At 35.6% G+C, this 57,671-nt stretch carries 59 protein-coding genes (2 of these 59 running past the window's edge); 23 read left to right on the top strand and 36 right to left on the bottom strand.

The genetic code is table 11. The features are described 5' to 3' along the window. A protein-coding gene (locus tag ACJJVN_RS13405; RefSeq protein ID WP_104514357.1) for a NifU family protein crosses the window boundary here: on the top strand, nucleotides 1–905 show its 3' portion. 7 nt of this gene lie to the left of the window's left edge; the window shows 905 of its 912 coding nt (coding positions 8–912); the start codon falls outside the window, past its left edge; the stop codon is at nucleotides 903–905. A 44-nt stretch (nucleotides 906–949) separates the two neighbouring features. Beyond that, entirely contained in the window at nucleotides 950–1,150 is a 201-nt protein-coding gene (locus ACJJVN_RS13400; RefSeq protein ID WP_104514356.1) for a dodecin family protein, read from the top strand. 2 nt (nucleotides 1,151–1,152) lie between these two features. Here the strand turns inward: ACJJVN_RS13400 and tsaB are convergent, their stop codons facing one another. The 19 genes from tsaB to leuS form a co-directional block, all read right to left on the bottom strand. Further along, on the bottom strand, nucleotides 1,153–1,833 hold the full coding sequence (tsaB, locus tag ACJJVN_RS13395) for a tRNA (adenosine(37)-N6)-threonylcarbamoyltransferase complex dimerization subunit type 1 TsaB (protein WP_104514355.1): 681 nt from the start codon (nucleotides 1,831–1,833) through the stop codon (nucleotides 1,153–1,155). A 22-nt stretch (nucleotides 1,834–1,855) separates the two neighbouring features. Then, nucleotides 1,856–3,133, bottom strand: a complete 1,278-nt coding sequence (locus ACJJVN_RS13390) for an efflux RND transporter periplasmic adaptor subunit (RefSeq protein WP_405378676.1) — start codon at nucleotides 3,131–3,133, stop codon at nucleotides 1,856–1,858. Nucleotides 3,134–3,142: 9 nt separating this feature from the next. Beyond that, nucleotides 3,143–4,579 (bottom strand): TolC family protein, encoded by a 1,437-nt coding sequence (locus ACJJVN_RS13385; RefSeq protein ID WP_405378675.1) that lies wholly within the window; start codon nucleotides 4,577–4,579, stop codon nucleotides 3,143–3,145. Nucleotides 4,580–4,647: 68 nt separating this feature from the next. Next, nucleotides 4,648–5,805, bottom strand: coding sequence for an efflux RND transporter periplasmic adaptor subunit (locus ACJJVN_RS13380; RefSeq protein ID WP_405378673.1), 1,158 nt, complete (start codon nucleotides 5,803–5,805; stop codon nucleotides 4,648–4,650). Between the two features lie 28 nt (nucleotides 5,806–5,833). Beyond that, entirely contained in the window at nucleotides 5,834–7,093 is a 1,260-nt protein-coding gene (locus ACJJVN_RS13375; protein ID WP_405378671.1) for an ABC transporter permease, read from the bottom strand. Between the two features lies 1 nt (nucleotide 7,094). After that, nucleotides 7,095–8,342, bottom strand: coding sequence for an ABC transporter permease (locus ACJJVN_RS13370; protein ID WP_405378669.1), 1,248 nt, complete (start codon nucleotides 8,340–8,342; stop codon nucleotides 7,095–7,097). Then, the gene (locus ACJJVN_RS13365; protein ID WP_104514349.1) at nucleotides 8,335–9,036 is read right to left on the bottom strand and encodes an ABC transporter ATP-binding protein; all 702 of its coding nucleotides are present in this window, start codon (nucleotides 9,034–9,036) and stop codon (nucleotides 8,335–8,337) included. Before ACJJVN_RS13365 ends, ACJJVN_RS13370 begins: the two co-directional genes overlap by 8 nt. A gap of 147 nt (nucleotides 9,037–9,183) precedes the next feature. Further along, complete coding sequence (locus ACJJVN_RS13360; RefSeq protein WP_104514348.1) at nucleotides 9,184–9,411, bottom strand: hypothetical protein; 228 nt, start codon at nucleotides 9,409–9,411, stop codon at nucleotides 9,184–9,186. A gap of 9 nt (nucleotides 9,412–9,420) precedes the next feature. Beyond that, a complete protein-coding gene (locus ACJJVN_RS13355; RefSeq protein ID WP_104514347.1) occupies nucleotides 9,421–9,942 on the bottom strand; it encodes a DUF420 domain-containing protein in 522 nt (173 codons plus the stop codon). Between the two features lie 3 nt (nucleotides 9,943–9,945). Continuing rightward, nucleotides 9,946–10,659, bottom strand: coding sequence for an SCO family protein (locus tag ACJJVN_RS13350; protein WP_104514346.1), 714 nt, complete (start codon nucleotides 10,657–10,659; stop codon nucleotides 9,946–9,948). After that, nucleotides 10,649–11,350, bottom strand: coding sequence for a membrane or secreted protein (locus tag ACJJVN_RS13345; protein ID WP_405378666.1), 702 nt, complete (start codon nucleotides 11,348–11,350; stop codon nucleotides 10,649–10,651). Before ACJJVN_RS13345 ends, ACJJVN_RS13350 begins: the two co-directional genes overlap by 11 nt. A 73-nt stretch (nucleotides 11,351–11,423) precedes the next feature. Further along, complete coding sequence (locus tag ACJJVN_RS13340) at nucleotides 11,424–11,819, bottom strand: cytochrome C oxidase subunit IV family protein (RefSeq protein WP_104514344.1); 396 nt, start codon at nucleotides 11,817–11,819, stop codon at nucleotides 11,424–11,426. Nucleotides 11,820–11,836: 17 nt separating this feature from the next. Next, on the bottom strand, nucleotides 11,837–12,838 hold the full coding sequence (locus ACJJVN_RS13335) for a cytochrome c oxidase subunit 3 (RefSeq protein ID WP_104514343.1): 1,002 nt from the start codon (nucleotides 12,836–12,838) through the stop codon (nucleotides 11,837–11,839). Between the two features lie 36 nt (nucleotides 12,839–12,874). Continuing rightward, entirely contained in the window at nucleotides 12,875–13,465 is a 591-nt protein-coding gene (locus ACJJVN_RS13330) for a cytochrome c oxidase subunit 3 (RefSeq protein ID WP_245890616.1), read from the bottom strand. A 2-nt stretch (nucleotides 13,466–13,467) separates the two neighbouring features. Beyond that, nucleotides 13,468–14,361, bottom strand: a complete 894-nt coding sequence (gene cyoE / locus ACJJVN_RS13325; RefSeq protein WP_104514342.1) for a heme o synthase — start codon at nucleotides 14,359–14,361, stop codon at nucleotides 13,468–13,470. A 229-nt stretch (nucleotides 14,362–14,590) separates the two neighbouring features. After that, the gene (locus ACJJVN_RS13320; protein WP_405378664.1) at nucleotides 14,591–17,293 is read right to left on the bottom strand and encodes a T9SS type A sorting domain-containing protein; all 2,703 of its coding nucleotides are present in this window, start codon (nucleotides 17,291–17,293) and stop codon (nucleotides 14,591–14,593) included. 285 nt (nucleotides 17,294–17,578) lie between these two features. Further along, a complete protein-coding gene (locus ACJJVN_RS13315; RefSeq protein WP_405378662.1) occupies nucleotides 17,579–17,701 on the bottom strand; it encodes a hypothetical protein in 123 nt (40 codons plus the stop codon). A gap of 83 nt (nucleotides 17,702–17,784) precedes the next feature. Beyond that, nucleotides 17,785–20,577 carry a T9SS type A sorting domain-containing protein gene (locus ACJJVN_RS13310; protein ID WP_405378660.1) on the bottom strand — a complete coding sequence of 931 codons (2,793 nt, stop codon included), beginning with the start codon at nucleotides 20,575–20,577 and terminating at the stop codon, nucleotides 17,785–17,787. Nucleotides 20,578–20,839: 262 nt separating this feature from the next. Next, nucleotides 20,840–23,734, bottom strand: coding sequence for a leucine--tRNA ligase (gene leuS / locus ACJJVN_RS13305; protein WP_405378658.1), 2,895 nt, complete (start codon nucleotides 23,732–23,734; stop codon nucleotides 20,840–20,842). Between the two features lie 228 nt (nucleotides 23,735–23,962). On the opposite strand from leuS, the gene ACJJVN_RS13300 reads away from it, so the two are divergent. The 4 genes from ACJJVN_RS13300 (at nucleotide 23,963) to ACJJVN_RS13285 (ending at nucleotide 26,681) form a co-directional block, all read left to right on the top strand. Continuing rightward, the gene (locus tag ACJJVN_RS13300) at nucleotides 23,963–24,841 is read left to right on the top strand and encodes an ABC transporter permease (RefSeq protein ID WP_104514339.1); all 879 of its coding nucleotides are present in this window, start codon (nucleotides 23,963–23,965) and stop codon (nucleotides 24,839–24,841) included. 146 nt (nucleotides 24,842–24,987) lie between these two features. Continuing rightward, nucleotides 24,988–25,305, top strand: coding sequence for a DUF3098 domain-containing protein (locus tag ACJJVN_RS13295; RefSeq protein ID WP_405378656.1), 318 nt, complete (start codon nucleotides 24,988–24,990; stop codon nucleotides 25,303–25,305). Then, nucleotides 25,306–26,115: an undecaprenyl-diphosphate phosphatase gene (locus ACJJVN_RS13290; protein WP_405378654.1), complete on the top strand. Its 810-nt coding sequence runs from the start codon at nucleotides 25,306–25,308 to the stop codon at nucleotides 26,113–26,115. 50 nt (nucleotides 26,116–26,165) lie between these two features. Then, on the top strand, nucleotides 26,166–26,681 hold the full coding sequence (locus ACJJVN_RS13285; protein ID WP_405378652.1) for a DinB family protein: 516 nt from the start codon (nucleotides 26,166–26,168) through the stop codon (nucleotides 26,679–26,681). Nucleotides 26,682–26,830: 149 nt separating this feature from the next. Here the strand turns inward: ACJJVN_RS13285 and ACJJVN_RS13280 are convergent, their stop codons facing one another. Together ACJJVN_RS13280 and ACJJVN_RS13275 are read right to left on the bottom strand one after the other, a co-directional pair. Further along, nucleotides 26,831–28,897, bottom strand: a complete 2,067-nt coding sequence (locus ACJJVN_RS13280) for a M16 family metallopeptidase (protein WP_405370017.1) — start codon at nucleotides 28,895–28,897, stop codon at nucleotides 26,831–26,833. 8 nt (nucleotides 28,898–28,905) lie between these two features. Continuing rightward, the gene (locus tag ACJJVN_RS13275; protein ID WP_104514334.1) at nucleotides 28,906–30,627 is read right to left on the bottom strand and encodes an insulinase family protein; all 1,722 of its coding nucleotides are present in this window, start codon (nucleotides 30,625–30,627) and stop codon (nucleotides 28,906–28,908) included. A gap of 173 nt (nucleotides 30,628–30,800) precedes the next feature. On the opposite strand from ACJJVN_RS13275, the gene ACJJVN_RS13270 reads away from it, so the two are divergent. From ACJJVN_RS13270 to rpmA, 3 genes are all read left to right on the top strand, one after another. Then, nucleotides 30,801–31,271 (top strand): hypothetical protein, encoded by a 471-nt coding sequence (locus ACJJVN_RS13270; protein WP_405370018.1) that lies wholly within the window; start codon nucleotides 30,801–30,803, stop codon nucleotides 31,269–31,271. Nucleotides 31,272–31,366: 95 nt separating this feature from the next. After that, nucleotides 31,367–32,005 (top strand): 50S ribosomal protein L21, encoded by a 639-nt coding sequence (rplU, locus tag ACJJVN_RS13265; protein ID WP_405378650.1) that lies wholly within the window; start codon nucleotides 31,367–31,369, stop codon nucleotides 32,003–32,005. A 45-nt stretch (nucleotides 32,006–32,050) separates the two neighbouring features. After that, nucleotides 32,051–32,314: a 50S ribosomal protein L27 gene (gene rpmA, locus ACJJVN_RS13260; protein WP_104514332.1), complete on the top strand. Its 264-nt coding sequence runs from the start codon at nucleotides 32,051–32,053 to the stop codon at nucleotides 32,312–32,314. Nucleotides 32,315–32,609: 295 nt separating this feature from the next. Here the strand turns inward: rpmA and ACJJVN_RS13255 are convergent, their stop codons facing one another. From ACJJVN_RS13255 to ahcY, 3 genes are all read right to left on the bottom strand, one after another. Beyond that, a complete protein-coding gene (locus ACJJVN_RS13255) occupies nucleotides 32,610–32,966 on the bottom strand; it encodes a hypothetical protein (RefSeq protein WP_405378648.1) in 357 nt (118 codons plus the stop codon). Between the two features lie 141 nt (nucleotides 32,967–33,107). Beyond that, nucleotides 33,108–33,326 carry a hypothetical protein gene (locus tag ACJJVN_RS13250; RefSeq protein ID WP_104514330.1) on the bottom strand — a complete coding sequence of 73 codons (219 nt, stop codon included), beginning with the start codon at nucleotides 33,324–33,326 and terminating at the stop codon, nucleotides 33,108–33,110. A 119-nt stretch (nucleotides 33,327–33,445) separates the two neighbouring features. Further along, entirely contained in the window at nucleotides 33,446–34,762 is a 1,317-nt protein-coding gene (ahcY, locus tag ACJJVN_RS13245; protein WP_104514329.1) for an adenosylhomocysteinase, read from the bottom strand. A gap of 112 nt (nucleotides 34,763–34,874) precedes the next feature. Here ahcY and ACJJVN_RS13240 point away from each other — a divergent pair, with 112 nt between their 5' ends. From ACJJVN_RS13240 to ACJJVN_RS13195, 10 genes are all read left to right on the top strand, one after another. After that, the gene (locus ACJJVN_RS13240) at nucleotides 34,875–35,510 is read left to right on the top strand and encodes a 4'-phosphopantetheinyl transferase family protein (RefSeq protein ID WP_405378646.1); all 636 of its coding nucleotides are present in this window, start codon (nucleotides 34,875–34,877) and stop codon (nucleotides 35,508–35,510) included. Then, on the top strand, nucleotides 35,503–36,234 hold the full coding sequence (locus ACJJVN_RS13235; protein WP_405378644.1) for a geranylgeranylglyceryl/heptaprenylglyceryl phosphate synthase: 732 nt from the start codon (nucleotides 35,503–35,505) through the stop codon (nucleotides 36,232–36,234). Before ACJJVN_RS13240 ends, ACJJVN_RS13235 begins: the two co-directional genes overlap by 8 nt. Before the next feature lie 26 nt (nucleotides 36,235–36,260). Then, nucleotides 36,261–36,521, top strand: coding sequence for a hypothetical protein (locus tag ACJJVN_RS13230; RefSeq protein WP_405378642.1), 261 nt, complete (start codon nucleotides 36,261–36,263; stop codon nucleotides 36,519–36,521). Continuing rightward, nucleotides 36,521–37,150, top strand: coding sequence for a nicotinamide riboside transporter PnuC (gene pnuC / locus ACJJVN_RS13225; protein WP_405370022.1), 630 nt, complete (start codon nucleotides 36,521–36,523; stop codon nucleotides 37,148–37,150). The genes ACJJVN_RS13230 and pnuC overlap by 1 nt, the downstream gene beginning before the upstream one ends. Beyond that, nucleotides 37,111–37,668, top strand: a complete 558-nt coding sequence (locus tag ACJJVN_RS13220; RefSeq protein ID WP_405378640.1) for an AAA family ATPase — start codon at nucleotides 37,111–37,113, stop codon at nucleotides 37,666–37,668. Before pnuC ends, ACJJVN_RS13220 begins: the two co-directional genes overlap by 40 nt. Continuing rightward, complete coding sequence (locus ACJJVN_RS13215; RefSeq protein ID WP_405378638.1) at nucleotides 37,668–39,221, top strand: DUF4301 family protein; 1,554 nt, start codon at nucleotides 37,668–37,670, stop codon at nucleotides 39,219–39,221. The genes ACJJVN_RS13220 and ACJJVN_RS13215 overlap by 1 nt, the downstream gene beginning before the upstream one ends. Further along, nucleotides 39,221–39,619 (top strand): alternative ribosome rescue aminoacyl-tRNA hydrolase ArfB, encoded by a 399-nt coding sequence (gene arfB, locus ACJJVN_RS13210; RefSeq protein WP_104514322.1) that lies wholly within the window; start codon nucleotides 39,221–39,223, stop codon nucleotides 39,617–39,619. Before ACJJVN_RS13215 ends, arfB begins: the two co-directional genes overlap by 1 nt. Nucleotides 39,620–39,630: 11 nt before the next feature. Beyond that, nucleotides 39,631–40,713, top strand: a complete 1,083-nt coding sequence (locus tag ACJJVN_RS13205) for an isoaspartyl peptidase/L-asparaginase family protein (RefSeq protein WP_405378636.1) — start codon at nucleotides 39,631–39,633, stop codon at nucleotides 40,711–40,713. Nucleotides 40,714–40,877: 164 nt separating this feature from the next. Beyond that, nucleotides 40,878–41,639, top strand: coding sequence for an exodeoxyribonuclease III (locus ACJJVN_RS13200; RefSeq protein ID WP_405378634.1), 762 nt, complete (start codon nucleotides 40,878–40,880; stop codon nucleotides 41,637–41,639). 247 nt (nucleotides 41,640–41,886) lie between these two features. Further along, nucleotides 41,887–42,258 (top strand): hypothetical protein, encoded by a 372-nt coding sequence (locus ACJJVN_RS13195; RefSeq protein ID WP_405378632.1) that lies wholly within the window; start codon nucleotides 41,887–41,889, stop codon nucleotides 42,256–42,258. A 36-nt stretch (nucleotides 42,259–42,294) separates the two neighbouring features. On the opposite strand, the gene rsmI is transcribed toward ACJJVN_RS13195, so the two are convergent. Next, a complete protein-coding gene (gene rsmI, locus ACJJVN_RS13190) occupies nucleotides 42,295–42,963 on the bottom strand; it encodes a 16S rRNA (cytidine(1402)-2'-O)-methyltransferase (RefSeq protein ID WP_405378630.1) in 669 nt (222 codons plus the stop codon). A gap of 183 nt (nucleotides 42,964–43,146) precedes the next feature. Here rsmI and ACJJVN_RS13185 point away from each other — a divergent pair, with 183 nt between their 5' ends. Next, the gene (locus ACJJVN_RS13185; RefSeq protein WP_348115228.1) at nucleotides 43,147–43,503 is read left to right on the top strand and encodes a hypothetical protein; all 357 of its coding nucleotides are present in this window, start codon (nucleotides 43,147–43,149) and stop codon (nucleotides 43,501–43,503) included. A gap of 1 nt (nucleotide 43,504) precedes the next feature. Here the strand turns inward: ACJJVN_RS13185 and ACJJVN_RS13180 are convergent, their stop codons facing one another. The 5 genes from ACJJVN_RS13180 to mutY form a co-directional block, all read right to left on the bottom strand. Then, nucleotides 43,505–44,410 carry a DMT family transporter gene (locus ACJJVN_RS13180; protein ID WP_405378628.1) on the bottom strand — a complete coding sequence of 302 codons (906 nt, stop codon included), beginning with the start codon at nucleotides 44,408–44,410 and terminating at the stop codon, nucleotides 43,505–43,507. A 75-nt stretch (nucleotides 44,411–44,485) separates the two neighbouring features. Next, on the bottom strand, nucleotides 44,486–45,055 hold the full coding sequence (gene gldD, locus ACJJVN_RS13175) for a gliding motility lipoprotein GldD (RefSeq protein ID WP_104514316.1): 570 nt from the start codon (nucleotides 45,053–45,055) through the stop codon (nucleotides 44,486–44,488). Further along, nucleotides 45,040–46,377, bottom strand: a complete 1,338-nt coding sequence (locus ACJJVN_RS13170; protein ID WP_405370028.1) for a gliding motility-associated protein GldE — start codon at nucleotides 46,375–46,377, stop codon at nucleotides 45,040–45,042. The genes gldD and ACJJVN_RS13170 overlap by 16 nt, the downstream gene beginning before the upstream one ends. 24 nt (nucleotides 46,378–46,401) lie before the next feature. Then, on the bottom strand, nucleotides 46,402–46,911 hold the full coding sequence (locus ACJJVN_RS13165; RefSeq protein WP_405370029.1) for a single-stranded DNA-binding protein: 510 nt from the start codon (nucleotides 46,909–46,911) through the stop codon (nucleotides 46,402–46,404). Between the two features lie 121 nt (nucleotides 46,912–47,032). Next, nucleotides 47,033–48,076, bottom strand: coding sequence for an A/G-specific adenine glycosylase (gene mutY / locus ACJJVN_RS13160; RefSeq protein ID WP_405378626.1), 1,044 nt, complete (start codon nucleotides 48,074–48,076; stop codon nucleotides 47,033–47,035). A gap of 129 nt (nucleotides 48,077–48,205) precedes the next feature. Between mutY and ACJJVN_RS13155 the strand changes: the two genes are divergently transcribed. The 3 genes from ACJJVN_RS13155 (at nucleotide 48,206) to ACJJVN_RS13145 (ending at nucleotide 51,187) form a co-directional block, all read left to right on the top strand. Continuing rightward, a complete protein-coding gene (locus ACJJVN_RS13155) occupies nucleotides 48,206–48,496 on the top strand; it encodes an HU family DNA-binding protein (RefSeq protein ID WP_104514313.1) in 291 nt (96 codons plus the stop codon). A 271-nt stretch (nucleotides 48,497–48,767) separates the two neighbouring features. Then, nucleotides 48,768–50,309 carry a ribonuclease E/G gene (locus tag ACJJVN_RS13150; RefSeq protein ID WP_104514312.1) on the top strand — a complete coding sequence of 514 codons (1,542 nt, stop codon included), beginning with the start codon at nucleotides 48,768–48,770 and terminating at the stop codon, nucleotides 50,307–50,309. A 365-nt stretch (nucleotides 50,310–50,674) separates the two neighbouring features. Beyond that, entirely contained in the window at nucleotides 50,675–51,187 is a 513-nt protein-coding gene (locus ACJJVN_RS13145; RefSeq protein ID WP_104514311.1) for an acyl-CoA thioesterase, read from the top strand. 423 nt (nucleotides 51,188–51,610) lie between these two features. Here the strand turns inward: ACJJVN_RS13145 and ACJJVN_RS13140 are convergent, their stop codons facing one another. The 6 genes from ACJJVN_RS13140 to ACJJVN_RS13115 form a co-directional block, all read right to left on the bottom strand. Next, nucleotides 51,611–52,816 carry a murein hydrolase activator EnvC family protein gene (locus ACJJVN_RS13140; RefSeq protein ID WP_405378624.1) on the bottom strand — a complete coding sequence of 402 codons (1,206 nt, stop codon included), beginning with the start codon at nucleotides 52,814–52,816 and terminating at the stop codon, nucleotides 51,611–51,613. Continuing rightward, on the bottom strand, nucleotides 52,817–53,572 hold the full coding sequence (locus ACJJVN_RS13135) for a DUF4292 domain-containing protein (RefSeq protein ID WP_405378622.1): 756 nt from the start codon (nucleotides 53,570–53,572) through the stop codon (nucleotides 52,817–52,819). A gap of 2 nt (nucleotides 53,573–53,574) precedes the next feature. Next, a complete protein-coding gene (locus tag ACJJVN_RS13130; protein ID WP_405378620.1) occupies nucleotides 53,575–54,945 on the bottom strand; it encodes a tetratricopeptide repeat protein in 1,371 nt (456 codons plus the stop codon). Nucleotides 54,946–54,964: 19 nt separating this feature from the next. Further along, a complete protein-coding gene (locus ACJJVN_RS13125; protein WP_405378618.1) occupies nucleotides 54,965–55,981 on the bottom strand; it encodes a sugar phosphate nucleotidyltransferase in 1,017 nt (338 codons plus the stop codon). A 161-nt stretch (nucleotides 55,982–56,142) separates the two neighbouring features. Beyond that, the gene (locus tag ACJJVN_RS13120) at nucleotides 56,143–57,573 is read right to left on the bottom strand and encodes a TlpA family protein disulfide reductase (RefSeq protein WP_405378616.1); all 1,431 of its coding nucleotides are present in this window, start codon (nucleotides 57,571–57,573) and stop codon (nucleotides 56,143–56,145) included. A 96-nt stretch (nucleotides 57,574–57,669) separates the two neighbouring features. Next, nucleotides 57,670–57,671, bottom strand: a 2-nt sliver of a protein-coding gene (locus ACJJVN_RS13115; protein ID WP_405378614.1) for a tetratricopeptide repeat protein. Its footprint extends 931 nt past the window's final position; only 2 of the gene's 933 nt are visible here; the start codon falls outside the window, past its right edge — the gene reads right to left on this strand; its stop codon straddles the right edge of the window (only 2 of its three bases are visible, at nucleotides 57,670–57,671).

Raw genomic sequence — 57,671 nt, 5'->3', positions numbered from 1 at the left:
ATCATCAAATTAAGGTTGTAAACACTAGTAATGAATCGATTGTAAAATTCGAAAGCAATCATTTCTTAGTAAAAAACCATAGTTACGAGTTTAAAAATATAGATGACGCAAAGCCATCACCTCTAGCACAACAGCTTTTTTACCTTCCTTTTGTAAAAACAGTTTATATCGCACAGAACTTTATCGCTATAGAAAAATATGATATTGTAGAATGGGCAGATGTACAAACAGAGGTGGCAGAGCAAATTGAGACTTTTCTCAATAGTGGCGCTACTCTAGTTACCACAGACCAAGAGAAAAAGAAAGTGCCCGTTACTGTTTATGCAGAGGCTACTCCTAATCCTAATGCAATGAAATTTGTTGCCAATAAAAAACTTACTGTAAACAGCAAGGAGTTTAAAAGCATCAATGATACTGAAGCAAACACACTAGCGAGAGATTTATATAAATTCCCTTTTATTAAGGAGCTTTATGTAGATGAAAACTATATTTCTATTCAAAAGCATGACGTCATTTCTTGGGACGAAGTAACTCACGAGGTGCGTTCTTTCATAAGAGAATCTATTGAAAACGGTAATTCCATAGGAGAAACAAAACATGAAAGTGCCGCTATTGTAAAAGAAAAAGGAGAGTCTACAGACCTACCTAAATTTGAAAATCTAGATGACATTTCTAAAAAGATAGTTGAGATTCTAGATGAATATATAAAACCAGCTGTCGCAAGTGATGGAGGTAATATAGTCTTTGAAGGTTATGAAGAAAGTAGTGGTGAGGTAAGAGTTATTTTACAAGGCGCATGTAGCGGCTGTCCATCTTCTACCATGACTTTGCGCAATGGTATTGAAACTATGCTTAAAGATATGATACCTGGTAAAATAGATAGAGTTGTTGCACTAAATGGCTAAAAAGTGTATCTTTTATGATTAATTAATCATAAAAAAATACAATCATGGCAGTTTTAAAAGTAATCGAGGTATTAGCAAACAGTGACACTAGCTGGGAAGAGGCAACAAATAAAGCCGTTGAACACGCTGCAAAAAGTGTGAAAAACATAAGATCTGTTTACGTAAATGAGCAAAGTGCTCAGGTAAAAGACGGTAAAGTATCTGAATACAGAGTGAATGTAAAAATCACTTTTGAGGTTAATTAATTCTAACCTGCTTTAAATTCTTTAAGGTAAAACGGTTCAAAATAAGCGACATCTACGGTGTCGCTTTTTTTATACTTTTCCATGGCTAGATCGCACATGGTAAGTGCCGTCGGATTAGAAGTAGTATAAGTATGCTGCTCTTCTTTTATAAGCTCTTCGAACTTAGTAATACCAGTCCCGATGAATGTTACGGTTCCGCTTTCGCGAAAGCGAGAAAAACTTTCTTGATCTAATATAACCGCACTAACTGGCTCTATTTGTTCTACACCCTTAAAAACAGCCGCATATACCTCCATCCTTCTAGCATCTAGCATTGCGATAGAAACATTTGAACTGGTATTTTGTTTACTTAAAGATTCTAAGGTACTCACAGCCATCATAGGTATGCTTAAAGCGTAGCACAATCCTTTTACCGTAGCAACACCTATACGCAAACCGGTGTAAGAACCTGGACCTTCACTAACAGCAATACCGTCTAGATCGTTTGCAGTGATATTATTACGTGTTAAAATCTCATTTATGTAAATATGCAGTCGTTCTCCATGGCTGTAACCATCACTATTATCTTCTATTAAATCTAGACAGTGGACAATGCCATATTCATTATCAAAACCTCCATTATCAGACGCTAGTGCAACAGAACAATTAGTAGAGGTAGTTTCTACACATAAAATTAAAGCCATAGGGATAGATGTGCTAGTTTACTTATTCTTCTGTAGAGTATTCTCTAGAAGTATCGTTATTCTTTGAATTAACCGCTTTACCAGATTTTAATGTCTTGGTAACCGTTCTATAAGGTCCGGTAATTACTTTATCACCTTTATCAAGACCAGAAAGTATAACGATATTTTTATCATCTTGAATACCTGTAGTTACTACTCTTAATTTTGCCTTACCATTTACTTCTAGATATACACATTCAAATTTTTCATCGCTCGTAGAAACACTGCTTTTTGCTGGGAAAGCTTTTTCTACCGTATCATTTTTGATTACTATAGAACTTATAGGCACCGCGATTACATCATTCTTTTCTCTAGTTATGATATCTACTGTAGCAGTCATACCTGGTTTAAAAGGACTGTAATTTTCACTCTTACCTTCTACTAATTCTTTGTAACTTTCTGGCAAGATTCTCACTTTTACTTTAAAGTTAGTCACCTGGTCTGCACTTAATGTTCCTGTAGCCGTGTTTGCTATTTCTGTAACCTCACCTTTAAACTGTCTTTTAAGATAAGCGTCTACTTCTACTATAGCTTTGTCACCTACTTCTATCTTAACGATATCATTTTCATTTACATCTACCTCTACTTCCATTTGAGAAAGGTCTGCAACGCGTAGTAATTCTGTACCAGCCATTTGCTGTGTTCCTACTACTCGCTCTCCTAACTCTACCGCTAGCAAAGAAATAGTACCTGTCATAGGGGCAAAAATACTAGTACGCCCCAAGTTATCTGTAGCTTCATTAACTGTCGCTCCAGCACTTTGAACTGAATAGTAAGCAGAACGTTCTGCTGCTTTTGCTCTTTCATAAGACGCAGTGCTTGTATCAAAATCTGATTGTGAGATCACGCCTTTTTCAAAAAGGGTAGAACTACGCTGGTAGTTAGCCTTAGCTTCGGCAAGAGTTGCTTTTGATTGCTCATAACCTGCTCTAGTATTTGCTAGACCAGCTCTAGACCTACTAACACTAGATTGTAGTAAATCTGGGTTTATTCTTGCGAGTAAATCTCCTTTTTTTACGGCCTGCCCTTCTCTTATAGGTAATTCTATAATCTCTCCTGGCACTTCTGGTGATATACTTACCTCTACTTCTGGTGTTATTTTACCAGTGGCGCTTACTGTTTCTACGATGTTCATGGATTGCACATCCATAACCTCTACAGAAACACCTTTATCGCTAGAACCAGCGATTTTCTGGTAGCCAAAAAAGCCTATAGCTATAAAAGCTAGTAGTATTACTATAATTATTATCGCCTTCTTCATGGTTGGGTTTTAAAGTTTTAATTCTTCTGGAGCTATACCATTGAATAATTCCAATACTTTTAGCTTGAAGATATAATCGTATTTATTACTTAACAAAGAACTTTGAGCATTAGTAAGTGCCGTCTGTGCCTGATTAAAGTCAAAAGCATTCATAAGACCTACATTATAACGTTCTCTAGCGTATTCAAATGCTTGTTCTCTAGCCTCTAATGCTGAGGACGCACTTTCATAAGCTGCCTTAGAACCTTTAGCATCATTATATGCTTGATAAATATTACGTTTAAGAGTCAGTTTAGTCTGGTCTTCTGTAAGTTTATTACTTTCTACATTAATCTTACTACGTGCAATATTATTGCTCACAGACCAACCGTTAAAAATAGGTACACTAAGACTTAATCCATAAGAGATACCATCATTACGTGATAATTGATCAAAAAATGGATCTGGATTACCTACCGTAGATGTAAAGTTAGGAGCAACGACACTCTGGTTAGTCCCTTCTACAATACCTATCTGTCTAGTAGGTGCATTAGGATCTAAAAAAGAATTAAAATTACCTTGTCCCGACTCTCTAGTATTGTAATTAAAGAAAGCTGAAAGCCTAGGCAACACAGCTGCCTTTGCAATTTTATAATCTTGCTCTGCCAGTAATGTATTTTGTTCGGCTATTTTTACTTCAAATCTTTTTGAGCGTGCATTTTCATAAATATCTGTCACCGCTTTATCTAGCACAAAACCATTAGGATCAGTTAAATTAGGATCTTGCACATCAAAATTTGTAAAGTCATCTAAATTTAAAATTTGTGCAAGAGCGATTCTCGAGTTTACAATACTGTTAGTTGCAGCAATAATTTGTTGCTCCTCATTTGCATATGTTGCTGCTATTTCTAACAAGTCTCCACGAGGTAAAGAACCAGCTTCTACTAGTTGAGATGTACGATCTATTTGAGCCTTAGTCAGTATATGTTGAGTTTCTAGTCTTTTTAAATTTTCTTTATTAAAAAGAACATTCAGATAAGAGTTTGCAACATTAAGTAAAGTATTATCTTCTATTAACTCAGAATTATATTCTCTTGCTAGAACACTCATCTTTGCTCTTTGCAATCTATAAACATTTGCCCAACCATCAAATAACGTTACTCCAGAGGTGATTCCATAAGAAGAATTACGAGTGGTTTGAGTTTGTAAAACTCCTGTAGTAATATTTTGAGTAAGACCAGTATTCCATGAATTACTAGCACTTGCATTAAGTGAAGGCAAGAAAGAACCTAGGGCATCTTTCTTATCTAACTTTGCAACCTCTGTATTCAGGTCTGCTTGTTTTATATCTATATTATTCTCAATAGCGTACTGGACACATTCTTGTAGGGTCCAGATTTTTGTCGATTGCGCTTTCGCGAAAGCGAAACTTAAAAGAACAATGCTGCAAATTATTAACTTCTTCATAATGTGATAATGTCTATATGTAGATTAAAAATGTAATTTGTTACAGAAAAAATAGAAGCCTCTAAAAATTAGCGCCCAATAGGTGCTTTAAGAGGGTTCCAAACTTTAATTTCATCCGACTTTGTGACACCACTTTTAATCTCTACGTTGATACCGTCGCTTAAACCTAATTCTACATCTCTTCTTTCAAATTCTTGATCACCTGTCTGAATTTCTATAAAAGGTTTTTTAGTTTTAGGATCGTATTGCACAAGCGCTTCTTTAACTGCTAGCACATCAGTTACTCTATCTAAGATAATACTCGCATTTGCGCTGAGACCTGCACGTACAAATGTAGAATCTTGGGCAACCGTTTTTAATGTTCCTTTTATGGCAAATTGTATAGCACCATTTTCTGCAATACCCTTAGGCGCGATGTAGTCTAATACGGCATCAAATTTCTTGTTATTATAAGCTCCTACTGTAATCTCCAGTGGCAGCCCTTCTTTTATTTTACCTACTTCACTCTCGTCCACTTTACCTTCAAAAATCATTTTCTTAACATCTGCAATTACGGCAATAGAAGTACCGTCATTAAAGTTATTTGCTTCAATTACTTGATTTCCTTCTTTTACCGGTACATCTAGCACCATACCAGATACTGTTGCACGTACACTTGTGTTAGCATATTTACCTAATCCAGCAGTGGTACCTGTTCTAATGATGTCATAATTTTGCAATGAACTGGTTAAACTAACTTGTTCTTGCTTATAACGTTGCACCGCATTATTGTATGCATTTTGTGCTAGATCAAAATCATTTGCTGCAATAACTCCTTTATCAAAGAGCGCTTTTTGTCTGTCGTAAATAGCTTTTTGGTTATCTCTAGCAAGTTTTGCTGTTTCTACCGTAGTGCGCTGTCCTGCAATATTGTTTTTTGCATTAGTAAGAGAGCTCACGTTAGGAACTACTTTAATATCTGCTATTAAGTCACCAGCCTCTACATAATCACCTGCTTCTACATGTATTTTATCAATCACACCAGAAATATTAGGTTTAATATTCACCTCTTCTTTAGGGACTATACTACCTGTAGCAACTGTTTCTTTTAGTATGGTCTTTGTCTCAGCTTGCTCTGTCTTATACTCCATAGGATCTTCAAGATCTTTAGTATAGATATACCAGATTCCTGCTGCTGCTGCAAACAAGATTACTAATAATGTTATGACGGTTCCTGTACGTTTCATTTATAATGTATTAATGGATGATTCTTTTTTATTCTGTTCTTAAAGCGTCTACTGGCTTCATGGTAGTAGCCCTAGAAGCCGGTATAAAACCAGCGAGTAGTCCGGCTATACTTAATATTATTAAAGCAATAACTATTACTACAATATTTACTGAAGGGTTTGCAAAGTTCTCTACTGGCCCATTATTATCTAAGAAGTAATTCATAAACCAAATAAGCCCTGCGGAAAAGGCAATACCTGCAAGCCCTGAAATTAATGTCAATACAATAGACTCTTGTAAAATTTGAGATTTAATAGCCCATGGGGTAGCACCTAAAGCGCGACGTACACCTATTTCATTAGTACGTTCTTTAACTACAATAAGCATAATGTTAGAGATACCTATACCACCAGAAAGCAATACCAATGCACCTACAAAATATCCTACAAAAGAAAGGATATCAAATAGACCTGTAAATTTTGCAAATAACTCTGCTCTATCAAAATTACCTATCGCACGTTTATCATCTGGATGAACACTACGTTGTTCTCTCATAATAGAAAGCACTTGCTCTTTAACATCTGTTATACTGACGTTATCATGAGCGGTTATAGCCATCCACTGTACATTATCAGCAGTATTAAAAGCCTTGGCAAATGATGTAAATGGAATAAAAATAGTATTAGCCTCTTCCTCACTATCTCCTTGGGTATTCGGATTTTCAAAAACCCCTACGACCTTAAAGTTTACTCCTTGTAATTTTATATAAGTTCCTATAGGCTCTTCACCTATATCATAAAGTGATTTTACCACATCAGTACCTATTACGGCACTTTTCATCTCTTTTTGAATATCAGAATAATTGAGCCACCTACCTTTTACAATATCCATATATTGTTGGTATATGTATTCTGGATAATCACCGTTTACTTGAAAGGCTCCAGTTTTCTCATCGCGAGTTACATTATTTGCACCCTGATAACCACCTAACTGCTGTCTAGGGGAAACATATTTAAGTGAAGGCATTTTTTCTTTGAGCACTTCAACATCAGCAAGTTTGAATTGAACTCTGCGACCTTTATTCATTCCTTTATAAGGTACTGAGGTACTTTGACCCCACATGAACATAGAGTTAGTAGCGCTATTTGCAAAATTTGCAGTAGCGCCATTTCTCAATCCATTAGTTAACGCTAGTAATGCTACTAATATAAAGATACCCCAAAACACACCAAAAGCGGTAAGCAATGTTCTCAACTTATTAGCATTAAGTGCTTCTATTATTTCTATCCAGCGGTCTCTATTGAACATATTACTCGTCTCTTAAGGCTTCTATAGGTTTAATATTTGCAGCTCTTCTAGCAGGAATAAAACCAGCTAATGTACCTGCGACAATTAGGATAATTACCGTGGTTATAGAAGTAGTAAAATCTACTGTAGGGTTATTTATAAAATCAGTCTCTGCATATGGCGCGATCAACTGTAATAATCCTACACCGGCAAACAGACCTATTAATCCAGAAAGTGCAGTTATAAAGATAGACTCTTGTAAAATCATCCATATAATTTCACTAGGTAATGCACCTAGTGCTTTACGTATCCCTATCTCTTTTGTTCTCTCTTTAACGACTATCAACATGATATTACCTACTCCTACTATACCAGCGATAATAGTACCTATACCTATAAACCAAAACACCATTCTTATTGTGTCGATTAAACTGTATATTTTCTTAGCTTCTTCAAGAGTATCGTTAACTCTTACAGCAATTCTATCGTCTGGAGCAACACTAAATTTTGTTCTTAAATCTTGATCTATAGATTGTCTCATTGCAGCACTAAGAGCTACAGCTTCGTCAAAGTTGTCACTCATTTTAACCGTATAAGCAATACGGTTGATATTCTCTCCTGCGTTAAATACTTTTTGCGCTGTAGTCATGGGTATAAATAACCTAGACTCTTCTCTACTACCGCCTGGATCTGTATAAACACCTACCACAGTAAAGTTGATGTTGTTATTAACCAAAATAACCTCTCCTATAGGATCTGTATCAGGAAAAAGATCCTCCTTCATTTGATATCCTAACACGGCAACTTTGCGAGACTCGTCCACGTCAGACTGACTTAAGAAGCGTCCTTGAGTTAAAGTTGCATTTTCAATAAATTGTTGATCTGGGAAGGAACCTTCTATGCGATAACTACCTTGTTTTTCTTTATAATTAATTTCTCCACCCCAAGTATTATAAAGACTAGTTTTATACTCTATTTGATCCTCATACTTAACATTAAGAGTCTCGTAGTCAGAATTAGTCATTTGTAATTTCCTACCAGGATTAAGTCCATTAAAACCTTTGGTAGTAGTACGCGTACTTACTTGTATGCGATTAGTAGCGTCACCCTCAAACTGAGTACGAACACCATTTTCAATTCCTGATGAAAAACCTAACAAAATAACCAATATAAATATACCAGCTGCTACCGACAGACTAGTCAAAAAAGTACGTAGCTTATTCTTACTTATGGTTTCAAAGATTTCTTGCCATCTCTCAATATTAAACATGAGCAGATGCTTTAATCTGATTTACTAATCTATCATCTATAATTCTACCATCTTTAAGATTCACGACACGTTTAGTCATTTCGGCTATATCAGGTTCGTGTGTAACGATAAGAATAGTTCTACCTTCTTCATTAATACCTTGAATAAGCTCCATAACTTCATAAGAGGTTTTTGTATCTAGAGCTCCAGTAGGCTCATCGGCAAGTAATACTTTAGGGTCACTAGCAAGAGCACGTGCTATGGCAACACGTTGTTTCTGACCACCAGAAAGTTGATTAGGCAAGTGATTTGCCCAGTCTGCAAGACCTACTTTTTCTAGGTAATGCATAGCCTTTTCATCACGTTCTTTACGACCTACTTTCTGATAATAAAGAGGCAAGGCCACATTATCAACGGCGGTTTTATAATTAATAAGATTAAATGATTGAAAAATAAAACCAAGAAACTTGTTGCGGTATTGAGCAGCAATTTTTTCGTTAAGGTTTTTTATAGGCGTATTATCTAGCATGTAAGTACCCTGATCTGCCTCATCTAGCATACCTAATATATTAAGTAAAGTAGATTTACCAGACCCTGAAGAACCCATTATAGAAACCAACTCACCTTCTTTTACAGAAAAATCAATACCTTTTAAAACATGTAATGACGTATTTCCTGTAACGTAAGACTTCTGCAGATTAGTAATTTCGATCATGGCTAGTGTTTATGAAACCTAATTTAAAGGCCTATTTCTAATAGACCCTAAAATTGCGCACTTGTTACACTAAAAATTATAATAAAATGTTAATATACATAAATCAACATCTATTTGAAATCTCTATAGATAGTGACTAACAGATTATTACGATTCCATCTCCTTAGAACCCTTTTGAGTATTTCTATAAATCATGTAAATAATCGCACCTACTAACAAGTATGGAAAAACCATTAAATAGGTGATTCCGTTGTTAAGCCCTTCAGCAGCTGCGGTATCTCCAGAACTTTCTATAACGGCACGGCACATGGCGCATTGCGCTTTCGCGAAAGCGGGAAAACTAAAAACAATAACTAGAATAAATAATTTTTTCATAGTACAATATTAGTAGTAAGGTTGCATGAAAACATACACTAAAACACCAGTCACCGCAACGTATAACCAAATAGGAAACGTCCAACGAGCTATCTTTTTATGCTTTTCAAACTTTTTATTCCATGCAAAATACATCGTGTATAACACTAATGGCAGTATAATTCCAGAAAGAACGATGTGAGTTAGGAGTATGAATAAATAAAGTGCTTTGAGCGGTGCCTCATCTGGATAAGGTACTGGATCGTTACTGATTTTAGAAATCACATAACTTACTAAAAACACAGCACTCAATAAGAAGGCTGTCGTCATAACCCACCTGTGCGCTGTTCTACTTTCCTTTTTAATAAGAATAAAACCTGTAGTTAACAACACAGCGGTCATACCATTAATAACTGCATGAAATAATGGCAACAAACCTGATTCTATACCTAAAAAGTTATAACGCTCTGGCATAAGCATTAAAAAAACAACTACTAGCGGTACTAGAATAGAAATAATTATAATTATAGCGGGACCTCTTTTCTCTAACATATTTTACTTGTTTAAAAGTGTTTCTGCATCTTCAATAATCTCATTTAATTGGGCAGGTATATCATTTTCCTGAACACCACTGTAGTGATATATCCAGTTTTCATTATCCTTATCGATACGCACTTTACGAGAGCGTATGTAACCATCACGATCTACTAACGCAAAATTACCGCTGTGTTCAAAACGTATCGCCTTGTCATCACTCTCACCTACATAGGCGTTAAACCCTTCACGACTTAGTTTATAAGTAGCTTCTTTATCTCCTACTAGAAATTGCCAGTGATCATTTGCATCATACTTAGCAGCATACTCTTTTAAAACCGCAGGTTGATCATGATCTGGATCAATAGTAATTGAAACAGTTCTAAAATCTTCATGACTAGAAAGCGCTTCACTAACCTTGGACATATTGATACTCATAGGAGTACAAATAGTAGGACATGTGGTAAAGAAAAAATCTATCACATAAACCTTACCGAGTAGTGAATCGTTAGTAATAGTATCGCCATCTTGATTTATAAATTTAAAATCTGGGACTTTATTGAATTTCTTTAGGAACTTATCTCCTACAGGCACGCGATCTTCTGACCTGTTGCTATCTACTATCTTATCTTTATTTACATAATGAATAACATTAGTAACAGCAAAGTAACCAAAAATGATAATTATAATACCTAACCCTACGTAGTATGGAGTATCGCTTTTCTTATCGCTCATCTTTCTGTATTTTTTCGTCTCTATTTTTCTTAAATGCAAATCTATACTCTGCAAGCAAGACTCTTATATCATCCATCATTCTTTTATTAAGATTTGCAATAAGATAAGTGTCATAACCGTAAACCATACCCAACTCTGGGTCGTCATTGCGACCTCTTAAAGACATTTGTTTATCGATTATAAAAGCATGCTCTGAAGAGAGATCTTTATTGAGACTTAAGTCAGACTCAAAAGAATTGAATAATTTATTTATAGCATCATCACTACCCACTAGAAAATGCCAGTCATTAAGATCTGTACTTTCTGCCATTTGCAACTTAATCTCTTCTATATCTTTTACTCCAGCTTCTGGAAAAATACTTATCATTTGAAACCCATCAAACTCATGAAAGTCTTTATAGATTTTTTCATTCACATTAGAAACATATCCTATTCTCTTATAAGGCTGATTTCCCAAAAAGGTAACAATAGACACACTATCTTTTAAATGAATAGGCTCACCATCTAAGTTCCTAAAACCGTCTAGGCTTGAGACCTTTTCTGTTACAATAGGCAATGTTTTAAAGTGATGTTCTCCATTTAAGAAAAACAAATAAGTAAGCAATGGCAACGCAAACAGTATTACTAGAACGCTTATTATCGCCACCCTACTAGTTTGCTTAATCCCTTCGGCTTCAGGAAATTTAGACATAATTCTTTTTTAAAAATGAGGTATAAAAAAGGACGGAAAAACCGTCCTTTTTTATATGTTTATTTAGTAGCCACTAGAAGTCAAAACTTACAGCTGCATTTTTATAAACTTGATAAATATATTCTCCTTCTACTAATAGAATAACCATTAAGTATATGATTAAGAAAACTGAAGTCCATACCACAGATCTTCTTAAACCACTTGCCTCATCTCTCATGTGCATAAAGTCCCATGTGATGTAATAAGCTTTTACTAATGTAAGAATTATAAATATCCAATTTAATAATTTGAGACCTATAACCTTTGCATTTAAAAAATCTGGTTTAATGTAACCTAAAGCTACTTCTACTATCGTTATTAAAGAAAGGAATATTAATACACCCCAAATCTTTTGCGTATTAGATTTGAACTTTAAAGTTCCTCTAAAAATCGCTAATTTATGTCCGTCGTGTGCTGCGTGATCTGCCATTTTAATATCTTAAAAAATTATACTAGGTAGAAGAATGTAAATACAAATACCCAAACTAAATCTACAAAGTGCCAGTAAAGACCTACTTTCTCTACCATTTCATAACTACGTCTTTTCTCATAAGTTCCTAAAAGAACATTAAAGAAAATGATCAGATTAAAAATTACACCAGAGAAAACGTGAAAACCGTGAAAACCTGTAATAAAGAAAAAGAAATCTGCAAATAGAGGAGCACCGTATTCATTTTCAGTAAGGTTTGCACCTTCTACAACACCTACAGCGTCTTTATTTAATTTTACTAAAGCATCTTCTCTAGAAAGAACTAGTTTCTCACTAGCACCAGTTTCTTCATTTACGACTAACTGCTGCGTTCTTATAGTAACGTTAGGGTTATCTACAAAACCTTTCTTAACCTCTTCTATGGTATAAGTTGCGTTATACTCACCAGATGTGGTATACCATATACCTTCACTGTTACCATAAGTATCTACATCTCTAGGACCTACTTCAACAAATTCATTTAAAGCAACTCTCTCACCAGTTTTAACATCTAGAAACTGAAGAATCTTTCCTCCTTTAGTTTTTACTGCTCCATATTCACCAGCGATAAAGTTTTTCCATTCCCAGGCTTGAGAACCTACGAATATTAAACCACCAATTATGGTAAGTAACATATAAAGAGATACCTTTTTCTTGTTCATGTGGTGTCCTGCATCTACTGCAAGTACCATAGTAACAGAAGAACCGATAAGAATAAAGGTCATCAATGCCACATAGAACATAGGCGCATCAGTGCCATGTAAGAATGGGAAGTGATTGAATACCTCATCTGCGATAGGCCATTCTTCAATAAATTTAAATCTCGAGAAACCGTAGGCTGCAAGAAATCCTGTGAAGGTTAATGCATCCGATAGGATGAAAAACCACATCATCATTTTCCCGTAGCTGACGTTAAGCGGCTTAGACGCTCCACCCCATTTTTGACCTTCGGTACCAGTAGTAGCTACTGTTGTGTCCATAACTTTAGATTAGTTGTAATATATTGCAAAAATAGGTTAAAAAATATCTTTAGCAAAAACTAAAAACAGAAGAAGAAAAATCCATAGCACATCAACAAAGTGCCAGAAGATCGCTCCTAATTCAAAACCTAACATTTTTTCATTAGAATATTTTTTTGTCACAGCCTTAAAGGTAATGACTGTTAAGGAGATAAGGCCTGCAACTATGTGTGCTAGATGCGCCATTACCATGATGTAAATAAACGATCCTGCGACGCTACTTCCTTTTCCTGTAAAGAAAATTCCAGCATCGGTTAATGACCCAAAAGCCATAAATTGCATAATTACAAAGGCAGTTCCCAATAAAAAAGTAATAAAAGTAAGAATCGCAGCGCCAGATAGGTTATTACTTTTCAGACTTTTCTTTGCTAAAAACAAAGTAAGCGAGCTCAATAAAATAACACCTGTGCTATAAAAAAACTCTGAAGGCAAATCTACATCTACCCAGTCTCTACGGCTGCTACTTATTATATAAGCACTAGTTAACCCAGCAAACATCATGGTAAGACTCATGATGGCAAACCACATCATCTGTTTTTTAGATCTTGCGATTTTTTCCTCAATAGGTAATTGCGTTATATCTATCATTTTTATCTTATAAATTTATCTACTACATAAATTATTTGAATAAGTGTAATGTAACTCACACTTACTAACATTAATTTTTTTGCAATAGCATTACTTCTTTCTTTATATAATTTAATAGCGTAGTATAAAAACCAGCCTCCTAACAACCCAACTATTACAGCGCTATAAGGAGTCATGTACAAATCTCCAGTAACGCCAAAAACAGGTACTAAAGACACCATGACCGTCCAGATAGTATATAATATAATTTGTACCGCAGTACCCTTATCTGCCGCACCGGTAGGGAGCATTTTAAACCCTCCAGCTTTATAGTCGTCTTCTAACATCCATCCTATCGCCCAAAAGTGAGGAAATTGCCAAAAAAACTGCAACATAAATAAAGTTCCTGGCTCTATACCAAAATTTCCACTAGCAGCAACCCAACCTAACATATAAGGAATCGCACCTGGAAAAGCACCTACAAAGACACATAATGGCGTCCTAGTCTTTAACGGAGTATAAACAGCGGCATAAAGCAAAATGCTTAACGCACCAAAAAATGCCGTAGCAAAATTGATTAAAAACAGCATGTAAATACCGCTTAAAGCCATTATAACACCGTAAATCCAAGCGTTTTTAACGGACACTCTACCGGTAGGTAGCGGTCTGTTTTGAGTACGCTTCATTAAAGCGTCTAGATCTTTCTCTATAATCTGGTTAAAAACATTTGAAGAACCTACAAGAAAATAACCACCTATACATAAAAGAACAAGGGTTTGCCACTCATAAGTATTTGCAGCTAGAAAATATCCAGCAATAGATGAAAACACCACAACTATGGATAGTCTAGGCTTAGTAATCTCGATGTAATTTTTCAACATACTAGGAGATCGTTCTATGGCATTTACTTCTGTCAAAAAAAAGCTGTTTTTAAAGGAGTGCAAAGATACCTCACAACTACTTTGTTGCAAAGGTTTTAAAAAGCTTTCGGTCTAATTTATATTGATTGTACGATTAATTGTTTTAAAAAGGAATTTGATAGGCGTTACGCTTTCGCGAAAGCAAGAACCACCTCAACCTTTTTTAACAAAAAAAGCTGCCTCTTTATAACAAGAGACAGCTTTTTAAAATCTAAAATAAAATCATTTATTGAATCATAATTTTTTCAGTAAACACATTATCATCGCCTTCTACCTGAAGGATGTACCATCCAGAGCGTATGCTAGACATATTAGAAAGACTTAAAGTCTGTTGATTTACATCTAACTCTTCTTTCAAAATTTCTTGTCCTAAAGAGTTAAATAAACGAGCCGTCCATTTTTCTGAAACTATATTACCAGTATTTATATGGATCACATCACCAGTTACCGGATTAGGATATACAGAAACCACAGCGTCCGTAACAGACTCATTAGATAATGTTACATTTTCAAAGAATAATTCAAAGCGGCCTTCCATCTCTGCAGGATCTACTATAAAATCTATAGCGTTATTTACGCCATAACTAATAGCTGTTATCGTACCTGCAAAATTATCTCTTAGATATGCATTTACTCCTGGCACAGCTTCCATTTTAATAGCTAACGTGTAATTAGTACTCTTATAATTAGTAATACTTAAAGGAATCACGTCTGCATTCACAGGAAATAGTCTTGACTCAATTGCTAGATTAGAAAGGTTACTCACTATAGATAATGTCTCGTCTAGATTACTAAACTTCACTGCATCACGCTCATCAATTGCAGGATTTTCTACATTAGAAAACCTCACTAAAACACCATCTTGAGCAGTTAAATTACCCATATACCTACTAGTTTCATAAAGATCTATCGTCAGCATATTATCTAACACTGGCGCAGAAAATATACCTGCGTCTGTTAATGAAACTTTATCATCGATATGAAAATCTATGGTACCAGGTGTAAGAGCTTCTATAAAGAAAGACTGTCCTGGTTCTAAAACATTACTTGCAAGAGACGCTCCTGTTGCACTACCGCTAGGTAATGTAATAGTTGTATACGCACCCCTAGTACCCAAAGTAGGGTCCCAGTAATAAGCAAACCCTATCGCTGTTGCACTAGTTGCAAGACCTAAATCCATCTTAGACTGATATGGATTACCTACTAGATTAAATCCTGCCGCAAGAGGTAAAGAAACATCTTCCTGCTCTAAAACTCCTGTCGCTCTAAGCGTAGTAGTCATATCCTGACCAGAACTGTTGTTATTAAGATCTAGATTACGATCACCTCTTACTAAAACTCTATAAGCCTTCCCTACACTGTGTAATGTAGTTTTAGTATTAGTAACTGCATTCCAGCTACCTCCATTAAATTCAAAGGCACTTGGATTACCAGTTGTAGTAAAATCTAATCCTGTAACTGCATCTGCAGGGCCACCTACTTCATTTAAAGAACCTAATACACCTGTTATTTGCATACCATATCCTACAGGTGTATTACCACCTTCTTGCCATGTATCAAATAAAGACTCCCCAGACACTGGAGATGTTAAAAATCTAAATGCGCGATTTCCAGAAATATAACGCTCTACTTCTATCCCATTTAAAGGATTAGGGTTAAAACTACCATCACCTACTATTTGCGCCGTATGCACAGCATTACTTTTAAAAACAACCTTACCTAAAACATCTCCAGAAGTTGACACATCATTACCAGCAAGATCTATTTCTCCAGCTACATTAAGAACAGTCTGACCACTTACAGCACCTAGCCATAAAATCTGATTCCTATCACTAGCCGTTCTATAATTACTTAAGGATATCTCAAATGAAGTAGCTGTAGATCTTAACACAGCATCTACCACATCATTACGATCTCCATGCACTAAATAACCACTACCTAACACAGCAGTGTTATCTCCTAAAATAATATCCCTACCCACATGCACGTCAGATGAGACATTAAGCGTTCCATTATCATTTATAATAAGATCCCTACACAGAAAACCACTTATCCCAGCAGAACTTCCCGCCTCAATAATCACTACATCCTGCATAGAAGACGGTCTACCACCGTCTGCACCAGTAGGATCATTAATCCATCCCATGGTATCGTTTCTATACACATAACTACCTACCTCATCATCAATAATGGTTCCTGTCGCGCTATTGTAGTTTAAATCCACCACATAAGAAGTGTCTGGCACGATACTTAAAACAATTGTTTCATGATGTTCAAAAACGTCATCTCCATTAATAGCAACATTTAATAATGCAACACCATCTGCACCGGTGGTAACTGTACCAGTGAGGTTAGTTACAATATCCTCACCTGGAATAGTGTTTGCTGTTCCCGAGACAGAATAATTAATAGTAGTAACACCCATATTGGTATTTACAAATCTATACACTAAGGTACCACCATCAGTAGCATTATCACCTTCTAGCGCACTAGCAGTAACCATCTCTACTCGTACACCACTAGGTAGCGGCGTTGTATATTCTTGTACAGGAGAATCTGTTATTCTCTCTGATGGCAAAGCAGACACTTTTCTTGCTACCCATCTTACCGTTCCGTAATATGGAGGTACGGTTCCAGAATAAGTACCTAAACCATCTGTAGTACTAAGTGGCAACACTTCTGGTATGGCACGTATACCAGTAGGTACCGTTAGTGGATCACAACCAGCACCTAAACAATAAAAGATACCTGACCTAGCACTATCATAGGTAGGATCTGTATCACTTACGAGATCAATTGAAATGTTAACATTATCTGCTCCAGAAGGCAGCATTGGCGCCATTACAGCGTTAGACCATACTTGTGTATTCCCTATAGCACAAGAGGTCATGACCATCAAGATGATGGCCTTTAGAATTCCCCTATTCATAATTCTTAAAATTAATTCACGGCAAATAACTCATTTACATCTCAATCGTGAAAGCGTTTTAAGGAAACAATAAAATCTTTTCGTTGAGTAGATTACAAAGTCCGTTTAACGCATTATATCACTTTGTTTTTCAATTAATAACGAAATATTAAATGCTATTATTAACAAAAATGGAATTTTAAGAGTCTCGCTTTCGCGAAAGCGGAATTTCAATAATCAGAGAGATAGAAATAAAAAAAGAGACCCTTAGTGAGAGTCTCTTTTAAATACAACTGAATTTTATAACTATTTTTTCTTAATTAATTTTGCCGTTCCTAATCCTATCGCCGCCACAACAGCAACAACCAGACCTGGAATAGGTGCTACATCTTCAATATCATCATCAAAACCTGGTTGGGCGTATGACACCGAAATTACCAATAACATTAAAACCAATAGTACATATTTCTTATTTCTCATAAATCTTATTTTTTAATTAAAACACGCAATTCTTATTCTATTATAATTTTTTCGGAAACAGTATTTTGCCCATCATTTAGATTAAGGATATACAAGCCTCTATTCAAACTAGATAACTCGTCTAAAACTATAATACCGTTAGAGGTGATTTCAACTTCTTTTTCTATAACTTGTTGACCAACCGTATTATATAAAGAGACTTTACATTTTCCAGCCATAGCATCACCTACATTAACATTAAGCACACCAGCGGTTACAGGATTAGGGTACAACACTAACTTATTATCTACGATTAAATCATCGGTTCCTAATGTAACCGGCGTAAAGACTAAATCAAATCTACCTACAGCAGTTGTTTCTGGAATATTAGAATCTACTTGAAATGAAACTTGTGTAGAAACTCCCTGATTAAGCAATGTCATATTTGAACTGTAGTTATCTCTTAGTGCAACTTCCATCCCTGGAATTGTTGGCACAGAAAGGTCTAACGTATAGTTAGAAAAAGTATAATTTGCTACATTTAAATTAATTACATGACTACTCAACGGCATTGAGCGAGTCTCAATAGCTAACAACTGTCCAGAACTATGCATTACAGAAATACTTTCATCTAGATTAGAAATCTTTACAGCGTCTCTCCCATCTACTCCATCATTCTCTCCGTCACCCAACCTTATAATTAATCCATCTTGAGCAGTTAATCCTGTGGCAAATCTATTTGATTCAAATAATTTCACTCTAATATCACTAACCACATTAGAAGTTCTAAAAATATTGTTTGCAGTAGTTCGGGACACCTTATCATCAATCTCAAAAAATACATTTCCTCCTACCGCTGAACTCAAGAAAAACGCAGCGCCTGGCTCTATAATATTAGTAGCATCACCTACTGTACCTAAAACCTCTAAGTCACCAGGCGCTATACCAGCATCTGGAATCAATATAGTACTATAAGCACCTCTCGTTCCCTGAAGCGGATCCCAATAATACATAGCGTCTACACCAGCAGTTCTTGCAACAAATGCCATATCCACACTTGCTTGGTATGGATTTGCTACTAGATTAAACCCTGTAACCAGTGGTTGAGTAAAATCTGTCTGTTGTAATCCAGAAGCAGGACCACAAATTCTTAATACCGTTTCTACAGGCATAGGATCATTAATAGAAATATCTACATTCCTATCTCCTCTCACTATTAATCTATATCCCTTTCCTATACTATGCAATTCTGTTTTAGTGTTATCAATACTACCCCAACCTTGTGACGGATCATAATCAAACATCGAGAAATTACCTGTAGAGGTAGGATCAAATCCAGTAACTCCATCTGCAGCTGTATTAGGAGTTCCTACCACACCTGTAATATGAGTACCATAACCTACAGGTGAAGCACCATTTTCTTGCCAGCTTTCAAAAACAGATGGTCCTGCGAGAGGTCCTGCAAGAAATCTAAATGCTCGCTGTCCTGATATATAACGCTCTACGCATACATTAATTTGTGAATCAATAGTACCTCCTGCACCAACAATAGATCCTGTAGCATTTACATCACTAGCAAAAGTTATGTTAGAAGTAGAAAAACTAGGATCTGTAGACTTAACAATACCACCACCTGCTAGATCTAAAACACCATAAACAATAAATGGCTCATCTCCAGTCGCACCATTAATACCAACAGAAGGTGCACCAATAGAAGCTCCTAATGGATTTTCAATACGCAGGTTTTTTACTCCTTGAGAAAACTGGTCATAACGTATCTCTGAAACAGCACCACTAGGTAACAGAACAATAGTCCCTTCTCCAGAAACCATTCCTTCTACCTCTAGCTTACCACTTACATTGATACCAAAATCACTTTGTAATGTTGCATTACTATTTATAACTAAATCCTTTGCAACAATTTCTGAACTTAAAACAGCTACACCTGCAGCAACCGTAACAACATCATTATCACTTGATGGAGGGTTATTTATATCACCCTCTGGATGATCCACCCATACGCCAGACATACAAGTATAGTCATAAGGACCTACTCTGTAAGTCATAAAAGTAATAACGTTAGAATAGTCACTCAGCACACCTGCCGCACAACTAGCTGTTATATAAGAATCATAGGTAGTTTCTGCAGCTAGACTACCGGCAGCAAGTGCTACAAATGTATCACTAGTACTACCAGAAACAACAGGAGAATCTACTTCTGGATCATCTCCAGTGGCATAAATTTCATATTGGTAGCTAGCAGCAGCAGGAACGGCGTTCCAATTCAAATTAACCGCATCGCTTGTCATATTAGTTACAGCAGTTTGTACTGGAGCATCAGTAGCAAGAGAGGTCTCAAACTTAAAATTAAAATCTTGAATCGCACCTGCAGATAAAGCCCTACCTCCAGAATATGTATCAGTAGACGTTCCTAAATTAGTAACAACAGAAGCAACACCATTAACAACCACTGTATATTTAGAATTAGGCTCTAAACTAACTGGTGTAGAGAAAACAGCCTTTAACTCTGTACTTAAGACCACAATTAAGCTGGTACTTGAAGCCAGTAGAGGGCCATTTATATCCTCACCTTCTCTAACTTGTATAGATAGTCCAACACCAGCAACTAATAAATCTATATCAAAAGCTGCCGAATTTAAATAGGAAACATTATTTGGGTTAGAAGTAAAGGACTGCCCAACTCTATCTAACAAGCCTACATCTATTGAGAGAGAATTAGAACCTGTTGAAGGATTTTCAATGTCTTCTTGACCGCATTGTGAGAAAACATGTGTCGAATTAATCATGAAAATAGCTATTAACATGACTTGAGTAAATTTTTTCATAATTTTTAGTTTTAGAGTATTTATGTAATTTATCTCAGGGGAACCATAAAACTAAATAAAACTATAACCCTATAAATATCATATTTGTTAATGTTTTTAAAATATATAGACTAAAAGTATATTTAAACGATTAAAAGCGATATTTATGTTTTTGTAATATCGCTTAAATGCATTTAATCATGATTAATTACCAAATGATAAAACATAAAAAAGGGAATGGTTACACACCACTCCCTTTTTTGATTATCAAATGTTTAGAAAACTACCCTACCACAAAATTCACAATCTTACCTGGTACAATAATCGTTTTACGGATCTGTTTTCCTCCTAATTGCTGTTGTACTTTCTCGTTAGCCAGCACCATTTTCTCCAACTCGTCTTTTGAAACATCTACTGGTAAATCCAGTGTAAATTTCATTTTACCGTTAAAAGAAATAGGATACGTCTTACTACTTTCTACCAAGTGCTTTTCATCAAAAACTGGGAAAGGCGCTTCACTTATCGACTCGTTATGACCTAATAGTGACCATAATTCCTCTGCAATGTGTGGTGCATATGGTGATACAAGAACAGCAAGTGGCTCTAGCACTTCACGACTGTTGCATTTTTGAGCAGTTAATTCATTTACGGCAATCATAAAACTACTCACACTTGTATTAAATGAAAAGTTCTCAATATCATCTTGCACTTTCTTAATAGTCTTGTGCAAAGTCTTCATGCTGTCTGGTGACGCTTTTTCATCGCTTACAGAGAATCCATTATCGTTATGATACAGTTTCCATAGTTTTTTCATAAAACCATAAACTCCTGTAATTCCCGCAGTATTCCATGGCTTTGCCTGCTCCAGCGGACCTAAAAACATCTCGTACAATCGCAAGGTATCTGCTCCATACTGGTCACAGATATCATCTGGACTTACCACATTGTATTTGGACTTGGACATTTTTTCTACTTCGCGAGAGACTTTGAATGTTCCGTCTTCAGCAGTAATGAATTCTGTAGATGCATAATCTGGACGCCAAGCTTTAAAAGCTTCCATATCTAATTCATTCTGAAGATTAACTAAAGAAACGTCTGCATGAAGCTTTCTTCCCGACTTGATATTTAAATCCTTAGCTTTTACACCTTGAGAAATAAATCGTTTTTCAATCCTACCATCAACTTCAACCTCTAACTCCTTTACAAAAGCACTCTCACCAAGAATCATCCCTTGATTGATCATCTTTTGGAACGGCTCTTCTACCGTGACTTTACCTAGATCGTGTAATAATTTTACCCAAAATCTACTGTATAACAAGTGACCTGTCGCGTGCTCGCTACCTCCTATATATAGATCTACGTTATTCCAGTATTCTTGTGCTTCCTTAGAAAACATTTCGTTTTCATTATTAGCATCCATATATCTAAACATGTACCATGAACTACCTGCCCAACCTGGCATGGTGTTCAATTCTAGTGGATACACACAATCGCGATCGTCATCGTTAGAAACTACTTTATTTTCTTGAGTACACCAGCTCCAAGTTGTTGCACGACCTAGTGGCGGCGCACCATCTTCAGTAGGTAAATATTCATCTACCTCTGGTAATGCGATAGGCAAGTGCTTGCTATCTATCATTTGTGGCAATCCGTCCTTATAATATACTGGGAATGGCTCACCCCAATAACGCTGTCTAGAAAATACCGCATCACGCAATCTGTAATTGGTTTTTCCTTTTCCAGATCCTACTTCTTCTAATTTCTCAATCGCTGCTGCCATTGCACCAGTCTGATAACTCATTCCGTTTAAGAAATCACTATTACAAAGCGGTGTTCTATCTTTTGCTCCATAAGCCTCTTCAGATATATCCACACCATCAAAAATATTCTTAATCGCTGGCATTCCTTCCTGACCTGCAAAGTAATTGGCAAATGCATAATCACGCTCATCACCACACGGTACTGCCATAACCGCACCAGTACCATAACCAGCCAAAACATAATCACCGATCCATACCGGTACTGGCTCACCACTTAATGGATGCGTAGCATATGCTCCTGTGAATACTCCAGAAATGGTCTTCACATCGGCCATGCGTTCTCTTTCTGATCGTGCTGCTGTTGCTTTTTTATAAGCTTCTACCGCGTCTTTTTGTGCCGCAGTAGTAATTTGATCCACTAACTCGTGTTCTGGAGCAAGTGTCATAAATGTCACTCCGTAGATGGTATCTGGTCTAGTGGTGAAAACATCTATTTTATGGTCATCTAGTTGAAAAGACACCATCGCACCTACCGATTTCCCAATCCAGTTGCGTTGTATTTCTTTAATAGATTCTGCCCAGTCTAATCCTTCCAGACCTGTTAATAAACGCTCTGCAAATGCGCTAATTCTCATCATCCACTGACGCATTTTCTTGCGCACTACAGGATGTCCACCACGTTCTGAAACGCCGTTTACGATCTCATCATTTGCCAAAACTGTTCCTAGTCCTGGACACCAGTTTACTTCCGTATCTGCAAGAAAAGTTAATCTATAATCAAGCAATATCTCCTGTTGCTCTTTTTCTGTAAACGCGTTCCACTCTGCAGCTGTGAAGTGTCTCAAATCTTCTTCTGTGGCAGCGTTGATGTTATTTGTTCCGCTTTCGCGAAAGCGAGATTCTAACAAACTAATAGGTTGCGCCTTATCTGCATCATTATCATACCAACTATCAAATAGCATGATAAAAATCTCTTGTGTATATTTATAATAATCTGGCGAAGAAGTTCTTACCTCACGATCCCAATCAAAGCTAAAACCGATGCGATCCATCTGATTGCGGTATCCGGCAATTTTGTTTCCAGACTTATCAGTTCCTCCTTCAATATTTGTTTTAGTAGTCTCTGCCGGATGTTGACCTGTCTGTATCGCATACTGCTCTGCAGGTAGTCCAAAACTATCATAACCCATAGGGTGCAAGACATTAAAACCCTTGTGACGCTTATAACGAGACACAATATCACTAGCAATATAACCTAACGGATGCCCTACGTGTAGCCCAGCACCACTAGGATATGGAAACATATCGAGTGCATAGAATTTAGGTTTATCAGAGTTATTTGTAGCTTTAAAAGTCTTATTAGTAGCCCAATGTTTTTGCCATTTTGCTTCTATTTCTTTGTGATCGTAGAGTAACATAGTTTCTTCTTGTAAGTAGCAAAAATACTAAAGCGTTTGTGAATTGTGGTATTAAATAAGTTTTGAGATAGAAAATGGTTATTGAACATCATATCCATCCCATTTTGTCAATAATTAAAGACTAAAAAACAAGTTATACCGTTTGTGAGATAAAATAACTATCTGGAAATCGTTCTAGGTGTGTTACTTTGTTATTTTTGTAAATCAATTCTAGTCGTTGTAAAATTTATGTCATCACAGTCCAGTTATCAGAAACGTCGTTTATTCAGCTCCTATTTTTGGGTGGTAATCAGCTTGTTTCTGGTTTTATTCATGCTAGGTTTACAAGGTTTTTTCTTGCTTAACAGCCAGAAACTAGCCGATTATTTCCGTGAGCAGGTGCCTATGTCTATCTATTTTAAGGACACCGCAAAGGATGTGGACATGCGACAACTAGAAAAAACACTACAAATGGCAGACTATACAAAGAATGCTGTTTTTGTGAGTAGTGAAGAAGGTGCGCAACGTACCAAAGAAGATCTAGGAGAAGATTTTATTGCAAAATTAGATGGATTTAACCCTATCCCTAACTCTATAGATGTGCGACTCAATGCAAATTTTGTTACCGCAACCGAGATACAACAAATCGCAGATGATCTTGCTGCAAAAGAATACGTGCAAGAAGTAAGCTATGATAAACCACTGGTTTCTTTACTTAACAAAAATGTAAAGCGCATCTCTTTCTGGATGCTTATCGTGTCTGGAATTTTTGTTTTAATCGCATTTTTATTAATCAACAGTTCTATAAGACTAAGCGTTTATGCCAAACGTTTTACGATAAAAACTATGCAAATGGTAGGCGCTACCAAAGGGTTTATACGCAGACCATTTATCATGACTAGCATAAAACTAGGATTAATCGCTGCCATACTAGCTCTAGGATTACTAGCCGTAGTAGTTTATTATGCAGACGGTTTTGTGCCAGAATTAGAAATACTTGAAAATTATGAAATGCTGACTATTCTATTTGTTGGTGTCTTAGTTTTCGGAATATTAATAAGTTTGATCAGTACATTTTTTGCAACAACTCGTTATTTAAATTTAAAAACAGATCAGTTGTATTACTAGGTAAGAAACCTTTCCCTAGCATTAAAGGGCAGGTTTCTATAAGGAGAGATTAAAGTAAAGTCTTCTCAACCTTTAGGATTGGGGAATGAAAACTGAGAAAATATAAACAGATTCTGCGATTGATGCGGAATGGCAATATTATAAAAATGAAAAAAGGAATCATTAAAGAATCTCACCATAAAGCTTCTAAACCTCTTGATAGACAAGAGGCTGTCGAAGTAGAAGAGAATATCAAGCCTAATTTTGAATTTGTTTTCAAAAAGAAAAACTATCTATGGATGGTTATAGGACTCGTAGTTATTGCTGCTGGATTTGCTCTTATGGCCGGTGGTGGTAGTGAAGACCCTGCTGTTTTTAATGAAGATATTTTCTCATGGAGACGCATTAGACTTGCACCTATGATGGTTCTTGCAGGTTTTGGGATCGAGATGTATGCTATTCTTTTAAATCCAGATAAAAAGTAAATGGAGACTATAGACGCATTTGTTTTAGGAGTTATTCAAGGGCTTACCGAGTTTTTACCTGTTTCTTCTAGTGGACACATAGAATTAGGGAAAGCCGTTTTAGGAACCGATATAGCAAACAAAGAGGAGAATTTACTCTTTACAGTGGTAGTACATTTTGCCACAGCGCTAAGTACCATTATCGTTTTTAGAAAAGATATTATAGAATTACTTAAAGGTATTTTTGCTTTTAAGTGGAATGAAGAGACTCAATTTGCTTCTAAAATTGTTCTTTCTATGATACCTGCCGTTATAGTAGGTTTATTATTTGAGAAACAACTAGAAGAACTCTTTGAAGGTAGAATTATACTTGTAGGCTTCATGTTAATTATAACTGGTTTACTGTTATTTCTAGCTGGTCGCGCAAAAAAAACAGAGAAAGGTGTCAGCTGGAAAGATGCCTTAATTATAGGAGCATCACAAGCCATAGCTATGTTGCCAGGTATCTCTAGAAGTGGCGCAACCATTTCTACATCAGTATTACTAGGTAATGATAGAGCAAAAGCCGCTCGATTTTCATTCTTAATGGTTGTTCCATTAATTTTTGGAAAAATCGCAAAGGATTTATTAGATGTAGTAAAAGGTGACACTATTATAGAAAATGTATCTACAACTCCTTTAATTGTTGGCTTTTTTGCAGCGTTTATAGTAGGGTTACTAGCTTGTACCTGGATGATATCCTTAGTACGTAAAGCAAAACTTTATTACTTCTCTTACTACTGCTTTGCGGTAGGTATAATAGCTATTATCGCTGGTGTAGTTAATTCATAAATAATCTAGCTCAGAATAAATAATTACTTTTAGCATACTAAAAATTAGAAATGCAAAAGTTAATTATAGCTCTCATATTATTTACAAGTACTGCTAGCATGGCACAACAAACAACCGTTAAAGGCGCTTTTTTAGAAAAATGGAATAACTCACGCGATTACCTTATCGCTGTTGCCGAGGCGATGCCAGAAGAGTTTTATGATTATAAACCTACCGAAAGACAAAAATCTTTTAAAGAACAATTACTTCATATGCAAGGAAACATGAACTGGTTGAACACTTCTTACTTTGTGAAAAATGAAGGCGATAAAGAAAAAGTAGATTATTTCACTTTTAATAAAAAGGATACTATAGAATTATTACAATCGAGTTTTGATGAAGTATACAAAACTATAGAAGCAACTCCAGAAAAGGATTTAAAAGACATTGTAGACTTCTTTGCTGGCCCTAAATCTAAACTACAAATCATGAACTTACTGCAAGATCATGTAACGCACCATCGAGGTCAATTGCTTGTTTATCTTAACCTAAAAGGAATTACACCACCTAAATTTAGTGGCTGGTAAGGGATTATTTCTTGGGCTTTAAACCTCAGAGGCTGGAAAAGCATTGAAATACAAAAAACGGCTTCTATTTCTAGAAGCCGTTTTTGGTACATTTTAGTTTATTTTAATTCCGCTTTCGCAAAAGCGGGAACAACATCAATATTTCTAGTCTATTGAAAGTCTGCGTCAGTAACTGTATTTACTTGTACTTTCTGAACTTTGAAACCAAGATCTCTACCCATTAATTGCTGAGTAATAGTCATAGGAAACTGAACTCCACCAGTTGCCTTATAATCGCTGAACTGAATAAGAGCACTCACTTTCTCACCTTGAGGTGTTTTTGTAGGAGATTCCTGACCAACTAATAGACCTGTGTTTACATCATAAAAAGTCTTCTTATCATCTGACCATTTGATGACGTAAACTTGCTTATCACCCATCATTTCTGCACCTGCAAGAGTTGCTTTGTCAGCCATATATAATTCTGGGAAAAACATAGCTTCTTCCATCGCTATGGTAGCATCTTCACCAGTTAACTCTTGGCTGCCGCCCATACCGCTTACATTTGCTTTACCATTCATAACCGTTTGTTTTGCCAAAGTATTACCACCCATTTTAATAGTCTGGTTCCACTTATTACCTTTTGCACGTTTTACGTCTAGAATCAACTCACCCATAGGTGCTGTGTAAACAGCAAAATAAGAAGTAGATTTAAGAGCTGACACAGCATCTTTACCACCTATTGCGTTGATGTAGTTATCCATAACTGTTTGAGCAGTTAGACCTGCAGGAATCTCTATAGTAGAAGGACGCTCTGTCTCGTTTGCATCTTTGTCATAAAATTTAACCGGTACTGTTTTACCATTTAATTTCATTTTTTCAAGAGGCTCAAGAATATCTGCAGCCTTACCTACTAATACGATACGTAAGTTATCTGGGCTCAGGTACTTGTTTGCAACACGTTTCACATCTTCTTTAGTCACTTTATTTATGTTAGAAATAAAGTTTTTGTAAAAATCTTTATCAAGATCATTCTTCTCGATATTAATAGAACGACTCGCTACTACCGACTTATCTTCTGACTGCATGATAAAGCTACCTAAGAACTTTGCCTTTGCAGTAGAAAGCATTTCATCTTCTACATACTCATCTCTAATTCTGTTCAATTCTTTAAAAGTCTCTACTAGAGCGCTATCAGTAACTTCATTACGCACCTTTGCAGTTGCACTAAAAGTTCCTTTATAGTTTCTACCTGTACCTATATTAGAACGTGCACCGTATGTATAACCATTTGCCTCACGCAAGTTCATATTAAGGTAAGAACCGAAAGAACCACCAAATACATAGTTTGCTACAAGAACAGCATAATAATCTGGATCGCTCATTTTTAATTCAGAAAGACTCATAACAGCAAGTTCTGTTTGAACTGCGTTAGGCACATCAATTAAGTTGATTTGGGTTTCCTCAACATCAGCTAGCTCTGGAAGAACTGGTTTAGGTGCCATTCCCTTATCCCATTTACCAAAGTATTTCTTTACTAACTTCTTAGCTTCTTTTTTCTCGATATCACCAGTGATGATTAAATACCCATTTGACGGCTTAAAGTAATTTGTATAAAACGCGTTAACGTCTTCTAGAGTTACAGAGTTGATAGTCTCTTCTGTAGAGAACTCACCAGCTGGGTGATTTTTACCATATACTAAAGCACTACGTACTTTACCAGCAATGGCAGCAGCACTGTTCTCTCCAGATTTTAATCCTTCAATAGCTTGAGACTTTTCAAAGTCTAATTCTTTTTGAGTGAAGTTAGGCTTAAAAGCTGCTTCAGTAAAAAGTTGAAAAATTTCTTCTTTGTACTTAGAAAGACCACCAGCAAAACCACCGTTAACTCCTACAAAGATATTTGCTCCTAGATAATCTACCTTTTCATTAAACTCTTCCTTAGAAGTCTCTGTAGAACCTTTACCTATTAAAGCACCAGTTAAAGACTGTACTCCAGCTTTATCACCTTCAAAAACAGGCGGGTTATTAAGGTCAAGACTCATGTTAAGAGTAGGCAGTTTTTTATCTGACACCACAAGAACTTGAAGTCCGTTCTTTAATTCAAATGTGTAAGGTTTACCTAAGTTAATTTCTGGAGTAGGTCCAGAAGTAGGCATTTGTGATCTATCTATTTGTGCAATGGCAGTAGCTCCTGTAAGGAATAGTACCATTAAAAATATAAGTTGCTTTTTCATTGTGGTAATTATTTTTTTGTAATGGTAAATTCAGTTCTTCTAGATTGTTCTAACTCTTCATCAGAACAGTTTTTGCTTTCACAATCTACAATAGGATTCTCTTCTCCACGACCTACAGCTTTAATTCTGTTAGCAGCAATACCTTTTGCAAGCATATAACTTCTTACAGCATCTGCACGTTTTTGAGAAAGAGTTTTATTGTAAGCATCACTTCCTTTGGTATCTGTGTACGTTTCTGCAAGAATCTCCATTGATGCATTCTTATTCATCATGTTAACAATGCGATCTAATTCTTTACTAGCACTAGCTGTAATTACCGCCTTATCGTTATCAAAGTAAATCTTATTGATTTGTAATTTATTATCTACCACTTTAACATCGTCCATGGCATCTTTCATCTCCTCTTCTGTAGGAGCAGTTCCTGCTAGGTAATCTAATTCTAATCTTTGATTAGGCATTAAGTATTGATTTGCAACACGCTTAATATCTTCACGAGTGATACCTCTATAAACGTCTAACTCTTGATTAATTAAACTTGTATCACCCATTAACATATTATAACGAGCTAATGATGCTGCTATACCTTCTACACGAGAATTTGAGCTTACATATTGAGCTTCAAATTGATTTTGTAGTTTTTGATACTCTCTTTCTGAGATTAATTCTGTTTGAAGTTTTACAATTTCTTCATCCATAACCTCAGCTAACTTACTTAACTCAATATCCCCTTTTGCAAGAGCACCCATTGTATAAGTTCCATAATCTTGATTAGACTGTCCGAAAGCTAGTACCTGAAGAGCTATTTGCTCCTCATCTACCATTCTTTTTTGCATTCTAGAACTAGCACCACCTGTAAGTACTGCAGAGATGTAGTCGATTACATAAGCATCACGATCTGTAGATTTAGGAGTGATGTAAGAAAATATCTTAACTGGAATCTGGATATTAGCATCATACTCTGTAGCAAAACGTGTTGAAGTAATAGGTTGTTCAACAATAGACTTACGTACATTTCTAGGTGCCTTGTTCTCGATAGGACCAAAATAATCTTTGATCATCTTCTTAGTAGCATTGATATCGATATCTCCAGCTACAACAAGCACTGCATTATTAGGATTATAATATTTGTCATTAAAATCTTGGAATTCAGAAAGCTTTGCAGCATTTAAATCTTCCATAGATCCAATAACACTCTGGCCATATGGGTGAGATTTAAACAAATGTTTATCAATACCAGTTCTATAGATAATAGCTCCATAAGGTGCATTATCGATACGCTGACGCTTTTCTTCTTTTACAACTTCGTTTTGAGTATCCACTCCTATTTGTTCGATTTTAGGATGTAGCATACGCTCACTTTCCATCCATAAACCCATTTCTAGATTATTAGAAGGAAAGGTTTCATAATAATAAGTACGGTCTTGGGTAGTGTTTGCATTATTGCTACCACCGTTTGCAGAAACAATATCAAACCATTTACCTCTCTCTATATTTTCTGTACCTTCAAAAAGCAAGTGTTCAAAAAAGTGAGCAAATCCAGTTCGTCCAGGCTCTTCATCTTTTGCACCTACTTGATACATAACACCTGTAGTTACAACTGGCGCGCCGTTTTCTTGATGTAAAATAACGTGAAGCCCATTATCAAGGTCATACTCGGTATACTGTACCTCTTGAGCAAAACCAGTAGCTGTTGCAAAAGCAACCGCAAGACTTAAAACAATTTTTTTCATTTGATAGTTTTTATGTTTCTTATTGTGGTTAGTGTCTTATCTATATAAAATGTTACATAAAAATTAAAGACTTCCCAAAAATAAAAGCTTTTTACAATAATTGAGTTAAAGTAAAATCAAAATACCTGATAAATAGACAGCTATGTACGAACTTTAGAAGTAAACCAATTATTATGAAAACAACACATACTATAAAGTACGCACTCTTCATGGCTTCGGCTTTAATCATTTATTTTATACTGATCGACATTATAGGATATGCAGGACAAAGCTATCTTAGTTTTTTCAATGCTATAATAGTAGGTGCTGGTATTTACTTTGTTATTAAAGATGTCTACAAGAATGCAAATAAGTTTAAGTATATGGATGGTTTTGTAGCTGGTATCAAAGCAGGTTTTATTGCTACCATATTATATACCATTTTTATGGCGATATATTTATTTGAAATACATCCAGAGCTATGCTTAGAATTAAAAGAACAAGTTGCGATAGCAGGAGAAGGTATAGAAGCTGCCTTATTATTATTTATCTTCTTATCTGGTCTAGCCACCTCAATAGTGCTGCCTTTAGTTATTTTACCATTATATAAAAAATCATGGAATACCAGGGATATTAGAGAAAAGCAAAAGCCATTAAATCAATAAGATAGAAAAAAATTGTATAATCTGTTGATAACTTTGGTATCTAAGCTAATAGAACTATATTTGCAGCCCGAAATTAATAATAATAAGCAACAATTATGTACGCAATCGTAGAGATAGCAGGGCAGCAATTCAAGATCGAGAAAGATCAAAAGTTGTTTGTACATCGTTTACAAGAAGATGAAGGTGCGTCAATTAACATTGACAAAGTTCTTCTTTTAGGTAATGGTGACAACATCACACTCGGCGCCCCAGCTGTAGAAGGAGCATTTGCAGAAGCAAAAGTTCTGGGACACCTTAAAGGTGACAAAGTAATCGTTTTTAAGAAAAAACGTAGAAAAGGATACCGTAAGAAAAACGGACACCGTCAGTACCTAACTCAAATTCAAATTTCAAGTATTTCTGCATCTGGTGGAAAGAAGTCTGAATCTAAGAAAGCTACAGCACCTGCAAAAGCAGAAAAAGCTCCAGCTAAGAAATCTGCTGGTAAAGCAGATGACCTTAAGAAAATTGAAGGTATCGGTCCTAAAATAGCATCTACTCTAGTAGAAGCTGGTATCGCAACATTTGCAGATCTTGCTAAAGCAGATCCAGCAAACATTTCTGAAATCATTGCTGGCGTAAGAGGTAATCACGTACCAACTACATGGCCACAACAAGCTCAGCTTGCAGTGGACGGTAAATGGGATGAATTACAAGAATTACAAGACCGTCTAGACGGTGGAGTAGAAAAATAAGTTTAACCGTATCTGAATTTTATACAGATCATAAAATAAATTATCATGGCTCATAAAAAAGGAGTAGGTAGTTCGAAAAACGGAAGGGAATCTCACTCAAAACGTCTAGGCGTTAAGATTTACGGAGGTCAAGCAGCAATCGCTGGTAACATCCTAATCCGTCAGCGCGGTATGGAACACCACCCAGGTGAAAACGTATATGCTGGTAAGGACTTTACATTACATGCAAGAGTAGACGGACTAGTGAAGTTTACTAAGAAAAGAAACAATAGATCTTACGTATCTATCGTTCCTGTAGCTGAGGCTTAAGAACGAGTTCTTTTTAAAAGACAAAATCCCAAATCGATTTATTCGGTTTGGGATTTTTTATGTTTTATAGACTATAACTAGAATTCTAACACATGACCACTTTACACTAATTCAGTAAAATAGAAGCGCATATCCATAAAATAAACAGAATAATTATAATGCCATCGTGACATAAATAACATCAAAACTAACTACCTGAGCAACTATTATTTCTAAAGTAGCATTACTATAGGAACATATATATCAACCAAATTAAGAGCAGTATAAAGCAATAGATAACGTATTTAAAGACAAATTACCTGGCAAGCCCAGCTCTACCCAATTCTACTATAAGAGAGTCGCAAAAAGCACCTTCTTCCAACTCACCTATATTTGCTATTTGAATACTATAAACATCAGTAAAACCTGTCTGATCAACTATAGAGGTATCTCTAAGAGTATTGAGACTTGTTACTAGTCTAGAAATAGGCCAGTCATTCATTTTAATAGAATCACCAGTAATTTTAAGACCTGCCTTACCATAAACACCAGCTGCATTTCCACCCATTATAAAACCACTAAGGTGAGTGGTTTTCACTTCTTTTTTAGGAAAATCTGTACTACATGATGTCATACACAATGCGATCAATAAAACTATAAAAAACTGCTTCATAATAAAGGGTTCATTAGGAATAACGAATATAAAGTTTCTTTATTCTAGAAAGAAACAAAGAGCGATACTTAAAAGATAAAAAAAATCCCGATAAAATGTCATGTACATTTTATCGGGATTCCTATTAACTTTTATAGAGAATTATACTCTAATTCCTTTAAGACGTTTTTCGATCTTTTGTTTTTTTGCAGTAAGCAATTTCATAAGATCCATTATCTCTACATCTTTCGTTTCCTTGTAAATCTCATTAAGGCCTAGAATAAGCTCTTTTGCTTTTCTTGATGAATGTACTCTATCACTAGTCGACATATTACTCATCGATGCTCCTAGCCATTCATTTGCGTCTTTTATTATATCCATTTCTTCTTTAATTTTATCTCGCTTTCGCGAAAGCGTAACTATTTAAAAGCAATTACGATGCCAAAAGTTAGTCAATTTATTTGAATTTCCTAACAAATGGCTAGAATATTTAAGAATTCTTAATATCTATAATATTCTGGCTTGAAAGGACCTTCAACTTTTACGCCTATATATTCTGCTTGATCTTCTTTCAATTCAGTAAGCTCTGCTCCCATTCTCTCTAAGTGAAGCGCAGCTACTTTTTCATCAAGATGCTTAGGTAACATGTATACTTCATTTTCATAAGCATCTCTATTATTCCAAAGTTCAATTTGCGCAAGAGTCTGATTAGTAAATGAGTTACTCATTACAAAACTTGGGTGACCAGTCGCACAACCTAAGTTCACAAGACGGCCTTCAGCAAGAAGTATGATGTCTTTACCGTTAATAGTATACTTATCTACTTGTGGCTTAATTTCTACTTTAGAGTCACCATGATTAGTATTTAAGTAAGCCACATCTATCTCATTGTCAAAATGTCCGATGTTACAAACAATAACCTTATCGCGCATAGCCTCAAAGTGCTCACCGCGTATAATATCCTTATTACCAGTGGTAGTAATAACGATGTCTGCATTACCTACCACGTTCTCAAGTTTCTTAACTTCAAAACCATCCATAACTGCTTGTAATGCACAAATAGGATCTATTTCAGTAACCGTAACGATAGAACCAGCACCTTTAAAAGAAGCAGCACTACCTTTACCTACATCACCATATCCACAAACTACCACACGCTTACCAGCAAGCATAGTATCTGTTGCACGACGTACAGCATCTACAGCACTCTCACGACAACCGTATTTATTATCAAACTTAGATTTAGTAACAGAATCATTAACGTTAATGGCTGGCATTACTAGAGTACCATTCTTCATACGCTCGTATAATCTGTGAACACCAGTTGTAGTCTCTTCAGATAAACCATTGATACCAGCAGCTAGTTCTGGATATTCATCAAAAACCATGTTAGTTAAATCACCACCATCATCAAGAATCATATTTAACGGCTTGCGATCTTCTCCAAAGAAAAGAGTTTGCTCGATACACCAGTTAAATTCTTCTTCATTCATACCTTTCCAAGCATAAACAGGGATACCAGCAGCAGCGATAGCAGCAGCGGCATGATCTTGTGTAGAAAATATATTACAAGAAGACCAAGTAACATCTGCTCCTAAAGCGACAAGAGTCTCAATAAGAACTGCAGTTTGAATAGTCATGTGAAGACATCCTGCTATACGAGCGCCTTTAAGTGGCTGCTCATCTTTGTATTCTTCTCTCAATGACATTAAACCAGGCATCTCTGCCTCGGCAAGTTGAATTTCTAAACGTCCATACTCTGCAAGAGACATGTCTTTTACTTTATTAGGTACGTAAGGAACTGTTTTATTGCTCATAGAATTTTATTTTAATATATAAGTCGTTGATTCTATTCAAAATCAACAAATTAAAAGCATTTTTTATTTATTAAATTGCGGCTGCAAACTTACAAAAAATCAACCGGTTTTTATGCCACTTTTTCATTCCCTTAACAACCGTGAGAATACAGAGGTTTTTATCTGGAAAATCACTGAGACTGAAGCCTTTCTAAGAACTGACATAGAACTGTCAGAAAACTCTAAGAATAGGTTATTCACCATGAGTTCAGACCTGCATAGAAAAGGTTTCTTAAGTATAAGACATTTACTTAAAATAGCTGGATATAGTGATTTACAACTATTTTACACAGATAACGGTAAACCCCATCTAGAAGATGGCAAGCATATTTCTATAACACATAGTTATGAATTTACTGCTATTATCATAAGTGATGTACCCATAGGTATAGATATAGAAAAGCAACGTGATAAAATAAAACGTATCGCTCCTAAGTTTATAGGCTACGAACAAGATTTCATATCTTCTATCGATAATTCCATAAAAGAACTTACTGTAGTCTGGGGCGCAAAAGAATCCATGTATAAACTTTACGGTAAAAAAGGTTTGGGCTTTAAAGCCCATTGTTTAGTAGAACCTTTTACAATGCGTAGCGATTTAACTATCTCTCGTATTATTTATGAAAATGATAATTTAAAGTTTGATGTTTATTTTCAAGAAATCGAGAATTTCATGCTAGTTTATGTAATTCCATCTCGCAATGCTTGATATTCTCAAAACAATTGAGCAAGCAAATCGCTGCTTATCCATTCTTATAGATCCAGAAAAAATGGAGATGGATGCGATTCACGCTTTCGCGAAAGCGGTTTCCATAACCATCCACAACCTTAAAGAAAAACTACAAATAGATCAATTTTATTTTTTTGTAGGTGGCAGCACGATGGAGAACGTAAATTTTGACAAATGGGTTAACAAATTAAAAGAAAATAGCAATATACCGATCGTTATCTTTCCGGGATCTCACCATCAACTATCTGAAAATGCGGATGCATTGCTATTTTTAAATCTAGTTTCAGGACGCAACTCTGATTTTTTAATAGAACAACAAGTCCATGCTGCAAATAAATTAAAGAAATCAAATCTAGAAGTTGTTCCTACTGGATATTTACTTATAAATGGCGGCAAAGAGACAGCCGTGCAACGCATCTCGCAAACCCTGCCATTACCACAGCACGATATGGATTCTATTGTGAATCATGCATATGCTGCACAACTTATGGGAAATAAATTAGTTTATTTAGAAGCTGGTAGCGGCGCTCTAAAATCGGTTTCTACAGACATAGTGCGTGAAGTAACACAACAACTTCATATTCCATTAATAGTAGGCGGCGGCTTGCGAACTATTCAAGATATACGATCCGTTTATGATGCAGGCGCACAAATGGTAGTAGTAGGAACAGCAATTGAAGAGAATATCAAATGGAATGGCTAGCTTTGTAACACCGAAACCAAAAAAAAATGAAAGCATCTATTGAACTTACTATGTCGCCATTACAAGATGATTATGAGCAACACATCATCAAATTCATAAAAACGCTGCGTGATTCTGAATTTGAGGTCTTAGAAAACCCATTAGCTACACAAATTTATGGAGATTTTACTCCTATGATGAATTTCTTAACTAAGGAAATGGCAAAAAGTATGGAAGAGACTAAAGCTGTTCTCTTTTACATGAAAGTGGTTAAAACAGACCGTCATGATTATGAGCCTTTCTTTTAATGGAGGTTTTAGAATTTATTTTTGGGCAGTATAGAGACTATAGTACATCGCATATTGTTTTAGAAATAGCTGCTCTCGTCATTAGTCTAATCAGTGTTTATTATTCATTTAAGAACAGTGTTCTAGTGTTTCCTTTTGGAATAATTAGTACGCTAATTTTCGTCTACTTATTATTTCAATGGAATCTACTTGGCGACATGGTGATCAACGGTTATTATTTTATCATGAGTGTCTATGGTTGGTATTTCTGGTTAAACGGTAATAAAAACAAGAGGGAAGTATCCATATCAAAAACTGCCACACTAGAATGGGTTACAGCGATGGTCATATCCCTAAGCACAGGACTAGCCATCTATTTACTCTATTATATCACCGATAGATTAGAAAATTGGGTTTCTTATGTAGATATGATCACCACCGGAATATTCTTTGCAGGAATGTGGCTCATGGCTAGACGCAAACTTGAGCACTGGCTCATTCTCGCTTTAGGTAATCTTATATCTATACCGCTCTATTTTTACAAAGGCTATAGTTTCAGCGCATTTCTTTATATATTTCTCTTTATTATTGCCATCTTCGGCTATCAAGAATGGAAAAAATACCTCAACAAAAAGCCTTCGAAGGTTTAAAAATAGTTCTTTACGGACCTGAAAGCACTGGTAAAAGCACGCTCACACGTCAACTTACCGATCATTTTAAAACAGTAAAAGTAGACGAGTATGCCAGAGAATATCTCCAAGAAAAATTTGATCGAACAGGTAAAATTTGCACTTATGAAGATTTAATACCTATCACAATAGGACAACGCATTACTGAAAATGAAGCCGCTCAAAAAGCTACTGATTATCTAATTTGCGATACAGACGCCTTAGAAACCTACGTATATTCCATAGCATATTTTGACAAAGCACCAGAAGAGCTTAAAACAGCTGTAAGTAAAAGCGAATATGACTTATATTTACTGCTAGATGTTGACATTCCATGGGTCGCAGACGATTTAAGAGATAAACCAGAAGATCGCAAGGGAATGTTTCAACGTTTTGAACAAGGATTGCAAGATTTTGATAAAAAATACGTAATCATATCTGGCATTGGAGAAGATAGATTTAAAAATGCTCTAGCCGCCATTGAAAACATTACAAATTAATGAAGTTAACTGACCAACATAAAGAGCAACTCATTGAAAAAGGTATTTCTGAAGAAGTACTATATAAACAGTTAGATAGATTTAAAAAAGGATTCCCCATAGTCAGGTTAGATAGACCTGCTTTAATAAACGATGGTATTATTTCTTTAAAACAACTTAATAAAATAGAGTTGATTAAATTTTATGAAGAACAAGTATCACATCTAGATGTTATAAAATTTGTCCCTGCAAGTGGCGCTGCCACACGCATGTTTAAATTTTTACATGAATTTTTAAATGGGTTTGACCCACAAGAAGACTCTATAAATAGTTACATCAACCTTAATAAAGCACCAGAATTATTCACTTTCTTTATAGGAATGGAAAAATTCCCTTTCTATAAAAAGATTATAAAATCTTTAAAAAGGAAACATACAGATTGGGCTGCAAAACCAGTACAATCTAAAAAGGTTCTATTCATAGAAGAAATGCTTTCTGAAAACGGTTCTAACTATGGCTCAATGCCCAAAGGCTTAGTTCCATTTCATAAATATAAAGGCCACACAGCGACAGCCTTTGAAGAGCATTTATTTGAAGCTTCTATATATGCTAGTAGTAATCAGCTAGCCAGACTTCATTTTACCATAGCACCAGCTTTTAAAAATCACTTTAAAGAAGAATTTGATCGCATTCAAAAAATAGTAGAAGTAAAAACAAACACTAGATTTGAGATCAGTTTTTCACATCAATCTGCTAGCACAGACACTGTTGCTGTAGATGATAATAATGAAGCTATTGTTCTAGAAAACGGATGCCTTTTTTTCCGTCCTGCTGGACATGGAGCATTGCTAGAAAATCTAGATCAGTTAGACGCCGATTTGATTTTCATCAAGAACATTGATAATGTAACTACGTCAGCTTATGAAAAGCAGGTTAGTGAATACAAAAAATTTCTTGCCGGTTATTTAATACAAATTAGGAATAAAACATATGACTACCTTAAAACTATAGATAGCAAGGAAGTAAGTGATGAATTAAAACTAGAAATAGAAGGTTTTATCACCCAACAGCTCGACAATGTACTACCGACAGATTATAAGAAATATGCTTATGAGTACCAATTAGAGTATTTATATGAAAAACTTAACCGCCCGTTGAGAGTTTGTGGTATGGTTAAAAATGAAGGAGAACCTGGCGGTGGCCCTTTCTGGATTCACAATCAAAAAGGAGAACTCTCTCTTCAAATTATAGAAAGCGCGCAAATAGATCCTAAAAATAAAAGTCAGCAAGCGATTGCCGTAAAAGCTACCCACTTTAATCCGGTAGACCTTATATGTAGTGTACGTGATTACAAAGGAAACAAATTTAATCTCATGGATTTTTGTGATGAAGAAACTGGTTTCATAACTCATAAATCTCGCAAAGGAATGTGTATAAAAGCACAAGAATTACCAGGATTATGGAATGGCGGCATGGCATACTGGAACACCATTTTTGTAGAAGTACCTCTTATTACTTTTAACCCTGTGAAAACAGTTAACGACTTATTAAAATCTGCACACCAGCTAGATTAATGAATATAGAACAACTACATAAAGAAGTGCAATATAAAGCAGTTGCCAGCAGTGGTCCCGGTGGACAAAATGTAAATAAGGTGGCCACAAAGGTTCAATTGTATTTTGATGTTTTAAATAGTCTCGCTTTCGCGAAAGCGGAACACGAAAGGATTAAAACAGCGCTATTTAAACAACTTACTAGCGATGGCGTTTTACAAGTCAATTGTCAAGAATCTAGAAGTCAGGCCAAAAATAAAGAACTGGTTTTTAAAAAATTACTAGCCATACTTTCCAAAGCTAGTGTAATCATTAAAGTACGTAGAAAAAGGACTGTACCTAAGTCTGTTAAACGAAAACGTCTTAATGATAAGAAGAAACATAGCGACAAAAAGAAAGATCGCAATTATAGATATTAAACCCTATTACTATGAAGAACTTGCTATACATGCTCATGTCAGTTTTATTGATTTCTTGTAATCAAAAAACTAATGACAGCACAACAACTCCTATAGATTCTAACATTTTAGAAGTAGAAGAAATAACAAATGAATTTGCTATAGTCATTCATGGTGGCGCAGGTACAATAAAAAAGGAGAACATGACTCCAGAACTAGAAGCGCAATACAATGAGAAATTAACAGAATCCATAAAAGCTGGTCATGAAATTCTTGCAAATGGCGGTAGTGCCATGGATGCTGTAGAAGCAAGTATTAGAATAATGGAAGACTCACCTTTATTTAACTCTGGTAAAGGAGCTGTTTTTACGCATGACGGCATCAATTCTCTGGATGCTAGTTTTATGGACGGCACAACACTCAATGCTGGAGCAATTGCTGGTGTAACTACTGTAAAAAACCCTATCTCACTAGCCAGAAAAGTGATGACAGATTCTGAACATGTATTATTAAGTGGAGCTGGCGCAGACTCTTTTGCAACATCCCTTGATGACAAAAACATTGAAATAGTAGATAATAAATATTTCTACACAGAGCGTCGTTTCAAATCTTTACAGCGCGTCTTAGAAAGAGAAAAAGCTAAAGATGAGAAAACAGTTGCACGATTAGAAATCGAAGATCCTTTTATAAAGGATTCTAAATATGGTACTGTAGGCTGTGTTGCTCTCGATAAAAACGGAAATATAGCAGCAGGAACCAGCACTGGCGGTATGACCAATAAAAAATATGGTCGTATAGGTGATTCTCCTATTATAGGAAGTGGTACCTATGCTAACAATAAAACTTGTGGTGTATCAAGTACTGGACATGGCGAGTTTTTTATTAGAGCACAAGTAGCTTATGACATAAGCGCATTAATGGAATACGGTGACCGTACACTAGAAGAGGCTACAGAAGAAGTAATCCAAGAAAAATTAGTTGATCTAGGTGGTACTGGTGGTATTGTAGCTTTGGATCATTTAGGAAACATTTCCATGGAGTTTAATACCGCGGGAATGTATCGCGCAATGATGGATGATGATGGGAAACTTACCGTTGGGATGTATAAACAGTAATGCGCTGTGAGTTTGTGAGTTTGTGAAAATTCTGAAATAAACTCACAAGAAAAAGAGGAATTAATTCCGCTAAATAACAAGAACGCCGCGAGGCGACAAATTAAATTCCTAGCGGCAGACTTCAGTCTGCCATTGGTGAATACAATCATAGAAAAGAAACAAAAATGAAAATAATATCCTATAACGTAAACGGTATCAGAGCAGCGATGAAGAAAGAATTCATCAAATGGTTAACAGCGGCAAATCCTGATGTGCTTTGTTTACAAGAAATAAAAGCTCAAGAAGACCAGATAGATACAGAGGCTTTTAAAGAAGCTGGATATGAGTACCAATACTACTATAGCGCACAGAAGAAAGGCTATTCTGGTACGGCTATCATTTCTAAGATAAAACCAGACCATGTAGAATATGGAACTGGTATAGAAACTATGGACTTTGAAGGTAGAAACATTAGAGCCGATTTTGGCGATCTATCCATAATGTCTATGTATTTACCTAGCGGTACTAATGATGAACGACTGGGCTTTAAATTTGAATATATGGAGCAGTTTCTAGAGTATTCTAAGGAATTGAGAAAAGAGCGTCCTAATTTATTAGTTTGTGGAGATTATAATATTTGCCATAAGGCTATAGATATTCATAATCCAGTTGGACTTAAGAAAACATCTGGTTTTTTACCAGAAGAACGTGAGTGGATGGACCGTTTTGTAGAAAGTGGTTTTATAGACACTTTTAGAATGTTTAATCAAGAGCCTGACCAGTACTCCTGGTGGAGTTATCGTGGTGGTTCTCGTGCTAGAAATAAAGGATGGAGATTAGACTACCACATGGTAAACAACTCTTTAAAAGACAGAGTAAAACGCGCTGTAATTTTAAGCGAGGCCGTACATAGTGATCACTGTCCTGTAATGGTGGAGATAGATTAAGGTTTTAAAAATAAATATAAGATATGGCGAGCCGATCCCTGATAAATTTGGGAAAGGCTTCTATATTACAAATAGCTGTTCATTACCAAATTTTCTGGGATAACCATTCAAATAAAAAGGTATCAGACATTTTATTCTAATTTTATTTCTATCGTTTACTACTTATAGTGTAACAGCTCAAGAACCTCAACGTCCTACTGATAATAAAGGATTTGTCTTCTCACCTGGAATAATTCTACAATCTAATATGTTTGTAGAAGCTAATTTACTGTACGGTAATGTAGTTAATGTGCCCGGGAAAATACCCATTATGTATTACAGCGGATTTAGAATCGGTATTGAATCTAATTTAAGTACTAAGCATTATACTTTTGCACCCAAAATAGGTTACGAGTATACCCCAGAACTTCTTAGTTTTAGGCTGAGTGCAGTAAATTATTTTCAAGGTGATAATTCTGAATTTAGAATACTACCAGAAATTGGATTGAGTCTTTTCACTTTAATAAATCTCAACTATGGATATGGAATAAGTTTAAATGATCAAAACTTACATAATGTCGGTAAACACAGGATAAGTATAACAATCAACTTAAACAGAACGCTTAATCGTGCTTGGTAGCAAGATTAAATTACTATTAATAATAACCTGATAAACTCAAGCCTTTCCTGCAAGTACCACCACAAATTCTCCCTTAGGTTTTTTGTGTTCGAAATGGGCAATAGCTTCTGTAACCGTACCTCTAAAATGCTCTTCGTAGAGTTTTGTTATCTCACGAGATACAGAAACCTGTCGTTCTTCTCCGTAGTGCGATTTAAAATCGGCTAGAGTTTTTAATAATTTGTGGGGAGATTCATAAAAAACTATGGTTCTAGTTTCTTCTTTTAAGAATTCCAGTCGTTTCTGGCGTCCTTTTTTAACAGGAAGAAACCCTTCAAATATAAATTTATCACATGGCATTCCAGAAACTGTAAGAGCCGGCACAAAAGCCGTTGCACCAGGTAACGATTGTACTTCTAACTCATTTTCAATAAGCTTGCGAGTTAGTAAAAAACCTGGATCACTTATCCCTGGAGAACCAGCATCAGTAATAAGAGCCATAGTCTCACCTGCCTGTATTCTCTTTACAATAGTGTCACTTATTTTATGCTCATTATGCATGTGGTAAGATAGCATTTGAGTAGCAATACCATAATGCTGTAATAATTTACCACTAGTCCTAGTGTCTTCTGCAAGAATAATATCTACCTCTTTTAATATTTCTACCGCACGATAGGTCATGTCTTTAAGATTACCGATAGGTGTAGGAACGAGGTAAAGTTTCATGTGTCTTATTTATTTTACAAAGATAAAGAAGTATAGATGTAAGAAATGACTTTTAAATCTCTAACATTTTATATAACACAGTATGTTTTTATAGAGATGGCTATTGGTGTTCCGCTTTCGCGAAAGCGGAATTAAAACAAAGATATACTCCTTAATAAAGCAATCTAGAGGTATCTTTGTTCCATGACTAGAGATGAGCAATTAAAAGATAGATGGGTACGCACAGTGGCGTTTTTTCAATCCCGATTTGCAGATGGTGATGAGATGGATCTGGATGCTATATTATTTATAATAGGCCTACAAGAACTAGGACAATTGCATCGCAAGTTTCAAAAAGATGAGAAATTGCAATTGATGCATATTGCTATATGTAGAGTTTTAGAACCGTATGGTTATTATGAATTTTCTCATTATGACGATGATAAATGGCCGCATTATATTGTTAAGGAAAATTTGCCACCTCTTAAAGCTGGAGAACAATCTTTATTAATGAAAGAAGCGATTGTAAACTATATGGTAGTAAGCGAGGTTATAGATTAATTTATTTAATCACTACTTTCTTCTCTCTAGTTACTAAAACTACGGCTAGAATTATAACACCAGTCGAGACTCCTTGCCAAAAGTGGAATTGTTCTCCATCCATAATACCCCATGTGAGACCTATAACAGGCATTAAATAGGTGACAGAACTAGCAAAAACCGGAGAAGTGATCTGTACAAGTTTGTTAAACATAATTTTTGCTGCAACGGTTCCAAAAATAGATAAGACTACCATATACATTAAACTACGTTGTACCGCTGGACTAGAATACTCTAGAGAAGCACCGTCTGCACTGAAAAATACTATGGCCGCAAGTGGAGCGATGAATACAAAATTACCTGTCGCGATAGCGAGTGGTTTAATGTTTTGAAGATACCTCTTTATAATATTTACATTACTCGCATAACAAGTACACGCTATTAGAACCAGTCCAGCAAATAGATAATTCTGATCTGGATGACTATCCATACCTGTAAGTACTAACCCTACAGCTCCTGCTAGACCTATGATCACGCCTAGAAGTTGCTTTTTTGAGAATGAAATCCCAAAAATAACACTTCCCATTATCAAGGTAATTAATGGTACGGTAGAATTGAGAATAGCACTTATAGCACTGTCTATTTCTGTTTGCGCATAGGCAAATAAGAAAGCGGGAAAAAATGTACCTAGTAAACCTGAGACAGCTAGCCATGGCCAGTCTTTTCTTTTAGTCTTTATAAAGGATTTCCAGCCTATAGCGATAAGTATAACCCCAGAAATCATGGTACGCACCGCGCCTAACTGTAAAGGCTGCAATACTAATTCTCCATTATTCTCACCGAGAGCCTTTTTAATTAAAATAAATGAAGAACCCCAAATAAGGCTTAAAACAACTAGGTAAACGTACTTGAGTCTAGAATTATCCATAAAAATAAAAGGACAAAGATGAACTTTATAACTATTAGAATTGCAAAATATTTACAAAAGTGTTGTGGACTCCTTTTATTCTTTCCACTTTAAAGTTTCCATCATTTTAATCATGTCTTTTTTCACATAATCTACCGCTGGTAAAATGGAGTCATAATTAGGCTGTGTATAGAAATATAAAGACGCTGTAAGAAAGTGTTTTGTACTGTCTGTCACATAGAATTGCGCATTAGAAGCCGCATTACCTTCTATCTCGTACATCATCCCGTAGGTCTTATTCATCTTATTAACAAATGGGTAATCACCTATTACATCTGCTTTTTGATTATGGTCATAAGACAGTTTCTGACCATCAATAAGTAGTTTTCTCAAATTATCTTGTACCGGTCTATAATTTAAATACACGGTAGCGTCCATACCTGGATATTCTATTTTCATAGAACAATCTGTTTTAGCCAGTATTCTAGCATATTCATTTACCTCAAAAGAAAACGGACAGTTCAAATTATTAGACTGCACGTAGTCACCTTCAGGAAAATCTAGTGCAAGCTGTGCACTAGGTTTAGGCAACACTTCCTTATCGTTACAGCTAGAGACTGTGATGATAAGAGTTAGTACAAGTAGTATTCTTAAGCTAGCGTACATTTGATTTGTTTAATGCGTTTATTATCCATCACCTCTATTAAAAAGGTAATATTATGAAAAGTTATTTTATCTAATTTTCTAGGAAAATGACCTGTTTGTTCTAATATAAAACCAGCCAGAGTTTCTGACTCACCTTTACTACCATCAAAGATTGCAGCGTCTTCTTCTTCTAGATCTAGAACTCTATAAAAATCTTTTAATTGCGTTTTTCCTTCAAAAACATAATTCTTATCATCTAGCTTTGAATACACTAAATCTTCCTCGTCAAACTCGTCGCTGATGTCTCCTACTATCTCTTCAATAATGTCTTCTAGAGATATTAAACCACTAGTCCCACCATATTCATCTACTACTATAGCTATATGCTTTTTCTTCTCTTGAAATTCTTGTAATAAATCGTCTAGCTTTTTATTCTCAGGCACAAAATAGACTTCTCTAAGCAGTTTAGTCCATTCATAATTCTTACGCTCTATATAAGGAAGTAAATCTTTTACATAAAGAACACCTGTAATATGATCTATACTTTCTTTATAACATGGTATACGTGAATATCCATGTTCAATTACTTGTGGTATAATATCTTTAAAAGGTAAAGTGTCGTCAAGAGCAAAAACATCAGTACGGTTGCGCATCACGTTCTTAGTATGCGTGTTACCGAAACTCACAATACCTTGTAACAATTGCTGCTCTTCGTCTGTAGTATCGTTCTCATCTGTCAGTTCTAGAGCCTGTGATAATTGAGATATGGTAATATTAGATTTCTTACTACCTAGACGGTCCTGTATCAACAAGGTCACGTATCGCATAGGCAAACTGATAAAACTGAATATTTTATCAAGAATATTAAGCGGTATCGCCATGAAACTGGCAAAACCTTTAGGATTGCGATTTGCATAAACCTTAGGGAAAATCTCACCGAATAGCAATATCAAAAAGGTAATAACCACTACCTCAAGAACAAATCTAATATCAAGGTCAAATTGAAAACCAAAATCTACAGCAACAGGTTCAATATTTGCAAACCATGTTTCACTAAGAATACCAAATATTAAAACCGACGTTATATTGATCGCATTATTTGCAATCAATATGGTAGCTAGCAGTTTCTTAGGCCTATCTAATAGTTTCTTTACTATACTACGTCTAGGAAAATCTTCATTTTCGTCATCTAACTCTGTGCTAGATAGCGTGAAAAAAGCTACTTCGGCACCGCTTATAAGTGCGCTACCTATTAATAGCAATATAAAAACGGCTAGATATATGAATTGATCTCCACTAGAAATCATTGAAACATTAAGTAAAAGCGCTGGGTCAGGATCCAATTAGTATGAATTAATTCTTTTAAATTAAAATGGTAAATCGTCATCGTCGCTAGCACTACTATCACTAGTTACAGGCTGGCTGTAAGTATTACTAGATGGTGATTGCGGCTGTTGTGGCGCTGCAGCCTGAGGTTGCTGCTGTGTTTGAGGACGAGCAGGAGCACTTTGTTGTGGTCTACTAGGTGCTGCAGCTTCATTTTTAGGTGTTAAGAAAGTAAATTCTTGCACTTGAATTTCGGTCGTGTAGCGTTGCTGTCCATCTTCTCCAGTCCACTGACGGTTTTTAATGCGCCCTTCTACATATACCTTATCTCCTTTCTTCAAGTATTTCTCACATACTTCGGCAGCTTTATTACGTACAACACAATTGTGCCATTCTGTATTTGAAACACGCTCACCAGTACTGCGGTTTACATATTCTTCATTTGTAGCCAGTGGGAATCTACCTATGCAATTTCCACCTTCAAAGTACTTCATCTTCACTTCGTCTCCCGTGTGACCTATAAGTATCACTTTATTTACTGTACCTGCCATAATTAGTCTGTATTGAATTTATAAATATATTGTCTTGTATGGTTGTTTAAAAAAGTTGTCAAAGATATGGAAAAACGCCCACGTCGTGAGATTGTTAGCCCATGTAAATTACAAAATTGTTTTATTTCAATTGCCAAAAATCTTTCATAAAACGCTCCATCAATACATGTACAGGTCTTTCTTGAGCCTCTTCAATAGTAATAGCACCGTTTATCTCATCTTCTACTTCCACAATCCAGAAATAGGCATGTATCTTTCTGTGAGATAATTTATGGATAATAGGCTCTTGGTTGTATACGCTTTCGCGAAAGCGAGACCCACCAACAACATCTTTAAACACTTCATGCTCTGTTAACTCTACTGGCAACAGTGCGCCACTAGCATCTATATAAGGAAACTCAAATAACCCAGCCCATATACTACTGTTATCGCGCTGATTAAACAGAAGTTTTTTGGACGGCGTCTGTATAACTATATAATGATGGAAAAGGCTCTTAACCTTAGTCTTCTTAATCTTAACTGGTAAATCTGCAATTCTACCTTCATTAAATGCGACACAATCTTTTTGAAAAGGACAGTTGTCACAATCAGGGTTTTTGGGTGTGCACTGCATCGCACCGAATTCCATAATCGCCTGATTATGCGTAGCAGGATCTTTCCTATCAAGCAATTTGCTCGCCAGTTCCTTAAATTCTCTAACGCCTGCCGGCACATTAATAGGTGTTGCGATACCATATATACGAGATAGAACACGATACACATTACCGTCCACGACAGCAACCGGTTCATTAAAGGCAAAACTAGCGATCGCAGCAGCGGTATAATCACCTACTCCTTTTAAAGTAAGGAGTTCTTTATAGGTATCAGGAAATTTAAGATCATTATCGACTATTTGCACGGCGGCAGCTTGTAAATTTCTAGCACGGGAATAATAGCCTAATCCCTGCCATAATTTAAGTACATCATCTTGGGGTGCAGCGGCTAGTTCTTGAACTGTAGGGTAGTTTTTAACAAAACTTTTATAGTAAGGTAACCCTTGTTTAACGCGAGTTTGCTGTAATATGACCTCACTAAGCCAAATAAAATATGGGTTTTGAGTATCGCGCCACGGCAGCTCTCTCTTGTTAACTACATACCAATCAATAAGTTGCCTAGAAAAGTCCATAAAAAGCGTTAAATTGCAGCCTGCAATATATATCTTCTTAAATTTTAATTGATTAGAGATTTCATATTTACTTTTTTAGGGTATATTTGCGCCCTGTTTAATAAACCCTAATTAAATTAAAATTTAAAAATGACTAAAGCAGATATCGTATCTAAGATTTCAGACAAACTGGGAATGGAGAAGACTGATGTACAGGCAACTGTTGAGTCTTTCATGAATGAGGTGAAGGATTCTCTTGAAACTGGAGAGAACGTATATTTACGTGGTTTTGGTAGCTTTATTGTAAAAACTAGAGCTGAAAAGACTGGACGTAACATTTCTAAGAACACAACAATCAAAATTCCTGCTCACAATATACCTGCTTTTAAACCAGCTAAGGTTTTTGTAGACGGAGTAAAATCAAACGTAAAAGTTAAGTAAAAAAATAAGAGATATGCCAAGCGGTAAAAAAAGAAAGAGACATAAGGTAGCAACGCACAAACGTAAAAAACGTAGACGTGCTAATCGTCACAAGAAGAAAAAGTAGTCTCAGACTACTTTTTTTTTATTTTTAAGAGTTCTTTGACATAGGGTTGCAACTGACAACTCGTTGATTATACAAGTAGTAACAAACTTGTATTAAAAACATATAAACATACTTTACTTGCTACTAATCGTTAGTACATGTAAGGTTATAAACATTACAGGAATTATGGATAAAGAAATTATTATCCGTTCCAGTGCTACAAAAATCGATTATGCTCTTACCAAAAATGGAAGACTAGTCGAATTACACAAAGATGAAGAAGAAAATAAGTTTGCGGTAAGTGATATATTCATTGCAAAATCACGCAAGGTACTTTCTGGTCTTAACGCTACATTTGTAGACGTAGGCTATGAAAAAGATGGTTTTTTACACTATCACGACCTAGGTGTTAAATACCTTACCCAACTTAAATTTACCAAACAAGTTTTAAGTGGTAGACGTAAAAATTTTACGCTTAAGGACATAAAATTTGAAAAAGATTTAGAAAAGCACGGTGCAATTGAAAATGCAATCACACCTACACAACCTATTCTTGTTCAAGTAGTTAAAGAACCTATTTCTACCAAAGGACCTCGCCTAAGTGCAGAGCTTTCTTTACCAGGTAGGTATGTTGTTCTAGTTCCTTTTTCTGATCGCATCTCTATATCTCAAAAGATAGAAGATAAAGAAGAAAAAAGCCGTTTAAAAAGACTTGTAAAAAGCATTAAACCTGAAGGATTTGGCGTCATCGTACGTACAGTCGCAAAAGGTAAACTCGTAGCAGATCTGGACCAAGATTTACAAAATCTTGTAGCAAAATGGGAAACCATGTGTAGCAAAATACACAAGGCACAATTCCCAACTAAGGTTATGACTGAAGTAAGTCGTACCAATTCCCTTATGAGAGATGTTTTTAATGACACATACACTTCTATAGTCGTAGACGACCAAGAGGTTTTTGAAGAAATTAAAAACTATTTAAAAACTATTGCCCCACATAAAGAGTCTATCGTAAAATACCACAATCCGAGAACATCAGTTTTTGAGAAATTTGGTATAGAACGTCAAATCAAAACATCATTTGGCCGTACAGTATCTATGAGCAAAGGTGCATACCTTGTTATAGAGCATACTGAGGCTATGCATGTTATAGATGTAAACTCTGGAAATAGATCTAATAAAGCAGACAGTCAGGAAGACACTGCACTAGAAACCAACATGATATCTGCAACTGAGATTGCGCGCCAGTTAAGGCTTAGAGACATGGGTGGTATTATAGTAGTAGATTTTATCGACATGCGTAAAGCAGAGAATCGCAAGAAACTCTATGAACACATGAGAGATGAAATGTCAGAAGACCGTGCAAAACACAAGATCCTTCCACCTAGTAAATTTGGTCTTATCCAGATTACTAGACAGCGTGTAAGACAAGAAGTAAATATTAAAACTCGTGAGGAAAATCCTGATGGAAATGGAAAGGAAATACAAGCTCCTATTCTAGTCATACAGGAAATTACCGAAACATTAGAACGACACCTTAAGGCTGGTGTAAAAAAGATAACGCTCAATGCGCATCCTTTTATCGCTGCTTTTATAACAAAAGGATATCCTTCTATACGATCTAAATGGTTTATGAACCATAAAAAATGGGTCAAGGTAGTACCTAGAGATGCCTATACTTATCTAGAATATAAATTTAAAGATAAGGACGGTAAAGAACTTAAATAATTATAAACGCCTACAGGTTTAGACTTGTAGGCGTTTTTTTGTGGGTTATTTTTAGGGTCTCGCTTTCGCTAAAGAGAGGTAATAACAAGCTTTATTAACAAATCACACACCAGTAACGACAGAAAACAGTTATGCAAAACTCCTAAACACATGATTATTCACTAAAAGATGGTGGTTATTCAAGCTTTTTACAGATCTTATTATAATCATTAAGAAAAGTACTTAATTCCACAATCCAATAATTAACTGTAGAATTAAAGGTTGAATGACATTAAAAAAAGGTTGAGCGTCTATTTCTCAATATTTTCTAAAATTATTCCTTACCACATTAATTACCGAGTACCTTTGCAAAAAATTTGAGTACTATGCAAGCTAAAACACCTTCACAATCATTTACTACCGTTACTGATATGGTATTACCTAGTGAGACTAATCCGCTTAATAATCTTTTTGGTGGTGAATTACTAGCTCGTATGGATCGCGCGGCGAGTATTGCTGCCAGACGTCATTCTAGACGTATAGTAGTAACAGCTTCTGTAAATAATGTAGGTTTTAATAGAATGGTGCCATTAGGAAGTGTTGTAACCATAGAAGCACAAGTAACAAGAGCTTTTAAGACCTCTATGGAGGTTTATATGGACGTTTGGGTAGAAGATCGTGAAAGCGGTGAGCGTACTAAGGCAAATGAGGCTATTTACTCCTTTGTCGCTGTAGATGACACTGGAAGACCTATCGCAGTTGCACCTATAAGTCCAGAAAGCGAACTTGAAAAGCAACGTTATGATGCAGCTTTAAGACGTAAGCAATTAAGTCTTGTTCTTGCTGGAAAAATGAAAGCAAAAGACGCGACAGAATTAAAAGCACTATTTGCTGAATAAAGTACACAAACTATTAGCATTAAAAAACCGCTATATACCTGATCATAGGTAAATAGCGGTTTTTTATGTTTAACCAAGACTTGCTCGTTACAAAAAAAGTGAAAAATCAAAAAGTCAACCTCATTAATCCTAAATCCTGAATCTCTTTCTAGGCAAGGAGTTTTAAACTCATGTGTCGTTGTGAAAAAACACAATTTCAACTTATCATATCGCCTTTGATGCGCAATCTGCTAGAATCGCTATCAATCTATAACTATTGTAATTTCCACAAGAGTGAAAAATCAAAAATCTGATATCGTTGATCTCCAATCGTTAATCAAAATAGTTCCTTATTGTAAACTTATTTGTTGAATTCAAAATAGGTTTCGACTATCGCTCAACCAAGCATCGTTTTTTGAAAAATCAAAAATCTAATATCGTTAATCATTTCCTCGCAATCCACTGTGCAGGGTCTACGGTATCATTATCCTGCATGAGGACAAATTTAAGTTCTGTTTCTCCAGAATTAGAGGTGAAAATTTCTCCTATGATATCTTTTGTATTTACCATATCTCCTTTTTCGACACTTACAGACTTGAGATTATCATATATAGAAGTGTAGTTACCATGTCTTATGTGTACCGCGAGTATACCATATTTACTTTTTGTAATACGTATCACTTCTCCTTCAAAAATAGCACGCACTTTTGCACCGCCAGGGCTTTGTAATCTAAGTCCATTTGAATCAATAGTAAGCGATCTTACCACTGGGTGTGGTTGCGTACCATAACGTCTAGAAACAAAACCTTCTTCTACCGGCCATGGTAATTTGCCTTTATTACTTTTAAAATTATTAGCTAGAATTTTTGCTTCAGGTGTTAAGAAGAATTTATTTGCTACGGCACCTGTTTTACCTTTATTAGATGCTTTAATATCGGCTGCAATAAGTGCTTTAAGTTCTCGGTCTATTTTGTTGCGCTCTTTTGCTTTTACCTTTATATCTGCAGCATATTTTTTCTCGTTTTCTTTAACCACCGCAAGCAGGTTCTCTTGTTCTACTTTATCAATTTTAAGTGCTGTCCTTTGTTTTTTATTAAGTGCTAGAACTTTATTCTTTTCTTTTTTCTCTTCTTCTAGCGCTACATTTTTTGCTGCGATAGCGTCGGATTTTATCGTTATTTCTTCTGCTTGTTTCTTACGGTAGTCTGCATAGGATTTTAAATATTGAACTCTTTTATAAGCCTGTAAAAAATCTTCAGAACTCAATAAAAACATCAGTCTACTTTGATCATTTTGTGATTTATATGACTTCACAATCATCTCTGCATACTCTGCTTTTAGAGCTTTTACCTCTGTATTTAATTTTTTAATCTCAGCAGCATTTGCTTTAATATTTCTAGTCAGGTTATTTGCTTGCCTATTAGTAATGTTAATAATCTCTTGAGTGCGTAATATCTTTTTATCAATGGTCTCTACCAGCAGCACCATTGTTTTTTCTTCTTTACGCACGTTTTTGAGCAACCTATCAAATTGATTTATTTCTCTTTGAATCTCTGCTTTACGTTGTTCTAGAGCTGCTTTTTCTGATTGCGCTTTCGCGAAAGCGAAACACAACAAAAACAACATCGATAAGTAAAAGTGCTTTTTCATCTACAATTTAAACTCACTGTAACCAGATGGCATGCTGAAAGGAAACGTCATCGATTGATTAAATTCTACATTTTTAAACTCCATCTCTACCTTAGAAACTCGGTCGCGCTGGTTAGCATCTATCTTCACTTCAGTTGGGATTATTCTTCCATCTACCACTTGATACTCGGTATAATTAACTTTTAAGAAGCTATTTTCTGACGGCTTAGCAATAGATTGCTCAGAAACCTTAAAGTCAGACGGACGCAGGCTGAAAAGCTTAGTCACGATGCCTTCTTGTTTAAACTGATACTCGTTATCTACAATTTTAAAATCTTTATTATCCAGAGGCTCTACTGCCTGACCTAATAACAAATCTTCTAACTGTTCAAAGGTAATTTCTTCTCCTAAAAAATCACTTATAAGGCTAAAATCGCCATCAAAAGATCTTCTATTGAGCTTTTCATAAAATTGCACACGGTCTGGAGTTATGTAAACCTTTGCACCTGTAAAACCTAGTACGGTCACACTCATCCATATTTTTTTACCTTTTTCCATGCGCAAATTAACCGTAAATGACCTCGTGTTTTTTGAGTTATCATAACTCATAGAAAGACGGGCTTTCATGGTTTCAAAATCAGTTCGGGCAGCGTTGTGAGACTTCACTACTTTAGATCTTTTTGCAGCAGCGGTAGCATCATTTGCAGCGCGTTGTGTACCACCACAACTGGCTAGTAATATAAAAAGGACTATGGATGCGTATTTTAAGTATCTCATTATTAATTTTTAGACAGCGTCTTTACTTTAGAACGCATTTTTGCGGCTTTAGTTGTATCACCTTTTTGATCATAACTTATCGCTAGTTGTTGATAGATATCACTTTCTAACTTAGGCTCATCGAGTAAAAAACTCAATCCAGATTCTAGCTGATCTATCGCCTTATCTGGTTCATTTAATTTATTATGTGCAACACCATTTAACAAATAGAGCAATGCCTGTGCTGGGAAAACGTCCAGCGCCTCCTCAGTAATCTCTACTGTTTTATTATAATCTTTTATATCGATACTTAAGAGCGCCACCTTTTTAATAAGGTCGTAATTCTTATTATCGATATCCAGTCCTTTTTGATAAAAAGCTATAGAATTACCTACATCTTTTCTTTTAAGGTAATAATCACCCAGTGCATTAAATGCTTTTACATCTTCTACCTGGTCTGCAAAATCATTTATGGCGTTATCAATATCATTATCTTCTATATCTGTAGCGTCAGATTGTATAAAATCATTGAGTACGTTAATTTTAGTTTCTGTATCAAACTGTGTAGATTCAAAAACCTTTTGCATGCTCCTGATTCCTTTGCGTGTTTTACCTGCTTCTAGATAGATTTTATAAAGGGCAAGTTGCGCTTTATCACTTTTAGCCAAATTTTTATCCAGCTCCTCAGCTATTTCTTGAACCTTTTCTGTATTATTCTTTTTACTGTAGAGGTAAATGAGATTGATATAAGATTTTTCGTCTTTGGGATTTGCCGCGATGGCAGCCTCTAGATCTTCAATATTGCCATCTCTAGCTTCATTTGCTCCTAGTCTTGCTTGCACCTGCCTTTTAACCAGTATGCGACGGTCGTCCTCTCCTAGACGTTTATCTAGTTTTTCTATGATCGCTAGCGCTTCTTCATTTTTATTTACTCTCAAATATTGAAACGGCAGCAGCTCTTCATAATTCTCATTAATCCTTGCTAGTTTCTCAAGTACGGTTAATGATTTTTCATATTCCGTTTGTTTGTTATAAACATCGTATAAAGTTTCTAATAACCATTCTGATTCTCCAGATAGTTCAATGGCACGAGTGATTTTCTGTTCCGCTTTCGCGAAAGCGTTACTCATCAAATAATTCTTACCCATTTCAAACTGAACCACTCCAGTATCTGGCTGTATTTTTTCGCAAGCCTCTAGAAATAAAATAGCCTTATCGTGATTACCGATAGCCTTTGCAGAAAGTGCGTTGAAAAAATTATCCTTAAAACCGTCAGAGACATCACCTAGATCATCCACATTCACATCGTCTGAAGTTACTTCTTCTTGAGCAACAATAAGGTTACTTAAGAAAAATAGAGCTATAAACGAGAGAATGTGAAGTGACTTGATCATAAGTTGTTGTTTTCAATAATTATTCCATAGTAGAATAATCACCGATGCTTATTTTAGTAAAATTAGCATCGTATTTTACGTGACTACCTATCATAGCCTCGTCTAATGTAGCATTTTTAATACTAGAGTTTTTCTGTATCAGTGAGTTAGTAATGGTACAGTTATCTATGACTGTTCCTGCGCCTATAGAAACGTGCGGTCCTACGGTACTATTTTTAAGAACTACACTGCTATCGATAACGCAAGGTTGTATGATAGTTGAGTTTTCTAGAGTAGGTTGTGAATTGATTTCTTTACTTCCATCTTTTTCCATAAAGGTCATGATGCGCTGATTGGTCTCTATGGCAACATTCTTGTTACCGCAGTCCATCCACTCGTCTACTGTACCTGTTTTAAAAACATTTCCAGCAGCCATCATTCTTTTTATACCATCGTTGATCTGGTACTCGCCACCGTTAATGATCTCGTTATCGATCACAAATTGCAGTTCTTTTTTAAGGTTTTCTATTTCTTTAAAGTAATAGATACCTATAACTGCCTGGTCGCTTACAAATTGTTCTGGTTTTTCTACCAGCTCTACAATTTCTTCTTGGTCGTTTAATTTCACAACACCATAAGCTTCTGGGCGGTCTACTTGCTTGGTCCATATAACAGCGTCTGCTGCAGGATCAAGTTCAAAACTTGCTCTTATTAACGTGTCTGCATAAGCAACTACTGCCGGACCTGAAAGAGAAGGCTCTGCACACATAATAGCGTGACCAGTCCCTAGAGGTTCTAACTGACGGTAAATACTAGCTTTGGCACCTAGACCTTCGGCAAGTTTTTCTAAACTTTTTACCACTTCTTCTCCAAAGAAAGCTGGATCACCTAGAATAAAAGCGATCTCTTCTACTGGCTCTGACAGTATGCGTGCTATATCCTTAACTAGTCTATGTACAATAGGCTGGTTTGCAATAGGGATTAATGGTTTAGGAACGGTAAGTGAATGTGGTCTAAGTCGTGAGCCACGACCTGCCATAGGTACGATTATTTTCATAGGCGTTATTCCTATTCAGGTAGGAATTTATATTTTATTGAGATGGAACTGAATTTTTCTACCTCTTGATTAGTTAATTTTATACTAGAAAAATCTTTGAAATGCTAAGGTAAAAATTTAGAAGAACTTATAAATTAAATTATACGTGCTATTTTCAAACATTACCAGTATTTATGATTCTTAAGATCTCCGATTTTACTTTTAAATTGAGGCTCATATGGAGCATAAAAATCGTGGTCTATGAGTTTTAAATCCTTGTCAAATAGCACATAACGAGGAATTGATTTTATCTCAATAAAATCTGAAAACTCTTTATTTACATCTGATTTTCTTTTTGCAAAATAAGTCACGTCATGACCTAAATCTAAAGTCATTTCTTTCCATTTATACCAATTTTCAAGCTTGTCGGTGCTCACATTAATAATAGTCAAACTCTTTGGTAAAGACATCTTTTCTAGCATTTTCATATTACTTATACAAGGTGCACACCAGGTTGCCCAAAGATCTATCATATAATATTTAGATGGGTGTTTTTTAATCACATCTTTTATAAGAATAGTAGTACTATCAACATCTTGCAATTCAAATTTGCTTAAAAGAGATTTGAATTTCTTCTTATCCATAGGAGTGATTAATCGTTCAATCTGTTTACTATTTTCTTTGTAATAATCTGTGGTGCGCAGCCATTCCTTAGCATCTAAATATTTATCTGCTCTTTTATAATCTGAAAAACTTAAGAATTTAACTAAACCATGAGTGAGGTTATCTCGATATTCCTGTGTGTAGAAGGGATTATTCAAACTATCAAAAGGGATGTTTTCAATTTCATTTCTTAAATAAATAAAAACAACTCCACTTCCATCTGAATATGGCATGTACAGAAACTCATTCTTAATTATAGAATCGATAGTAGTGCTTTGAAAATCTAGTTTTTGCAAAACAGAATAATATCCGTATTTATTGAGTGCTTTGTGAGCTTTAAAACGCTCTTCGTCAATCTGACTAAATTCGTCCGCTACATTAAACGTGTTGCTAGAGTATTGAAAATCATACAAATTCTTGATACTATCTAAGGATTTCATGAATTTTGAATCGTCACCTTTCCACTTAAAAACTGCGACTTGTAAACTATCGTAAGCTTCAACCATACGAGTTACATCTGGCGCCATATCTTCTTGTGTAAGAGATAGTTTATCGTCTTTATAGACTAAACTAAGAACAGAAGTAGTATCACTGATCAAAATTGAAGTACTCGGTCTATCAAATTTACTGCTACCAAACATTCTCATACCATGCTTGATTAATTGATTTTTATGCGGATTTAAAATTGTAGTCTCAAAAACACTGTCTTGATCTGTTTTATTTATATGCTCAATAATGAAGTGCTGGGAATATTTATCCACCATATTCAAAATCACAGAACTTTCTGCTGGAAGCTCAACTGTTATAGTAAGGCTATCTTTTTTCGAACTATCAATAAGGCTATCTAGTGCAATTTCCGGTATCGATAATTCTTTATTCTTATTATCAGGCTTACAGCTCGATAGTAAAACACAAAAAACAAAAGCTAGGAAAATAGAAAATTTACACATGATTGGTTTATAAATGATTACAGCTATTTACATCAATAATTGTGCCTTGCAAATGACAATTTAAAAGATAAGGTCGTATAAATTTCCTTCAATTAACT

The sequence above is a fragment of the Nonlabens sp. Asnod3-A02 genome (genome assembly GCF_045063755.1).
Lineage (GTDB): Bacteria > Bacteroidota > Bacteroidia > Flavobacteriales > Flavobacteriaceae > Nonlabens > Nonlabens xylanidelens.
This window is presented reverse-complemented; position numbering and strand designations above follow the sequence as displayed.

Coding starts and splice junctions, on each gene's coding strand:
- ACJJVN_RS13340 (WP_104514344.1), bottom strand. CDS start 11,819: ATGGCAGATCACGCAGCACACGACGGACATAAATTAGCGATTTTTAGA.
- ACJJVN_RS13200 (WP_405378634.1), top strand. CDS start 40,878: ATGAAAATAATATCCTATAACGTAAACGGTATCAGAGCAGCGATGAAG.
- ACJJVN_RS13400 (WP_104514356.1), top strand. CDS start 950: ATGGCAGTTTTAAAAGTAATCGAGGTATTAGCAAACAGTGACACTAGC.
- ACJJVN_RS13125 (WP_405378618.1), bottom strand. CDS start 55,981: ATGAAAATAATCGTACCTATGGCAGGTCGTGGCTCACGACTTAGACCA.
- gldD (WP_104514316.1), bottom strand. CDS start 45,055: ATGTACGCTAGCTTAAGAATACTACTTGTACTAACTCTTATCATCACA.
- tsaB (WP_104514355.1), bottom strand. CDS start 1,833: ATGGCTTTAATTTTATGTGTAGAAACTACCTCTACTAATTGTTCTGTT.
- ACJJVN_RS13180 (WP_405378628.1), bottom strand. CDS start 44,410: ATGGATAATTCTAGACTCAAGTACGTTTACCTAGTTGTTTTAAGCCTT.
- ACJJVN_RS13300 (WP_104514339.1), top strand. CDS start 23,963: ATGTCATCACAGTCCAGTTATCAGAAACGTCGTTTATTCAGCTCCTAT.
- ACJJVN_RS13335 (WP_104514343.1), bottom strand. CDS start 12,838: ATGGACACAACAGTAGCTACTACTGGTACCGAAGGTCAAAAATGGGGT.
- leuS (WP_405378658.1), bottom strand. CDS start 23,734: ATGTTACTCTACGATCACAAAGAAATAGAAGCAAAATGGCAAAAACAT.
- rpmA (WP_104514332.1), top strand. CDS start 32,051: ATGGCTCATAAAAAAGGAGTAGGTAGTTCGAAAAACGGAAGGGAATCT.
- rsmI (WP_405378630.1), bottom strand. CDS start 42,963: ATGAAACTTTACCTCGTTCCTACACCTATCGGTAATCTTAAAGACATG.
- ACJJVN_RS13235 (WP_405378644.1), top strand. CDS start 35,503: ATGCTTGATATTCTCAAAACAATTGAGCAAGCAAATCGCTGCTTATCC.
- ACJJVN_RS13195 (WP_405378632.1), top strand. CDS start 41,887: ATGTTTGTAGAAGCTAATTTACTGTACGGTAATGTAGTTAATGTGCCC.
- ACJJVN_RS13370 (WP_405378669.1), bottom strand. CDS start 8,342: ATGTTTAATATTGAGAGATGGCAAGAAATCTTTGAAACCATAAGTAAG.
- ACJJVN_RS13365 (WP_104514349.1), bottom strand. CDS start 9,036: ATGATCGAAATTACTAATCTGCAGAAGTCTTACGTTACAGGAAATACG.
- rplU (WP_405378650.1), top strand. CDS start 31,367: ATGTACGCAATCGTAGAGATAGCAGGGCAGCAATTCAAGATCGAGAAA.
- ahcY (WP_104514329.1), bottom strand. CDS start 34,762: ATGAGCAATAAAACAGTTCCTTACGTACCTAATAAAGTAAAAGACATG.
- ACJJVN_RS13240 (WP_405378646.1), top strand. CDS start 34,875: ATGCCACTTTTTCATTCCCTTAACAACCGTGAGAATACAGAGGTTTTT.
- ACJJVN_RS13130 (WP_405378620.1), bottom strand. CDS start 54,945: ATGATCAAGTCACTTCACATTCTCTCGTTTATAGCTCTATTTTTCTTA.
- ACJJVN_RS13140 (WP_405378624.1), bottom strand. CDS start 52,816: ATGAAAAAGCACTTTTACTTATCGATGTTGTTTTTGTTGTGTTTCGCT.
- ACJJVN_RS13250 (WP_104514330.1), bottom strand. CDS start 33,326: ATGGATATAATAAAAGACGCAAATGAATGGCTAGGAGCATCGATGAGT.
- ACJJVN_RS13230 (WP_405378642.1), top strand. CDS start 36,261: ATGAAAGCATCTATTGAACTTACTATGTCGCCATTACAAGATGATTAT.
- ACJJVN_RS13275 (WP_104514334.1), bottom strand. CDS start 30,627: ATGAAAAAAATTGTTTTAAGTCTTGCGGTTGCTTTTGCAACAGCTACT.
- ACJJVN_RS13270 (WP_405370018.1), top strand. CDS start 30,801: ATGAAAACAACACATACTATAAAGTACGCACTCTTCATGGCTTCGGCT.
- ACJJVN_RS13255 (WP_405378648.1), bottom strand. CDS start 32,966: ATGAAGCAGTTTTTTATAGTTTTATTGATCGCATTGTGTATGACATCA.
- ACJJVN_RS13310 (WP_405378660.1), bottom strand. CDS start 20,577: ATGAAAAAATTTACTCAAGTCATGTTAATAGCTATTTTCATGATTAAT.
- ACJJVN_RS13220 (WP_405378640.1), top strand. CDS start 37,111: ATGGAAAAAATACCTCAACAAAAAGCCTTCGAAGGTTTAAAAATAGTT.
- ACJJVN_RS13215 (WP_405378638.1), top strand. CDS start 37,668: ATGAAGTTAACTGACCAACATAAAGAGCAACTCATTGAAAAAGGTATT.
- ACJJVN_RS13330 (WP_245890616.1), bottom strand. CDS start 13,465: ATGATAGATATAACGCAATTACCTATTGAGGAAAAAATCGCAAGATCT.
- ACJJVN_RS13320 (WP_405378664.1), bottom strand. CDS start 17,293: ATGAATAGGGGAATTCTAAAGGCCATCATCTTGATGGTCATGACCTCT.
- ACJJVN_RS13280 (WP_405370017.1), bottom strand. CDS start 28,897: ATGAAAAAGCAACTTATATTTTTAATGGTACTATTCCTTACAGGAGCT.
- ACJJVN_RS13120 (WP_405378616.1), bottom strand. CDS start 57,573: ATGTGTAAATTTTCTATTTTCCTAGCTTTTGTTTTTTGTGTTTTACTA.
- ACJJVN_RS13135 (WP_405378622.1), bottom strand. CDS start 53,572: ATGAGATACTTAAAATACGCATCCATAGTCCTTTTTATATTACTAGCC.
- ACJJVN_RS13375 (WP_405378671.1), bottom strand. CDS start 7,093: ATGTTCAATAGAGACCGCTGGATAGAAATAATAGAAGCACTTAATGCT.
- ACJJVN_RS13165 (WP_405370029.1), bottom strand. CDS start 46,911: ATGGCAGGTACAGTAAATAAAGTGATACTTATAGGTCACACGGGAGAC.
- ACJJVN_RS13150 (WP_104514312.1), top strand. CDS start 48,768: ATGGATAAAGAAATTATTATCCGTTCCAGTGCTACAAAAATCGATTAT.
- ACJJVN_RS13285 (WP_405378652.1), top strand. CDS start 26,166: ATGCAAAAGTTAATTATAGCTCTCATATTATTTACAAGTACTGCTAGC.
- ACJJVN_RS13290 (WP_405378654.1), top strand. CDS start 25,306: ATGGAGACTATAGACGCATTTGTTTTAGGAGTTATTCAAGGGCTTACC.
- ACJJVN_RS13345 (WP_405378666.1), bottom strand. CDS start 11,350: ATGTCTAAATTTCCTGAAGCCGAAGGGATTAAGCAAACTAGTAGGGTG.
- ACJJVN_RS13295 (WP_405378656.1), top strand. CDS start 24,988: ATGAAAAAAGGAATCATTAAAGAATCTCACCATAAAGCTTCTAAACCT.
- ACJJVN_RS13350 (WP_104514346.1), bottom strand. CDS start 10,659: ATGAGCGATAAGAAAAGCGATACTCCATACTACGTAGGGTTAGGTATT.
- ACJJVN_RS13360 (WP_104514348.1), bottom strand. CDS start 9,411: ATGAAAAAATTATTTATTCTAGTTATTGTTTTTAGTTTTCCCGCTTTC.
- ACJJVN_RS13385 (WP_405378675.1), bottom strand. CDS start 4,579: ATGAAGAAGTTAATAATTTGCAGCATTGTTCTTTTAAGTTTCGCTTTC.
- ACJJVN_RS13155 (WP_104514313.1), top strand. CDS start 48,206: ATGACTAAAGCAGATATCGTATCTAAGATTTCAGACAAACTGGGAATG.
- arfB (WP_104514322.1), top strand. CDS start 39,221: ATGAATATAGAACAACTACATAAAGAAGTGCAATATAAAGCAGTTGCC.
- ACJJVN_RS13185 (WP_348115228.1), top strand. CDS start 43,147: ATGACTAGAGATGAGCAATTAAAAGATAGATGGGTACGCACAGTGGCG.
- ACJJVN_RS13205 (WP_405378636.1), top strand. CDS start 39,631: ATGAAGAACTTGCTATACATGCTCATGTCAGTTTTATTGATTTCTTGT.
- ACJJVN_RS13355 (WP_104514347.1), bottom strand. CDS start 9,942: ATGTTAGAGAAAAGAGGTCCCGCTATAATTATAATTATTTCTATTCTA.
- ACJJVN_RS13145 (WP_104514311.1), top strand. CDS start 50,675: ATGCAAGCTAAAACACCTTCACAATCATTTACTACCGTTACTGATATG.
- ACJJVN_RS13380 (WP_405378673.1), bottom strand. CDS start 5,805: ATGAAACGTACAGGAACCGTCATAACATTATTAGTAATCTTGTTTGCA.
- mutY (WP_405378626.1), bottom strand. CDS start 48,076: ATGGACTTTTCTAGGCAACTTATTGATTGGTATGTAGTTAACAAGAGA.
- pnuC (WP_405370022.1), top strand. CDS start 36,521: ATGGAGGTTTTAGAATTTATTTTTGGGCAGTATAGAGACTATAGTACA.
- ACJJVN_RS13390 (WP_405378676.1), bottom strand. CDS start 3,133: ATGAAGAAGGCGATAATAATTATAGTAATACTACTAGCTTTTATAGCT.